The organism is Streptomyces sp. NPDC041068 (assembly GCF_040647455.1).
Classification (GTDB): Bacteria; Actinomycetota; Actinomycetes; order Streptomycetales; family Streptomycetaceae; genus Streptomyces.
Map to the genome: position 1 here is coordinate 1 of NZ_JBEZCG010000009.1, position 54,585 is coordinate 54,585.

General features: G+C 69.7%; 46 protein-coding genes and 1 pseudogene. 28 read left to right on the top strand and 19 right to left on the bottom strand.

What is annotated here, in order from left to right; genetic code table 11:
- Both AB0B50_RS21395 and AB0B50_RS21400 read right to left on the bottom strand, forming a co-directional pair.
- A partial coding sequence (locus AB0B50_RS21395) for a polyketide synthase (RefSeq protein WP_362333987.1) occupies positions 1 to 1,423 on the bottom strand: 1,423 nt, incomplete at its 3' end.
- Positions 1,424 to 2,134: 711 nt separating this feature from the next.
- Positions 2,135 to 2,935: a GNAT family N-acetyltransferase gene (locus tag AB0B50_RS21400; RefSeq protein WP_362333990.1), complete on the bottom strand. Its 801-nt coding sequence runs from the start codon at positions 2,933 to 2,935 to the stop codon at positions 2,135 to 2,137.
- Between AB0B50_RS21400 and AB0B50_RS21405 the strand changes: the two genes are divergently transcribed.
- The gene (locus AB0B50_RS21405) at positions 2,922 to 3,053 is read left to right on the top strand and encodes a hypothetical protein (protein ID WP_362333993.1); all 132 of its coding nucleotides are present in this window, start codon (positions 2,922 to 2,924) and stop codon (positions 3,051 to 3,053) included. The genes AB0B50_RS21400 and AB0B50_RS21405 overlap by 14 nt on opposite strands.
- Here the strand turns inward: AB0B50_RS21405 and AB0B50_RS21410 are convergent.
- Both AB0B50_RS21410 and AB0B50_RS21415 read right to left on the bottom strand, forming a co-directional pair.
- The gene (locus AB0B50_RS21410) at positions 3,046 to 4,575 is read right to left on the bottom strand and encodes an amino acid permease (RefSeq protein WP_362333995.1); all 1,530 of its coding nucleotides are present in this window, start codon (positions 4,573 to 4,575) and stop codon (positions 3,046 to 3,048) included. The genes AB0B50_RS21405 and AB0B50_RS21410 overlap by 8 nt on opposite strands.
- A 106-nt stretch (positions 4,576 to 4,681) precedes the next feature.
- The gene (locus tag AB0B50_RS21415) at positions 4,682 to 5,761 is read right to left on the bottom strand and encodes a hypothetical protein (RefSeq protein ID WP_362333998.1); all 1,080 of its coding nucleotides are present in this window, start codon (positions 5,759 to 5,761) and stop codon (positions 4,682 to 4,684) included.
- A gap of 793 nt (positions 5,762 to 6,554) precedes the next feature.
- Between AB0B50_RS21415 and AB0B50_RS21420 the strand changes: the two genes are divergently transcribed.
- Positions 6,555 to 7,064 (top strand): hypothetical protein, encoded by a 510-nt coding sequence (locus tag AB0B50_RS21420; protein ID WP_362334850.1) that lies wholly within the window; start codon positions 6,555 to 6,557, stop codon positions 7,062 to 7,064.
- Between the two features lie 320 nt (positions 7,065 to 7,384).
- Here AB0B50_RS21420 and AB0B50_RS21425 read toward each other — a convergent pair whose 3' ends face one another.
- Together AB0B50_RS21425 and AB0B50_RS21430 are read right to left on the bottom strand one after the other, a co-directional pair.
- Positions 7,385 to 8,341 carry a DUF1648 domain-containing protein gene (locus AB0B50_RS21425; protein WP_362334852.1) on the bottom strand — a complete coding sequence of 319 codons (957 nt, stop codon included), beginning with the start codon at positions 8,339 to 8,341 and terminating at the stop codon, positions 7,385 to 7,387.
- A 26-nt stretch (positions 8,342 to 8,367) separates the two neighbouring features.
- Positions 8,368 to 8,715: a GntR family transcriptional regulator gene (locus AB0B50_RS21430; protein WP_362334001.1), complete on the bottom strand. Its 348-nt coding sequence runs from the start codon at positions 8,713 to 8,715 to the stop codon at positions 8,368 to 8,370.
- Positions 8,716 to 8,840: 125 nt separating this feature from the next.
- Between AB0B50_RS21430 and AB0B50_RS21435 the strand changes: the two genes are divergently transcribed.
- Complete coding sequence (locus tag AB0B50_RS21435; protein WP_362334004.1) at positions 8,841 to 10,187, top strand: phosphatase PAP2 family protein; 1,347 nt, start codon at positions 8,841 to 8,843, stop codon at positions 10,185 to 10,187.
- Positions 10,188 to 10,194: 7 nt separating this feature from the next.
- Here the strand turns inward: AB0B50_RS21435 and AB0B50_RS21440 are convergent, their stop codons facing one another.
- The 4 genes from AB0B50_RS21440 to AB0B50_RS21455 form a co-directional block, all read right to left on the bottom strand.
- A complete protein-coding gene (locus AB0B50_RS21440; protein WP_362334007.1) occupies positions 10,195 to 11,289 on the bottom strand; it encodes an LCP family protein in 1,095 nt (364 codons plus the stop codon).
- Positions 11,286 to 13,382 carry a bifunctional polysaccharide deacetylase/glycosyltransferase family 2 protein gene (locus AB0B50_RS21445; RefSeq protein ID WP_362334010.1) on the bottom strand — a complete coding sequence of 699 codons (2,097 nt, stop codon included), beginning with the start codon at positions 13,380 to 13,382 and terminating at the stop codon, positions 11,286 to 11,288. Before AB0B50_RS21445 ends, AB0B50_RS21440 begins: the two co-directional genes overlap by 4 nt.
- The gene (locus AB0B50_RS21450) at positions 13,379 to 13,828 is read right to left on the bottom strand and encodes a hypothetical protein (protein ID WP_362334013.1); all 450 of its coding nucleotides are present in this window, start codon (positions 13,826 to 13,828) and stop codon (positions 13,379 to 13,381) included. Before AB0B50_RS21450 ends, AB0B50_RS21445 begins: the two co-directional genes overlap by 4 nt.
- A gap of 384 nt (positions 13,829 to 14,212) precedes the next feature.
- Positions 14,213 to 14,863 (bottom strand): 1,4-alpha-glucan branching protein, encoded by a 651-nt coding sequence (locus tag AB0B50_RS21455; protein ID WP_362334015.1) that lies wholly within the window; start codon positions 14,861 to 14,863, stop codon positions 14,213 to 14,215.
- Between the two features lie 223 nt (positions 14,864 to 15,086).
- On the opposite strand from AB0B50_RS21455, the gene AB0B50_RS21460 reads away from it, so the two are divergent.
- From AB0B50_RS21460 to AB0B50_RS21470, 3 genes are all read left to right on the top strand, one after another.
- Entirely contained in the window at positions 15,087 to 16,361 is a 1,275-nt protein-coding gene (locus AB0B50_RS21460; RefSeq protein WP_362334018.1) for a hypothetical protein, read from the top strand.
- Between the two features lie 137 nt (positions 16,362 to 16,498).
- Positions 16,499 to 16,840 carry a hypothetical protein gene (locus AB0B50_RS21465; protein WP_362334021.1) on the top strand — a complete coding sequence of 114 codons (342 nt, stop codon included), beginning with the start codon at positions 16,499 to 16,501 and terminating at the stop codon, positions 16,838 to 16,840.
- A 10-nt stretch (positions 16,841 to 16,850) separates the two neighbouring features.
- A complete protein-coding gene (locus tag AB0B50_RS21470; RefSeq protein ID WP_362334024.1) occupies positions 16,851 to 18,455 on the top strand; it encodes a caspase family protein in 1,605 nt (534 codons plus the stop codon).
- Between the two features lie 18 nt (positions 18,456 to 18,473).
- Here the strand turns inward: AB0B50_RS21470 and AB0B50_RS21475 are convergent, their stop codons facing one another.
- Both AB0B50_RS21475 and AB0B50_RS21480 read right to left on the bottom strand, forming a co-directional pair.
- A complete protein-coding gene (locus AB0B50_RS21475; protein ID WP_362334027.1) occupies positions 18,474 to 19,202 on the bottom strand; it encodes an HAD family hydrolase in 729 nt (242 codons plus the stop codon).
- A 134-nt stretch (positions 19,203 to 19,336) separates the two neighbouring features.
- Entirely contained in the window at positions 19,337 to 20,176 is an 840-nt protein-coding gene (locus tag AB0B50_RS21480) for a maleylpyruvate isomerase family mycothiol-dependent enzyme (RefSeq protein WP_362334030.1), read from the bottom strand.
- A gap of 64 nt (positions 20,177 to 20,240) precedes the next feature.
- Between AB0B50_RS21480 and AB0B50_RS21485 the strand changes: the two genes are divergently transcribed.
- From AB0B50_RS21485 to AB0B50_RS21535, 11 genes and pseudogenes are all read left to right on the top strand, one after another.
- Entirely contained in the window at positions 20,241 to 21,158 is a 918-nt protein-coding gene (locus tag AB0B50_RS21485) for a MerR family transcriptional regulator (protein WP_362334032.1), read from the top strand.
- Positions 21,159 to 21,306: 148 nt separating this feature from the next.
- The gene (locus AB0B50_RS21490) at positions 21,307 to 23,067 is read left to right on the top strand and encodes a CotH kinase family protein (protein ID WP_362334035.1); all 1,761 of its coding nucleotides are present in this window, start codon (positions 21,307 to 21,309) and stop codon (positions 23,065 to 23,067) included.
- Positions 23,064 to 24,074: a hypothetical protein gene (locus tag AB0B50_RS21495; RefSeq protein WP_362334038.1), complete on the top strand. Its 1,011-nt coding sequence runs from the start codon at positions 23,064 to 23,066 to the stop codon at positions 24,072 to 24,074. Before AB0B50_RS21490 ends, AB0B50_RS21495 begins: the two co-directional genes overlap by 4 nt.
- Before the next feature lie 813 nt (positions 24,075 to 24,887).
- Positions 24,888 to 26,276, top strand: coding sequence for an aminotransferase class V-fold PLP-dependent enzyme (locus AB0B50_RS21500; RefSeq protein ID WP_362334041.1), 1,389 nt, complete (start codon positions 24,888 to 24,890; stop codon positions 26,274 to 26,276).
- A gap of 12 nt (positions 26,277 to 26,288) precedes the next feature.
- Positions 26,289 to 27,863: a hypothetical protein gene (locus AB0B50_RS21505; protein ID WP_362334044.1), complete on the top strand. Its 1,575-nt coding sequence runs from the start codon at positions 26,289 to 26,291 to the stop codon at positions 27,861 to 27,863.
- 51 nt (positions 27,864 to 27,914) lie between these two features.
- Positions 27,915 to 28,559 (top strand): hypothetical protein, encoded by a 645-nt coding sequence (locus tag AB0B50_RS21510; RefSeq protein WP_362334046.1) that lies wholly within the window; start codon positions 27,915 to 27,917, stop codon positions 28,557 to 28,559.
- Positions 28,560 to 28,608: 49 nt separating this feature from the next.
- Entirely contained in the window at positions 28,609 to 29,421 is an 813-nt protein-coding gene (locus AB0B50_RS21515) for a hypothetical protein (RefSeq protein WP_362334049.1), read from the top strand.
- Positions 29,422 to 29,444: 23 nt separating this feature from the next.
- Entirely contained in the window at positions 29,445 to 29,876 is a 432-nt protein-coding gene (locus AB0B50_RS21520) for a hypothetical protein (protein ID WP_362334051.1), read from the top strand.
- A gap of 34 nt (positions 29,877 to 29,910) precedes the next feature.
- On the top strand, positions 29,911 to 30,468 hold the full coding sequence (locus AB0B50_RS21525; protein ID WP_362334054.1) for a hypothetical protein: 558 nt from the start codon (positions 29,911 to 29,913) through the stop codon (positions 30,466 to 30,468).
- Between the two features lie 79 nt (positions 30,469 to 30,547).
- Positions 30,548 to 31,969, top strand: a pseudogene (locus AB0B50_RS21530) (carotenoid oxygenase family protein).
- A gap of 81 nt (positions 31,970 to 32,050) precedes the next feature.
- Positions 32,051 to 32,845, top strand: coding sequence for a polysaccharide deacetylase family protein (locus tag AB0B50_RS21535; RefSeq protein ID WP_362334855.1), 795 nt, complete (start codon positions 32,051 to 32,053; stop codon positions 32,843 to 32,845).
- A 25-nt stretch (positions 32,846 to 32,870) separates the two neighbouring features.
- On the opposite strand, the gene AB0B50_RS21540 is transcribed toward AB0B50_RS21535, so the two are convergent.
- On the bottom strand, positions 32,871 to 34,100 hold the full coding sequence (locus AB0B50_RS21540) for a cytochrome P450 (protein ID WP_362334858.1): 1,230 nt from the start codon (positions 34,098 to 34,100) through the stop codon (positions 32,871 to 32,873).
- A gap of 103 nt (positions 34,101 to 34,203) precedes the next feature.
- On the opposite strand from AB0B50_RS21540, the gene AB0B50_RS21545 reads away from it, so the two are divergent.
- Positions 34,204 to 34,653, top strand: a complete 450-nt coding sequence (locus AB0B50_RS21545) for an SRPBCC family protein (protein WP_362334057.1) — start codon at positions 34,204 to 34,206, stop codon at positions 34,651 to 34,653.
- A 107-nt stretch (positions 34,654 to 34,760) separates the two neighbouring features.
- On the opposite strand, the gene AB0B50_RS21550 is transcribed toward AB0B50_RS21545, so the two are convergent.
- On the bottom strand, positions 34,761 to 35,288 hold the full coding sequence (locus AB0B50_RS21550; RefSeq protein WP_362334060.1) for a Pycsar system effector family protein: 528 nt from the start codon (positions 35,286 to 35,288) through the stop codon (positions 34,761 to 34,763).
- A 159-nt stretch (positions 35,289 to 35,447) separates the two neighbouring features.
- On the opposite strand from AB0B50_RS21550, the gene AB0B50_RS21555 reads away from it, so the two are divergent.
- The 8 genes from AB0B50_RS21555 (at position 35,448) to AB0B50_RS21590 (ending at position 44,706) form a co-directional block, all read left to right on the top strand.
- The gene (locus AB0B50_RS21555; RefSeq protein ID WP_362334063.1) at positions 35,448 to 36,098 is read left to right on the top strand and encodes a Crp/Fnr family transcriptional regulator; all 651 of its coding nucleotides are present in this window, start codon (positions 35,448 to 35,450) and stop codon (positions 36,096 to 36,098) included.
- A gap of 169 nt (positions 36,099 to 36,267) precedes the next feature.
- The gene (locus tag AB0B50_RS21560; protein WP_362334066.1) at positions 36,268 to 37,074 is read left to right on the top strand and encodes a hypothetical protein; all 807 of its coding nucleotides are present in this window, start codon (positions 36,268 to 36,270) and stop codon (positions 37,072 to 37,074) included.
- A 94-nt stretch (positions 37,075 to 37,168) separates the two neighbouring features.
- Positions 37,169 to 39,235, top strand: coding sequence for a hypothetical protein (locus AB0B50_RS21565; protein WP_362334068.1), 2,067 nt, complete (start codon positions 37,169 to 37,171; stop codon positions 39,233 to 39,235).
- Positions 39,232 to 40,374, top strand: coding sequence for a hypothetical protein (locus tag AB0B50_RS21570; protein WP_362334071.1), 1,143 nt, complete (start codon positions 39,232 to 39,234; stop codon positions 40,372 to 40,374). The genes AB0B50_RS21565 and AB0B50_RS21570 overlap by 4 nt, the downstream gene beginning before the upstream one ends.
- Before the next feature lie 104 nt (positions 40,375 to 40,478).
- A complete protein-coding gene (locus AB0B50_RS21575) occupies positions 40,479 to 41,537 on the top strand; it encodes a protein phosphatase 2C domain-containing protein (protein WP_362334074.1) in 1,059 nt (352 codons plus the stop codon).
- Complete coding sequence (locus AB0B50_RS21580; protein WP_362334077.1) at positions 41,534 to 42,649, top strand: hypothetical protein; 1,116 nt, start codon at positions 41,534 to 41,536, stop codon at positions 42,647 to 42,649. The genes AB0B50_RS21575 and AB0B50_RS21580 overlap by 4 nt, the downstream gene beginning before the upstream one ends.
- A gap of 24 nt (positions 42,650 to 42,673) precedes the next feature.
- A complete protein-coding gene (locus AB0B50_RS21585) occupies positions 42,674 to 43,345 on the top strand; it encodes a VWA domain-containing protein (RefSeq protein ID WP_362334080.1) in 672 nt (223 codons plus the stop codon).
- 176 nt (positions 43,346 to 43,521) lie between these two features.
- A complete protein-coding gene (locus AB0B50_RS21590) occupies positions 43,522 to 44,706 on the top strand; it encodes a hypothetical protein (protein ID WP_362334083.1) in 1,185 nt (394 codons plus the stop codon).
- Positions 44,707 to 44,734: 28 nt separating this feature from the next.
- Here the strand turns inward: AB0B50_RS21590 and AB0B50_RS21595 are convergent, their stop codons facing one another.
- The 5 genes from AB0B50_RS21595 to AB0B50_RS21615 all read right to left on the bottom strand — a co-directional run bounded on the left by AB0B50_RS21595 (position 44,735) and on the right by AB0B50_RS21615 (position 51,501).
- Positions 44,735 to 45,886, bottom strand: a complete 1,152-nt coding sequence (locus AB0B50_RS21595; RefSeq protein ID WP_362334085.1) for an XdhC/CoxI family protein — start codon at positions 45,884 to 45,886, stop codon at positions 44,735 to 44,737.
- Between the two features lie 44 nt (positions 45,887 to 45,930).
- Entirely contained in the window at positions 45,931 to 47,388 is a 1,458-nt protein-coding gene (locus tag AB0B50_RS21600) for an NCS2 family permease (protein ID WP_362334088.1), read from the bottom strand.
- Positions 47,389 to 47,615: 227 nt separating this feature from the next.
- On the bottom strand, positions 47,616 to 50,000 hold the full coding sequence (locus tag AB0B50_RS21605) for a molybdopterin cofactor-binding domain-containing protein (RefSeq protein ID WP_362334091.1): 2,385 nt from the start codon (positions 49,998 to 50,000) through the stop codon (positions 47,616 to 47,618).
- Between the two features lie 2 nt (positions 50,001 to 50,002).
- Entirely contained in the window at positions 50,003 to 50,611 is a 609-nt protein-coding gene (locus AB0B50_RS21610; protein ID WP_362334094.1) for a (2Fe-2S)-binding protein, read from the bottom strand.
- Positions 50,611 to 51,501: an FAD binding domain-containing protein gene (locus AB0B50_RS21615; protein ID WP_362334097.1), complete on the bottom strand. Its 891-nt coding sequence runs from the start codon at positions 51,499 to 51,501 to the stop codon at positions 50,611 to 50,613. Before AB0B50_RS21615 ends, AB0B50_RS21610 begins: the two co-directional genes overlap by 1 nt.
- Before the next feature lie 353 nt (positions 51,502 to 51,854).
- Here AB0B50_RS21615 and AB0B50_RS21620 point away from each other — a divergent pair, with 353 nt between their 5' ends.
- Positions 51,855 to 53,570 (top strand): PucR family transcriptional regulator ligand-binding domain-containing protein, encoded by a 1,716-nt coding sequence (locus AB0B50_RS21620; RefSeq protein WP_362334100.1) that lies wholly within the window; start codon positions 51,855 to 51,857, stop codon positions 53,568 to 53,570.
- 185 nt (positions 53,571 to 53,755) lie between these two features.
- Positions 53,756 to 54,517, top strand: a complete 762-nt coding sequence (locus tag AB0B50_RS21625) for a hypothetical protein (RefSeq protein WP_362334103.1) — start codon at positions 53,756 to 53,758, stop codon at positions 54,515 to 54,517.
- The last annotated feature ends 68 nt before the right edge of the window (positions 54,518 to 54,585 follow it).

Consider the following 54,585-nt stretch of genomic DNA (forward strand, 5'->3'; position numbering starts at 1 on the left):
ACAACCCCGCAGCACCCTCCACACAAGAGAGCAACCGCCCCGCCTGACCCCCCAAAGCCTCCACACCACGACCCGACAACACCCACGGCACCACCGGCATTTGCGCCGGCTCCGCCGGTTCGCCGGGCTTCCGCTGTTCGCTGGGCGGCGCCTGCTCCAGGACCACATGGCAGTTGGTGCCGCCCATGCCGAACGAGGAGACGCCCGCCACCATCGGTTCATCCGGGCGCGTCGGCCACTGCTCGAGTTCCGTCTGTACCCGCAGATTCAATTCATCCAGCGGAATCGCAGGGTTAACCGAACGGAAATGAAGGCTCGGCGGAATCTCCCGGAAACGCATTGCGAGGACGGCCTTCAAAAGCCCGGCAATACCGGCGGCGGCCTCCAGATGTCCCACGTTGGTCTTCACCGAACCGACCCGGAGCGCAGAGCTGCTCCGTTCCCGGGCAGCGGCGCCAAGGACCGCTCCCAGGGCGGCCGCCTCTATCGGGTCGCCGACGCGAGTTCCAGTTCCGTGGAGCTCGACGTACTGCACTCTTTCGGGGGCGATCCCCGCTTGTTCGTACGCCGCCCGCAGGACGTCTTCCTGGGCCTCTCCGCGAGGCGCGGTAAGGCCCTCACCACCGCCATCGTTATTGATGGCGCTGCCCCGGATAACGCACAGAATCCTGTCGTTGTCGGCCAGCGCGTCGTCGAGCCTCTTCAAGGCGACGAGGCCACCGCCTTCACCGCGTACGAACCCATTCGCATCGGCGTCGAACGTCCGGCATCGTCCGTCCGGGGACAGCCCACCGAACTTCGACGTTTCGACGGTGCTCGCTCCAGAGAGCATGAGATTGACGCCACCCGCCAGGGCGAGCGAGCACTCCCCCGAGCGCAGGGCCTGAACCGCCTGATGGACCGCCACGAGCGACGAGGACTGCCCCGTGTCCACCACGAGGCTGGGGCCGCGCAGGCCAAGGGCATAGGAGACGCGGTTCGCGATGAGGCTGCGGGATTGGCCGGTCAGCGTGTGCGGACCGATGCCGTCCAGTCCGCGGCCCCTGGCCAGTTCGGCATAGTCGTCCCAGATGGCGCCGACGAAGACCCCCGTGCGGCTCTCCCGCAGCGCCGACGGCGCGATGCCGCTGCTTTCCAGCGCTTCCCAGCTCAATTCCAGCATGAGGCGCTGCTGAGGGTCCATTGCCGCGGCTTCACGCGGGGAAATTCCGAAGAAACGCGGGTCGAACTCGTCGACACGATCGAGGAAACCGCCCCAACGGGAGACGGATTTACCTGGAGTAGATGGATCCGTGTCGAAAAGCTCAGCGCTTCCCCAGCGCTCCGACGGAGCCTCCGAAATCGCGTCGACGCCGTCCCGCAGAAGCTGCCAGAACTCCGCCGGGCCGGAAGCCTGAGGAAAACGGCACGAGAGGCCGATCACGGCAATGCCACTGCTCTGCGAAAAGGCAGAACCCGACGCACCCACCTACGGCCCCCGTTCGCCGTTGAAGATTGAATATCGCGACATGCGTCACCAACCGGACGCGCTGCGATCTTCCCCGTTAGCCAACCGCTAGATCATCTTGGCCATCGGCAGCCTAAGCCGGACCCCGGACTGACTGTCAACATTTTTGAGTTGGCGGAAAACAGGGCACACCTAGACCACCTCGGCAGGCGCGCCACGGAGAGTAACCGCACGGGGGAAGTCGAATCAGCACCCACCGGTTTCCCGCCCTCCGCAACCATCACGCTGGGTTGCATCTTCGACGCATTCCGACTCCGCGCACTTGGCGCGGTGAGGTATGTCACACGCGTGACGGTGGGCTTGTCGCAGCATCTGACGGCCAGTCAACACGCCCGCCACCTCGCCGCGCGGGTCGGGTTTCTGACGCGCCAACAGGGCGTCCGGCCTGCAAACTTTCCGTTAACACGCGGAGTTGCTGTTGCCGTTCCGATCTCGCGAGGGTGGGTCGAACGGAAGGTTTCTCGGCGGCTCGGGGGGGGCGTTGTCCGCGCTTGCGCCGGTGCCGTTCAACTCGGCTTCACCGACGTGTGATTGCGTCGCTCACCGGCGGCCCGACCGCTGCTGCCGGTGCCCGGCGTACCAACGCGTGGGCCGACCCCGTCGGCTCACGCGTTCAAGTCGAAGAACTCACGCCTTCAAGTTGTAGAAGTGGATGGGTGAGTTCGGTGTGAAACCGATACGCGGGTACACGGGGGCCCCGGCGACGGTCGCGTGCAAAGTGGCGCGGGTCAGCCCGGTGGCTCGGGCGCCCTCGTACAGCGCCTTGCGCGTGACCGCCTCGCCATAGCCCTTGCGCTGCCACTGCGGGTCGGTGGCGACGAAGGCGACGAAGAGGCGGCCCTCCGCTTCGACCGTCGCGGCACACGCCACCGGAACGTCGCCTCGCATGGCCAGGTAGGCGTACATCTCGCTCTTCCAGTGCGCGGATCCGACCAGGCCGTCGCGGCCTTCCTCCAACGGGAACCCGTAGGCGCGTGATTGGAGGTCCGCGTAGGCCCGCAAGTGCTCGTCGGTGCGCACGCGCACGAACGTCAGGTCGGGGTGGACCGGGTCGGGGACGGGCAGCAGGTCTCCGGCCATGCCCCTGCCGGGGAAGGCGTACTGCAGGCCCGCCTGATCGGCCGCCGTGGCCAGCGCGGTGCGAGCCTCGTCGTCGAGGAGGTCCTCGAAGAGCCACAGGTAGCCCGGGTGCTCCTTCGCGCGCATGATGTCCGCCGCCTGGCTCAGGCGTTGTGCGACGAGATCGGCTCCCGCCCCCTGGTCGGTCAGAGTGACGCAGTTGTAGAACGAGAATCGGCAGTCGGCCCAGCGGACGGCGATGCCGGGGAGGTCGCGTACATCCGCGTCCGCGTCGCGGTCGAGCACCAGGGCGCGCCAGGCCACGGTGAGCTGCTGTGCCGATTCGATGGACTCCGTGAGGCCAGTCACCGTACCCCCGCGGGTTGTTGAGGTTTTCGAGGTCGTCGAGGAATTCGAGGTGTTCGAGGTCGTCGAGGTGTTCGAAGTCGTCGAGGTCGCGGCACGCGGTGTCGCTGCCATCAGATGATGCCTTCGAACTGCTTGTCCTCGGTAGGGGAACTGGAGCGGGGCACGTGGTAGGAGTCGCGTCCGAAGCGCCGCCACAGGGCGGCGATGAGGAAGGCCACCACTACGGCGACGGGGGTGTAGTTGAAGGTGGTGGCGGTGATCGGGCTGCTCTGCGGCAGCAGGAACAGCACCGTGACCGCGGCCGCCCACACCACCGCCACCCAGCCGATCGGCCGGCTCCAGCGGCCCAGGTTCCAGGGCCCCGGGGTGAATCGGTCGCGGTGGAGCAGTCGCAGCAGTACCGGGATGGCGTAGGCCGAGGTGAATCCCACGACCGAGATGGCGGTCACCGCCGAGAACGCCGTCGAGGAGTACAAGGACGGCAGCGCGAGCACGAAAGCCACGGCGACCGCGAGCCAGACCGCGTTGGCGGGGATGGCGGTGCGGCGGCTGACCTTCTTCCAGAGCCCCGATCCGGGCAGGGCGCCGTCCCGGGCGAAGGCGTAGATCATCCGGCTGGCGCTGGCGGTCACGGTGTAGCCGCACAGGAACTGGGCCACGATGATCACAAGGAGCAGGGCCTTGGCCGCCGCCATGCCCAGCGCGTCCAGAAGGATCTGCGCCACTGGTACGCCGGTCGTGCTGTCCAAGGTCGCGGCGTAGTCCTGGATGGCGAAGAGGAGGGTGGTCAGCAGAATGCCGCCGGCGATCCAGGACACCGCCACCGAGCGGAAGATCCCGCGGGCCGCCGCGACGGAGGCGTGGTTGGTCTCCTCGCTCAGATGGGCCGAGGTGTCGTAGCCGGCCAGGGCGAAGACCGGCAGCAGCATGCCCAGCAGGATCACGTATACCGGGGCGCTCCAGCCGGTGTTGTTGGTGAACTCGGAGAAGACGAAGCCGGCCGACTGGTGCTCGGAGGGCACGAGAGCCAGGGCGCCGATGATGACGACGGCCCCTGCCAGGTGCCACCACGCGCTCAGGGACGTCAGGATGTTCATCAGCCGGGTGCCGAAGAGGTTCAGGACCGCGTGCAGTGCGAGGATGACCGCGTACAGGGCAAGCAGGGAGCCCGGGGTCGGCGTGTAACCGAACTGCAGGTTCATCCACGCGGCGGTGAACGTCGCGATGCCGTAGTCCTGGGCGGCGATTCCGCCGAGCAGGCCCAGGAGGTTGAGCCAGCCGGTGTACCAGCTCCACCGCTCGCCTCCGAGCTGGCGGGCCATGTAGTACAGGCCGCCGCTGGTGGGGTAGCGGGAGGTGATCTCCGCCAGGGCCGCGGCCAGGCACAGCACCAGCGGCCCGACGGCGAGCCACCCCCACGTGATCACCGCGGGGCCTCCCGAGTCCAGGCCGTAGCCGAACAGCAGCAAGGTCCCGGACATGATCGAGATGACCGACAGGGAGGCCGAGAAATTGCCGAAAGCCCCCATCCGTCGGTGCAGTTGCTGGGTGTAGCCCAGCGACTGGAGGATGCGCGCGTCCTCCCCGTCGTCGTCGACCGGGTTCGACTGCTGCTGGCGCGGTGCTCTTACCGAAGTCATGGGTTCTCCGCACAGGAAAGCTGAAATGGGGGGTGCAGGCGGGGTGGCTGCCGGGCCGCCGGCAGGACGTGGCGGCACCCGCCCGCCCATGGGGCCGGGTCGGCGGTCATGGGTGTTCTCCCGTCTGCCGCGGGTGGGATCTCAGGCAGGCGTCGCGGTCCTCCTCGAATGCCTTCCGCCACTGGTCCTTGGGGTGCCGGGCGTCGTACTGCCACGGGGCGGGCGTGGCGAAGTCGCCGATGGCGTCGAACACTTCGGTTGCCCAGTGAGCGAAGCCGCCCCTCGCCAGGGCGTAGGCGAGGTAGTTCAGATCCATCTGGGAACTGGTGACCGGATCGCACTTCTGGAACCAGCCCTCGAATGCCTGCGTGACGGCCCGGGTGGTGTCCTCCCTGGTCCACAGCAGGTTCAGCATGCCCTCGGCGCCGTTGTCCCTTCGCTCCCGGTGCTCCTGCACACGGGCGTAGAGGGGCAGCAGGAGCAGTGGCGAGTCGGACGGCGCGAAGGAGACCGTCCAGCGGGCGAAATCCGTCGCGACGGCCTGGCGGCCCGCCGGCCCCGGGCGGGCCTGGAGCGCCTGGGACATGCGGTGCCATGCCTCGCGGTTGAACGGATCTCGTCGGTGCACTTCCCCCAGCAGGCCCCATGGACCGCCGGGCAGCAGATACTCATGGGGTGGCGGAGCCACGTAATGCTCCGGGTAGCGTCCTGTCGCGTCCGTTTCGGCCAGGGCCAGGCGGCAGATCCAGGGCACCGCGTCGTCGGGATTCCCCTCACCCGCCCTGTGGCACGCGTCCCGGGCACGGGCCACCAGCTTCTCCAGGTCCCCTGCCCGCCGGTAGTCACGCGCCCAGTCCCTCCGGTGGGCCTGCAGCACGCGTTCGGTGGCGACTCTGGCGTACATCACGCGGGCAGCGAGGCTCTCCGGTTCCTCTTTCAGCCACAACTCCACGACGTTGGCCTGGGCTGCGACAACCCCCAGCACCTGTGTGCGGGATGTCCACTGCTGCCAGTTGCCCGTCCGGGCCAGCACCTGCCGCATCTGCATCCAGTAACCCGCCCGGATGTCCTGCACCGCCGCATAGAGGTCTGTGTCTCGACCGGCCGGGTTCGCCCGGCCCGCCGGGTTCGAACTCTCCATCAGCGCCCGTCCTGCGCGCTGCGGCTCGCCGGACGGTGTGAGCACGACACCGAACGGTGTGCACTGGCGGGCATAGGCAGAAGGACCCTCGGGACAGTTGGGACGGGGGGGCACGGTCATGCGGAGGACAGCGGTGCGGGCCGACGAGCAGGGTGGAGACGGCCGTTGGCGCATAACCGGGCCGGTGGCTTTCGCTTGTGGCCGGTAGCGAGTGCCCGACAGGTACTTAAGTGCCTGGAGAGGCGCATGACCAGAGAATCCCAAGATTGTTCGGTTGCTCAGCTACAGGTTTCGGCCATGCGGCAGGGAAGCGTCGCCATCCGTGACCGGACCCGCCGCCCGCGGCACTCAGACGGTGCGCGGCCGGGGCTCGGACGCCCGCAGATCCCTGGTGTACAGGCGAACGGTTGCAGCATCGGTACCGTCGCGTCGGCGAGCCGCCGTGACATGGGCTTGTTCGTGGACACCACTGCCGCCCGTCACACCGGGCCATCGCCACCTGACGGAAGGGTGCCGTCAACTCTCTTACGGAACACGGGAGTTGCATGCTGGGCAGGCAAGTCACATGCGGAATGGGCGAGTTGAGGCACGCCGACAGCACACGGAGGCAGACGCGAGATCATTCGGCCAGTTCGGTGCGGTGGTCACTGACTGTGAGCGGATGTCGCCGTGGGCGGATGTCGTCGCGGGCGGAAGCGGCCGCAGCCGCACCGAGCGCACCTCGTCAAGGAAACCTTCCCTTCAAGCAAGATCATTGCGTGCGCGGAGTACCCGCTGCTAGCGTCCTCAATGCAATGACCAAGCAGTTTAGGGAAGTTGGGGGAACAGCTTCGTGAGCATGCGCAACAAAGGGATTTCCGTCGCGATTGCCTGCGCCTTGACCGGGGTGGCGGGCAACACGGCATACGCGGCTTCGGCACACGGCGACGGGAATGCGGTAACTACGCGTCCAGCAGCGGATTACCGGGCTCTCGGCGCGGATGAGATCTGTGCCGTCCTGGGAATCGGAAGCGGCGCGGCAGGCCTTGCCAAGGCGCTGGCCAAGGGTGCATCGTGGGTGGGGATCGGCGCCAGCGTCGGGTGCTACGCGTACACGAAGGCGAAGCAAGTGACGCCCGCGCAGAAGCGAGCGGCCATGATCAAGTCGTACAAGAAGTACCAGGCCATGAGTGACATCAAGAAGCTCGACGCACTCGGCTACTACTGCCGGAAGCAGAGCGGCGGCGGCGGTGGCGGAACTGATGTCGCACCGGTCAACGCGGATGTCGCCCCGATCGGCGCGATGGCAGGGTGGCGGACCATCAAGATGAAGGGCGTCACATACTCGTGCACCGCCAGCAGGGACTGAAAAGGCGCCGCAGCCCGGGAATTGGAGAGCGATTCCTGTTCTCCGTGGCGCTGGTCGTCGTGAGCCTGCTGTGGATCACACAGGACATGGCTCAATGGGCGGCTGCCTTGTGTGGCGCTGCCGCAGTTGGCGGAGCACTGGGGATGCTCTACTTCGGTCGGCGCTACGTGCGATCACGCGGACATTCTCAATGAGGCTTTCCCGCCGGCCGATTTGGTGCATACAAGGGCCGCCCACACCTTCCGGTGGGCGGCCCTTTCACTTGGCAGCCCACCGGATTCTCACACCGACTTCTCGCACCGCCTGCTCACACCGACTTCTCACCTTGGACAGCTCGCGCCCAAGGAGTTCAGAAGTGCGGCGCCCCGTTCGGCATCGTCCACGCTCACCGCGAAGTCCTTGCCCCTGGCCCGAATGACGAGGCACTCGCCGCGACGCAGCATGACGGTGGTGCCCATCCCGCTCAGCCGGTAGCCCCAACCGCCCACCTGTGCCGGTGTGCGCTGCTCGACGCGGGCCGACTCGATGTCACGGACAGCCCAGTGACGCGCCGGCCAACCGAACGGCCCGAAGGACACCTTCAGCCCCTCCTCGCTGACCCGGGCCTGTACCGAGGCGCAGCCGAGGACCAGAACCGAGACGAGGGCGAACGGTGCCATCAAGGTCAGCGCTCGATGCGGACTCACCAGACCTCCGACGGCGGCCACGACGGCGGTCAGGGCCACCAGCCCCGTGACGGCCGACGTCGCACGAAGCCACGGGTTGGACATGCGCGAAAGCCACACCAGCCGCTGGCCCTCGGGGATGTCCATGGTCGGGCCGTCCTCCGCCCGGCCCTGTGCCGCGGATTCCCGACGGGCCGCGAGCCAGACGACCGTGCCGACCGCGGCAGCCGCCACGATGGTCGCCACGACCCAGCCGGTCACCGAACCGGCCTCGCGCCAGTCCGACCGGTCCAGGTTCGCCCGCACGACCGACGCCTGCCCGCCGACCAGAAAGATCCCTCCGGCCAGCAGGCTGAGACCGGCCCATCCGTGTAGCGCCGCTCGCGCTCCCCGGCCGGCTCGCCACAGCCCGAGCGTCACGCCCAGAGCCAGCACGGCCCAGACCAGCGCCGGGAACAGTGCCGCCGCCCACAGCGGCATGGAGCCGTCAGGTTTCCCCGCTCCGCTCCAGTGCGTGGCCACTCGCTCCGGCAGCCGTCCCCTCGCTGCCAGAGGCATGCCGACCAGCACCAGCAGGACTCCCGCGCACCAGCCGACAGCACCCCACGTCATCCCGCTCCCGCGGCCCGTGCGCTTGTTCACGGCATCCCCCTGATCATCTCGATGAGGTCGGTCCTGCTGTAACCGAGGCGTCTCGCCTCAGCCATCAGATCGCCTACGCGTTCCACGAGTACGGAGCGCTGGTCCGCGCCGTCGGCCACGGTCACGCCCCGGCCGCGCCGGAACTCCAGCACGCCCTCGTCGCGCAGCGCCCGGAGGCTGCGCAGCACGGTGTTGGCATTGACACCCAGCGCCTCGGCGAGGTCGCGCGCCGGAGGCAGCCGGTCCCCCGGGCCGCACTCCCCCTCGGCGACGGCGTGGCGGATCGCGCTCGCCACCTGCTCGTGCAACGGACGGCTGTCCGCGGCGTTCAGTCTCAGCAGCATGATGCCAATGACGCTAGCACCATTCGCTTCATCCTCGACAGGGGCACCGAGCGCGCCGACCCCGATGGCATGATCGGCTCGTTGATACCTATAGTTCGCGGGTGGTTTCGCGAATAAAGCCCAGAATGACGTTTGCCGTGCTGCGTCGGCCCCGGATGATCCTGTGGGCCTCGGCCGGCGCGGTGGCCCTCGGGCTGCTTGTCGCGTTGGAGGTCGCCGCCCGGCACTACGGCGGTGAACCTGGGCCGATCACCAATCAGGTGCGCGAGGTGATCTTCCCGCCCAAGCCGGGGCCGCTCTACGGCGGTCTGGCCTTGATGATGGTCGTGCTCACCTGGCGGCAGCGGTTCATCGCCGCCGGGGCCGCGATCGGGATCGATGCCGTCTTCGTGTGCGTGCGGTGGGCGGTCGGTGCCGAGGTGCCCGAGGACCAGTTCTTCGGGAACGGGGCGTTGTGGGTGATGTTGGGTGTGGGGGTCATCGCCCTGACCCGCCGCAGCGGTGACGAGCGGATGCTGCTGCTCAAAGGCGTCGGGCTCGGGCTGTTGCTCGTGGCCGGGCGCAAGACCGGCGACACCTGGCTGCTCATCACCGCGAAGACCCGTCCGACCGTGCTCGATCCGTACGTGGCCGCCGCCGATCACGCGCTCGGCAATCCGTCGTGGCTGGCGGGTCGGCTTCTTGAGGCCAGTGGTCCGGTCAGCACCTATGTGCTCGACCTGGTCTACGCCCAGCTCGCCGTCGCCGCGGTCGCCGTCGCGCTGTACCAACTGCGCAACGTCGCGACCGAGCGGCGCTTCCCACGGCACCATCTGGTGCGTACCTTCCTGCTCATCGGCCTGATCGGACCCGCCTTTTACATGGTCTTCCCGGTGGTCGGGCCGATCTTCGCCTACGGTCCCGGCACCTCGGGCACCGGCGGCGTGGAGTGGGCGGTGGCCGATCTGTGGCCGCACACGGCGCCGTCGATCGGCGTCCCGCACCCGGTGCCGTACGACGGGATCACCCCGCGCAACTGCATGCCCAGCCTGCACACGGCGTGGGCCACCACGATCTTCGTCCACTCCCGCAAGGGGCCGCGCCTCCTGCGGTACGCGGGGACGTTCTGGCTCGTCGCCACGCTCTGCGCGACGCTGGGCTTCGGCTACCACTACGGCGTGGACCTCCTCGCCGGCGTGGTGTTCGCGCTCACCGTCGAGGCGGGGCTGCGCACGTTCGACCGCGGCTGGGACCGGTCGGGGATCCGCCTGGTCGCCCACGGCACGGCCGTCTTCGCCGCGCTCCTCGCCTCGTACCGCTTCCTGCCGGTCGAGATGGCCGCGCGTCCGTGGGTGTTCGGGCCGCTGGTCGTTCTGCTGATGCTCTCCGTCATCTACGGCTACGTACGGACCACCAGGATGTGGGACGCACAGCCGGCGCCGGTGCGGCTGCCGCGGCAGGCGGAACCGCGACCGGCGGCCGAACTCGTGTGACCCGTGGTCACCGAGCCACTTTTCCGGTCTCCGTCACCGGGCGGTCGTGCCGCAGGTCGTCGAAGAGCTTCGCCGACCTCTTCGCGTGCCACTTCAGTACGTTGCCCTTCGGCGTGGGGACGCCGATGCCGGACACGGGCACGTTGATCTGCCTGCCGTGACCGCCCGCGACGCCCTGCACCGCGCGGAACATCTCGGCGAGGTCCCGCAGGCTCATGTCCTCGTCGACGATGAGCGTGTCGAGCCCGGCCTCCACGGCCGGGGCGATCTCCGTCGGGTCGAGGAGGGTGTCGGGGCGTGCGGCCTGGTGGGCGAGGGTCGACAGGAACTTCTGCTGGTTCCTGGAGCGGCCCAGGTCGCCCTCCCTCTCCTGGTGCCGCTGGCGGACGAAGGCGAGCGCCTGCTTGCCGTTCAGGGTCTGGCAGCCCTTGCGCAGGTCGGCGCCCGACTTCTCGTCCTTGATGTCCCTGTCCAGGCACATGCGTACGCCGCCGATGGCGTCGACGATGTTCACGAACCCGGCGAAGCCGATCTCCGCGTAGTGGTCGATGCGCAGCCCGGTGTTCCGCTCGACGGTGTGGACGAGGAGTTCGGGGCCGCCGTAGGAGAACGCGGCGTTGAGCTTGTCCCCCTCCGGGCGCTTCGTCTTGCCCGTCGTCGTGTCGAGGCGGCCCGGCACGGTGACCCAGGAGTCGCGCGGCAGGCTGACCATGCTGGTGCCGTGGGCCCCGGTGTGCAGCAGCATCATCGAGTCGGTGCGCCGCCCGCCGCCCCCGCCCGCGTGCAGGTCCTTCACGTCGCCCTCGGAGAGCCCGTCGCGGCTGTCGGAGCCCACGATGAGGTAGTTGGTGCCCTCGCCGGGCGGCGGCCGGTCCCCGTACGCGCCGAGGTCGACGTCGCGCTGGAGCCGGGTCTCGGCCCAGCCGTACGTCCCGCCCACCACGACGGCCACGACCGCGAGCACGACGAGCACCGCACGCCGCAGCCGCCTGCGCTTCACCTTCGACTGCCGGGCGTGGGCGCGCCGAGGTCCGTAGTGGGAGCTGGGGCGCTCGGCGAACCGCTCACGCGCGGCAAGCGGATCTGTCAGCGGATCTGTCATGGCCGGCTCCCTTGCAGGCTCTGCCGCTCCTCTTCGGACGGCGCGTCGAGCAGATACGGGTCCGCGGTCCCGGTGCGCTTCATGCTGTGCCACTTCAGGCGGGTGCCGAGCAGCGCCGTGGCCACGGAGTGGAAGACCACCAGGTACATCAGCTGCCGGTAGACGAACTGCTGGAGCGGAAGTACCCACAGCACGCGCAGCCGTTCGCGGTCGAGCCGCAGCGCGTACGCGGCGGTGACCAGCTGCACGGAGAGGAACCCGAACCAGACGAGGGCGGCCTCCACCGGGTCGCGGAAGAACGCCCCGAACAGGGCGAACATGTCCACGACCGGCGCGCACAGCGGCAGCACGATCTGGAACAGCGTGACGTAGAGCAGCACGCGCCGGCCGAAGCGTCCTGCGGGGCCGACCTCCACCACGGCGTGCCGGTGCTTCCACATCGACTGGAGGGTGCCGTAGCACCAGCGGTAGCGCTGGCGCCACAACTGCCCCAGAGTGCTCGGGACCTCGGTCCAGGCGACCGCCGACTGCTCGTAGACGACGCGCCATCCTGCCCGCCAGAGCGCCATCGTGAGGTCGGTGTCCTCGGCCAGGGTCTCGTCGCTGACGCCGCCGACACCCATCAGCGCGTCCCTGCGGAAGGCGCCGATCGCGCCCGGCACCGTCGGCATGCACTCCAGGACCTCGAACATCCGCCGGTCCAGATTGAAGCCGAGTACGTACTCCAGGTGCTGCCACTTGCCGAGGATGCGGCGCCGGTTGCCGACCTTGGTGTTGCCGCTGACCGCGCCGACCGCCGGGTGGGCGAGCGGCTGGACGAGCCGGGCCAGGGCCTCCGGTTCGAAGATGGTGTCCGCGTCGACCATCACGACGATGTCGTACCGGGCGTGCGCCAGGCCGGTGTTGAGGGCGCTCGGCTTGCCGCCGTTGGGCTGGCGGATCACCGTCACCCGCGCGTCGTCGATGTCCTCGGCGATGTCGGCGGTGGCGTCGGTCGAGCCGTCGTCGATCACGATGATCTGGAAGTGCGGGTACGTGGAGGCGAGCAGCGAGTACACGGTGGAGGCGATACCGGCCTCTTCGTTGTACGCGGGCACGAGCACCGTCACCGGGTCGCGCACCTCCCGCAGCCGTGGCGCGCCGGGCCGGTACCGGTGCAGCCTGCGCACGTGGAGCCGGGCGAACACGGTGAACAGGAGCATCCGCAGGACGCCGAGCGCGCCCGCGAGGGTCAGCGTCCACACCATCGCGGTGAGGAAGGCGTGCCCGAGCCGCTTCGACCAGATCAGTCCCTCGCCCTTGATCTCCTGGGCGACCGGGACCTGCTCGACGAAGGAGGGGCGGTCCAGGCCGCCGCTGATCGTGGTGAACCGCTTGGCGCCGCGGTCCCGCAGCAGGTCCCGCGCCTCGTGGTAGCCGAGGTCGGTCTGGCTGTGCTGCGACACGAGGCCTCGCCAGGGCTTGCGGTCCTTGTGGTCCGACGCGACCACCAGGTAGCCCTGCTCCGCGGCGCGCTTCGCCGCAGGCCACTGGGGGCCGCAGAGGGTGTCCGCCGCCGTGGTGTGCGGCAGCCGCAGCAAGGTGGTGTTGACGCCGACGGAACCCGCCAGAGCGGTCTGGGTGAGCGACAGTTCGAGGCGGGCGCGCAGCGACGACGCGACGCCCAGGTCGCCACCGCTGTAGGTGTACGAGCCGATCTCGTGGCCCTCGTACAGCATGCGCCGCATCAGCTTCGGGTGCTCGGCCGCGTCCTTCCCGTAGACGAAGAAGGTCGCCCGCGCGTGGTGTCTGCGCAACAGGTCGAGCAGGCGCGGCGTCCACACGGGGTCGAGCCCGCCGTCGAAGGTGAGCGCGACGGTTCCCGGCGGCATGGCCGCGGTGGTGACCCCCTTCGGGCCGAACCGCAGCAGCGGCTTGCCGTCGTCCGCTTCGCGCGGGATCGGGCTGGTGCAGGGCGGTTTGGTGCGTGCGGCGTCGACCTGGTGGGTCGTCCAGCCCTCGAAGAGGAGGGTGACGGCGACCACCAGGAGTACGAGGAGGAGCACGAGCCAGTGTCCGCGCGGCGGGCGGCGGACAGCGGCACTCCGGCTCACTGCTTCGGGGCTCCGGCCGGCGGCGGGGCGGGTCTGTCACCGGTGTCCGGCCCTGCGGGCACGGGCCCGTTCATGCGCGGCGGATGCGTGCCGACCGGCTGCATGAGCCCGCTGAACAGCACGCCGACGAACAGCAGATACCCGATGCAGACGAGGCCCACGGCCAGCGCCACGCCTTGCAGCGCGCGCCTGCGCCAGCCCGACTCGTCGATGAAGACGGGGAGTTGGGGCTCGTCGTCCTGAGGGCGCGGGGCCACCGGGGCGACGTAGGGGGCCGCCGCGCCTTGGTACGGCACGGGCTGCGTCATGTCGTGCGCGGCGTACCGCGAGTCCTGCCTGACGTCGTACTGCGTGTCCTGCCCGGCGTACTGCTCTCTGTGGGCAGGGGGTACGGGCGACCATCGCCCGTCGTGCGGTGTGCTGGCTATGTGGGGGATGCCCTGCACTGGTGCTCCTGATCTGCGGCCGCGCACGCGCGACTCTTTATGTGTGGGGGGTGCGGGCCCGGGGGCCCGCCGTACTGCCCGTGAGACGTCAGGAGCCGCATCCCGGTGCCCGGCGCGTACGGGGGTTTCCCGTGCGCGCATGCCGAGCGCCCTCCCGGGTGGGGCCGGGAAGGCCACGTACGCATGTGCCCTCACAAGGCATGCGCCCTCGCGAGGGCCAAAAGGCCGGGGTGCGGCCGTCAGCCGTCACGCGGCCTCCGACCCTACTCGGGCACCCTGGTGGCAGGGCAACAGCCCACCCGGGAGGCACAGGCCACACAATGGATCACCTGCGCGGTGAGCAGAGGGCGAACAGAGCGTGAACAGGCGCCGCCAGGCCCGGGATTACGCGTGCAGCACGGCGAACAGCCCTCGCGTCCGCGTGCCGTCGGGCAGGCTCCAGGCTCCGGAGATGTGACCGATCGCTCCTTGCGGAAGGGCGGTCGGGGCGTCCTGGGCGGGGTGCAGGGCGCGGTGCAGCCGGAGGACGGGTCCGTCCGGGACGGCCAGGGCGGTCCCTTCTTCGTCGTCGGCGGTGACGGTCCCGGCCGTCGCGGAGATCGGACCCTCGCCGGTGTAGGAGGAGATGACGTCCCGGTCCGGGACGTCACTGGTGTTCTGGTCCTGGGCTTGCGCCCGCCCCTCGACCAGGGCCAGCAACTGGGCGGCGACGACCGGGTCGTGAGCGCCGTCGTAGGCCCAGCGGCGCCCGAGGACCCCGTGTTCCATGGTGCCGACGAGGGCGTGCTCCGCGCCGTCGAGCGGGGCGCCGCGGTAGGCGAGCGGCACGAGGTGGGCGGTGGGGTGCGGGCCTGAGGTGTCGGTGACCACCATGAACTCGATGCCGACCTCGCCCCGCGGGTCGTCGATGCGGAAGCCGCCGGACTTGGCCAACTCGGGCACGGGCGCGCCGCGGTACCACGGGCGGGTGGGCAGCCAGGAGGTGAGCAGTTCCAGCTTGGTCGGTCTGAGGGTGGTGCGGTGGATGACGGCCATGCCGAAGGATCTCTTCTCTTGATCGATGACGGACTTCTTCACTGTCCCACTGCGCCTTCGCGCCCGTCTTCGTCTCGCGGACGCCTGACGTCGCGCCCGGGTTGTGCTCAATTCGGGGGATTGGCCGTGTGCGTGGTGATGCGTTTGCCTCAAGGTGGGCCTCGGGCAGGGGACTTGGGGCCATGCGAAAACGGGGAGAATCGGGGGAACTGTGTTCAGAGCCATGCGTGGAATGTCCGTCGCGGTGATCGCGGGGGCGATGGTCGTGCTGCCGGTGACGTCGGCGGCCTCGGCGTCCCAGGCGAGGGCCGGGACCGAGCGGGTCACGCTGTCCGCCACCGGGGAACAGGGCAACGGCGACTCGTACGGGCCCAGGTTCAGCACCGACGGCCGCTTCGCCGTCTTCACCGCGTACGCGTCCAATCTCGTGCCCGGCGACACGAACGGCTCCTCCGACGTCTTCGTACGCGATCTGCGCAAGGGGACCGTCGAGCGGGTCAGCGTCGGTTCGGACGGCGCGCAGGGCGACGGCGAATCGTCCGCGCAGGCCATCAGCGCCGACGGGCGGTACGTCCTGTTCCGCTCCAACGCCGACAACCTCGTCCACTGGGACACCCCTCCCCCGACCGGCGCGGGCGACGACATCTACCTGCACGACCGACGCACCGGCACCACGAAGCGGATCAGCGTCGCCCTGGACGGAGGCACGGCCTTCGCGGCGGGCGCCACCATGTCGGCGAACGCCCGGTACATCGCCTTCAACGCCAAGGCCGACCGGATGGAGGACGAGCCCGGCGACCTCTTCGGAGCCGTGTACGTCCTCGACCGCCGCACCGGCGACGTGGAGCGGACCACCAACCGCGGCCGCCCCGACAACCCGGCGCTCCTGCAGGACATGAGCGCCGACGGCCGTTACGTGGCGTACACCCAGCTGGTGCCGCGCAGTTCGTACGGCCGCATGCTGGTGCACGACCGCAGGACCGGCACCGAGGAGCAGGTGAACGTCAAGCCGGACGGGACCCCCGCCGTGCGGTACGCGATGGACGGCTCGTTCTCCGCGGACGGCCGGTCCATCGCCTTCGACTACTGGGGGGACGAGGAGCTGGTACCGGGCGAGAAGCCCGACGAAGGCTCCACCGCGTACGTCCGTGATCTGCGCGGGGACGTGACCCGGCGCGTCAACGCCGGTCCCGCCGGGGAGGACCGGGTGCGCCAGCCCGTGCTGAGCGCGGACGGGCGGTACGTGGCCTATCTGGCGGATCCGCGGTCGGCGGACGGGCGGACCGGGCCCGCCAACGTCTACCTACGTGACCTGCGCACCGGCACGACCCGGCTGGTCAGCGAGTCCGCCGCGGGCGGGCCGGTCACGGACAGCTCCGTGGCGGTCTACTCGGTCGGCGCGGGGGCCCGACGGATCGGCCTGGGCAGCGAATCGGCGCAACTGGTCCCCGACGACACCAACGGCGACTACGACGGGTTTGTACGCCGACTCCGCTGACCTCCCGCCGCGCCCACTCCCACCCGACCGCGCCCTCGCCCACCCCCTCATCCATGCCCTCCCATTTCCGCTAGTCGGTCATGAACCACCCGTCGTCTTCGTAGAGTTGGCACTCCATCGACGACCAAGGGGGATCCGTGACCGCAGCCGCCGTACCGTCCGACGAACCGGCCCTGCCCTTCTGGGTGTCGTACGACGAAGACCTCGAAGGCGAGGACGACTCCATGGGGCTGTTCGGGGGCGGAGGGGACGGCGAGGCCCGGCTGCGGAACGTCCCTCTGGGGCCGCTGCGCAAGAACCTCGCCGAAGCCGTGGACGCGCTGCAGGAGTTGTTCACCGAGGCCGCCGCGCGCGGAGGGCCTCTGCCGTTGCGGGAGGCGCATCTGACCTGCCAGGTGACGGCGAGCGGCGGCGTGCAGTTCATCGGCAGCGCACAGGCACAGAGCAGCCGCGGCATCGTGCTGGTCTTCAAGCAGTGACGCGCGTCTGATGGGGCGTCACCGCGCCTTGCTCATCGGCGCGAGCGACTACGACGCGTCCGGGGTGTCGCCGCTCCCCTTCGTCCCGGACGACCTCGCCCGCCTCGGATCCGTCCTGGAAGACCGAGGGTTCGACGAGGTGCAGGTCCTGGCGGCGCGGGACGGCGGGAAGCAGATCTCGGCGAACTTCGTGAACGCCCGCGTCATCGGGTTCCTCAGGCGCGCACACCCCGGCGACACGCTGCTCATCCTGTTGAGCGGGCACGGCGTGCACGCCGGGGGCCGCGACTATCTCGTACCGGAGGACATCGACGAGGACACCCACCCCTTCGAGTCGGGATGCGTGGCGATCGACTGGCGCCGACACCTCGACGAGACCCCCGCCGGGCACGTGGTCTTCCTGATCGACGCCTGCCGCGAGGGGATCGAGCAGGGGGCCATGGGCGTGGCGGGCGTCAGGCAGTGGAGCCGGCAGAAGATCAGCGCCGCGCTGCGCCGCAAGGTGGCCTATGTGTACGCCTGCTCGCCCGCGCAGCTCGCGCTGTTCGTGCGTCCGCAGGAGTCGCCTGCCGACCCGGCTCCCGGCGTCGTTCCCGGCGAGTCGTTCAGCATCTTCTCGCGGTCGGTGTCGGACGTCGTCGCCTCCCAGCCTGCCACCACGGCGCTCCCCCTCGACGCGTTCGCGGCGGCGGTCCAGGAGCGGGTGACGGAGCTGCACCGGGCGTACGGGAAGAAGGGACAGCCCCAGACGCTGCGGACCATCGGCGACATTCCCTCCGACACGTTCCTCCTGCTGCCCCCGTCGAAGACGCTGAAGCCACCGGCGGCACCCCTCGCGGAGGCGACGACAGGGGCGGATGCGGATACGGCGGCCGGCAGCGGCCTCGGCGCCCGGCGTCATGGGTGGCTGGCGCTTTCCGCGCTGGCGCTGCTCGCCCTTCTCGCCGCGACCACCTGGGTGCTGGCGTCCTTCGGCGACCACGACAAGGGAGACGGCGACAGAGCGAGCAAGGCGGCCGGAGCCGGGGGGTCGCCCACGCCCAGCGTGTCCGCCTCCGGCCCCGACTCCCCATCCCCGACGAGCAAGTCCAGCAAGCCGAGTGGATCCGGTGAGCCGAGCAAGTCGAACAAGCCGAGCGGGTCGCGTACGGCAAGAGGGAGCAGCGGCAGTTCGAACGCCGGGCAGGCCGACACCGACGGCCGCCCCACCCTTCCCGACTGCACGGAGAGCGGCGTGGCGTTCAAGGTGCGCAGCGTCCGGAACAGCTACGCCCCCAGCGAGATTCCAGCCTTCGAACTGTCCGCCACGAATGCCTCCGGCAGTGACTGCAAGCTGGATCTGGGGCCGCAGAAGACCGTTCTGACGGTGACTCAGGCAGGCGCCGATGAACCTCTGTGGTCCTCCGCGCACTGCCCCGCGGGTTCCGGCAGCTCCGTCGTCCTCGTGCCCGCCGGGGACCGTGTGACCCGCACCGTCGAATGGGACCGCGCTCCCAGCTCCCCCGGCTGCGGCTCGCCGGAGGGGGGCTCCGCGAGCACGGGCACCTACCTGGTGGAGGCGCAGGCTCCGAGGCTGACCACCGCGCGGACATCCTTCGTACTGGAGACGGACTGAACTCACCCGCGGACCGGCTCACGCGCGCGGGCGGTCGACCCCCGTGTTCCAGTCGTCGACCACCGTCAGCACGTCCTTGAGGGTGGTGACCACCGCGTCCGGCTCGGCGGCGTGGTCGCCCAGTTCGTCGGCGGGGACGGAGCTGTGCGGGACGAAGATCGTCCTCATCCCGGCCTGCCGGGCACCGTGGACGTCCTCGAAGGAGCGGTCCCCCACGTACACGCAGGCGTCGGGCGATGTCGCGCCGATCGCCGCGAGGGCCGCCGCGAAGATCTCGGGGTGCGGCTTGCTCCAGGACACCTCGCTCGAGTAGATCGCGCAGTCGACGAAGCCGAGCACGCCGTCCCGGTCGAAGATCTCGTCGTGCCAGGCGGCCGGCCACAGCGTGTTGGACAGGACCCCGATGCCCACGCCGCGCTCGCGCAGGCCCGCGAGCATCTCGAGGGCCTCCGGATCGGTGAAGGTGTGGGCGTCCCAGGCGCGGCGGTACACCGCCAGGGCCCGCGCGTGCGCCGCCACCCCCGCCATCTCGAACACCTCGTCGAGCCGGGCCGAGCGCTGGGTCTCGCGGCAGCGGGTCATCAGCTCGCGCTCGGCCCGGAACAGCCGCTCGCCCACCTCGTCGACCCGGTGGCTCTCCACCCCGTCCAGCGCGCCCGCGGTCTCCCGCCAGATGCCCGGCAGGTCAACGGTGTGCCACGGGGTGAGCGTGCCCGCCCAGTCGAAGATCACGTGCTCGACGATCATGCCGCCCTGCTCTCCTTCGTACGAACCGGTCGGGACGCGACACCACCGCGGACGCCGCGCGATCAACAGGATCGCATGCCGCCGTCAACTCGCCGGGCCTGTGGACTACTTGTGGCCACAAGGGACCGGTGGGTCTACAGCGACGCGTGGGTCAGCCAGTGGTCCACGAGTGCTCGGTCGCCCGTCACCGTCAGCCTGTCGTCCTCCGGGCCGATGCGGCCTGCGAGGAGCAGCATGAGAGGGACCGGCGGGCCCCAGACCGTCGCGTCCGCCTTGGCGTGGGTGCGTTCGCAGCGCGGGCCCTCGGGGGTTCTCGTGATCCGCCAGCCTTTCAGCGCGGCCGGGCGGAGGGCGATGCGTTCGCCTTGGCCGCGCAGTTCCGTGACGGCCGGTTCGAGGGCCACGAACGCCGGGGTGGTCAGGAGGGACAGGTTCTCGTCGATCACGTCCGCCGCGAGGTCGTCGGCGATCTCGAGGTCGACGGGGGGAGCGAAGTCCGCGGAGGGCTCGAAACCCTCGGCCGCCGAAGCCGCCGAAGCCGCCGAATCCACCGCCTCTCTCGCGCGCACCGCGTCGTAGTGGTGCACGCTCGTGTCGCTCAGCATTCTGCGCAGCCAGAACGACGCAGGGCGCGGGCCGAAGAGGGTCTGTACCGTCGTTTCCGCGCCGGTCTCCTCGATCGCGCGGATCGTGTCCTCCGCGCCCTCGCGCAGCCATTCCGCCCACCCCTCCGGGGCTCCCGGGTCCGCCTCCTTCGGGTCCGGGACCGGCAACTGCTCGCCCTTGCGGATGAGTTCGGCCGCCCAGCGGTGCTCCTGGCCCACGTGGCCGACCAGGGTGCGCAGGGGCCACTCCGGGCAGGTGGGGACCCTGGCCTCGGGATTTCCCGCCGCGACCGCGCGGGCTAACCCCGCCGTCTGTTCGCGCAGGCCCTCCACCAGGCGTGCCGTGTCCAGCGTCGACGTCGCCGTCATCACGAAAGCTCCTCTCATCGGGTGACGCCGGTACCGTAGGAACTCCAGTCCAGTGGAGGTTCAAGTGCCTGTGGCCGACGCCACGTTCGGGATCGGCGACCTGGCGCGGCTGACCGGTGTCCCGGTGCGGACCATCCGCTTCTACTGCGACGAAGGCATCCTCGAATCGGTGCGCAGCACCGGCGGCCACCGCCGCTTCGACCGGGCGGCCGTCGAGCGGCTCGGTCTCGTCAAGCGGCTGCGCGGGCTCGGCCTCGGGCTGGTCTCCGTCAGGCGCGTGCTCGCCGGTGAGCACTCCGTGGCCGAGGTCGTCGCCGCCGAGCGGGCCGCGCTCGACGTACAACTCGCCGATCTGGCCTGGCGTCGGGCCTCGCTGCGCGCCGTCGAGGAGGCGGGTCCCGCGGAGCGTGCCGCCCGCCTGGAGCTGCTTGCGGCCGTCCGGGGCGGGGAGGCCGCCCGCGCCGCGCTGATCGACTTCTGGAGGCGCACGATGGTCGCGCCGGTGTCCGACGCGATGCTCAGCGCGTTCGTCACCCTGGCCGTGCCCGAGCCGCCCGCCGACCCGACCCCGCCCCAAGTGGTCGCCTTCGCCGAGCTGTTCGCCCTGGCCGGGGACCGCAGTCTGACCCGGGGGCTGCTGCAGAGGGCGCGGGCCAGTGCCGAACTCATCGCCGACGAGGACGAGTTGATGGACGCCATCGGCGAGGCCTGCGCGCTGGCCGTGCCGCTGGTCCGGGCGGGCGAACCGCCCCGCGCGGGCGCCGCGCTCGACCGGTTCGTCGCGGCCCACGCCTCGGTCCGCCGCGCGAGCGACACCCCGCGGTTCAGGAACCGGCTGCTCTCCTACGTCGCCCCCGACCGCGACCCGCGCATGCGCCGCTACTGGCGCCTCGCGGCCGAGGCCGGCGACGATCCCGTCACCCTCGGCACGTCCTACGTATGGCTGACCGACTCCCTCGAACGCTCCGTGAACGCCTCCTGAAAGCCCTGCCGCATCCACGGCCGGTTCACCCGCTGGCGGTCATGCGACACCCGGCGTAGAGAAGGGAGTTCACCGCCAGGATCCGCCGGCCCTGCCGGGCTCCACCCGGAACCCGCTGAACCCGGCCGGGAATCCACTGGGAGGCACCGTGGAGACGACTACGGACAGGATCATCGACAAAACGATATTCCAGGACGCGCTCAAGAACCGGACCCTCGTGGCGGCCGACCTGCCTTCGGGTACCGGCCGCCGACTCGCCGAGCAGGCCAACGCGACGGCAGGTCCCACCGACGCCGCACTGCGCACGAAGGCCGAGTTCAGCGCGCTGTACGACCTGCTGCTCGTCGAGCAGGGCCAAGTGGACACCACGGCGTACGGCCGACTGGTGCTGCGGGACGCCGCGGGCGCACTCACCGCGACGGGCCGCGTCGTCGAGGAGTACCTCGCGGCGGCGCAGGACAAGACGGAGTTCTTCGCCCACGACCTGTATCAGGTCAAGGTCACCGGCTGGCCGCCCGGCGTGTACACGGCCGACGAGGTGATGGAGGCGCCCGCCGGGGCGCGGCTGACGATCGCCCGCAGCGATACACCCGACGCTCTGCTGCTCTCCACACCCTCGTTCTCCCTCGTCAACAGCGGCAACATGACGGCGCACGCGCCCAAGCGGTCCTGGAAGGCCGACTTCGAGGTCGGCGAGAGCCAGGACCGGCTGCACGGCATGGAGCGGGTCAACCTCAAGGCGATGTACAACGACCCCTCGCAGATGCGGGAGGCCGTCGCCTGGCGGCTCCTGGAGCGCGCGGGTGTCCCCGCAGCCCGGCACACGTACGCGACGTTCTCCCTCAACGACCGCTACATGGGTCTCTTCTCGGTCATCGAGCAGGTCGACAAGAAGTTCCTCAAGGACCACTTCGGCAAGAACTCGGAGGGCAACCTCTACAAGGCGTACTGCGGGGACGTCGGCTGCGCGACCCTGGAGCGCCGCGCCGCCGCGGACGGCACGGACGACGGGCGCATGTACTTCACCGTCGGCAGCCGCGACGACGACCGGACGTACCGGCTGAAGACCAACGAGGACGACCCGGACGCCAGCACGTACGACGACCTCGCCACCCTCATACGGACGGTCTCGGGCACCGAACTCCCCGGCGGCGAGAGCAAGTTCAGCACCGACGCCTACCGCGCCTGCGTCGAGGACATCCTGAACGTCCGGGCCTTCCTGCGCTGGGCGGGCGCCAACGTGCTGCTCGGCAGCTGGGACAACTACTTCGCCACGCCGTCGAACTACTACCTCTACAACTCGGGGCGGCTCGGCGACGCACGGGGCTTCATGGCGCGCCCGTACTTCACGTTCATCCCCTGGGACTACGACAACAGCTCGGGCATCGACTTCTTCGCCACCCAGTGGCAGTACACGGACCTGCTCGACTGGCCCGCGATGACCCGCGGCTACTGCCGGACCACGCACGCCCCGCACGAGGTCTCACGCCTGCCGCTGCTCACCAACCTGCTGCGGCACCACGACTTCTGCCAGTACTACCTGGACCACCTGGAGTACCTGCTCGACACGGAGTTCGGCCCCGAACAGGTCGCCGCGCTGATGGGCGCCGAGGGCTCCGGACGGACCGACGGACTGTGGCAGCGCATCGCCCCGGCCGCGTACGCCGAGTCGGCCACCCCGTACGGACAGCCGTCCACGGGGCGGCAGTTCACCAACGACGAGGTGTACCGGGCGGCGTACCGCCAGTGGGAGCTCAGCCGCGGGGCGCAGTTCACGTACGGCGTCTACCACTACACGCGGATGCGCTACGACAGCGCCCGCAGGCAGCTCACCGAGCTGCGCAAGACCTATCCCAACGGCGCCGCCGGCGCCGTTTTCCCCGGCGCGATGGAGGTCCTTCCGTCATGACCGCGAACAAGAACACGGGCAAGGGCACGGACAAGGGCAAGAGCAAGGGCAAGGAGAAGAGCCGCGAGCTGCGTCTCGTCAAGGAGGCCAAGATCCAGGACCTCATCGGCGACGGCGCGGGCAACCGCCTGGAGGCGAGCGGCGTGATCTACCACGACGGCGTCTTCCTCGTCGTCTGCGACAACCTGACGTCGTTCATCAGGATCAGCAGCGAGCTGTCTCCCAAGGCTCCGGAGAACGGCGTTCTCGACTCCAACAGCGCCAAGGGAAAGGCCCGTTCGAAGAAGGCGGCCGCAAAGAAGACGACCGCGAGGAAGTCGACCGCGAAGGCGGCGAAGGCCGTCGAGGTCGAGGGGTACGAGGATCTCGCCCACGACCCCCTCCAGGACCGTCACTACACGCTGAGCGAGGCCGTCCCCGCCAAGTCGAAGGGGTTCCGCGCCCACGTCCAGGAGTACGACGGCCGTCTGCGCCCCCGCGGCTCCGCCCCGCTCGACTTCCCGCTCACCGACGCCAACAAGGGCATGGAAGGGCTCGACTGGGTGGACCGGAACGGCACGGGTCACCTGCTCGCCCTGTGCGAGGGCAACCGCTGCAGCGGCGGCAAGGAGGGGCGGCGGCCCGGCGGGGGCCGCGTCCAGGTCTTCCGGCGCGGCACCGACCAGTGGGACCACGTGGACACGATCCGGCTGCCCCGCTCGCTGCCCTTCGAGGACTACAGCAGCCTCTCGGTGCGCGACGGCAGGATCGCCGTCCTGTCCCAGGCGTCGTCGGCGCTCTGGGTGGGCCGCATCTCCGCCAAGAAGTGGGAGGTGGACGAGGGTACGCTCTACCGCCTCCCGACGGACGGCAAGGGCCGCACCGTCTACGGGACCGCCGAGGGCGTGTCCTGGGTCTCGTCCGACCACGTCGTGGTGGTCTCGGACCGGGCGAAGAAGGGCACGGCGAACGACCGGTACCGCGCCAAGGACCAGTCGATCCATCTGTTCCTGATCCCGTCGGACTAGTCCGTTCGACCCGTCCGCCCACGCCCCCTCCGTTACCGGCGGTCCGCCATGGCCGGATCGCCGTGACGGAGGGGGAATTACCCGCCCGTTGTCCGCTGCCGTTCGGACCTCGGGACGGTGATCCGGAAGCGAGGGCGAAGAATGGCAGGAAACGCGTTGCGCCATGCCGGGTGCACCCACGGTCCTGCGCCGTCCGCCTTTCTGCCGAGCACATGCCGGAGGCACAGTGTCCGAAAACCGTGGAGTGAGTTCAGAGCCCCACGAATCTCTGGTTGCGCGTGTGACATATGTTGAGTGACGAACCATCAGATGGTCCGCACTCCTTTTCGGACAGACCCCGGACTTTCGATTTCTCGTTTAATCCCCACCGCCTACGGTTGTCGCTGTAGAGGGGGGCAGGCACTGACCATGCCGGGGGGATGACGGCTACGTAGAGGTCTTCGAGGGGGATTCCGCGCGGCCTACGCCGAACGCGTGCCGCAGGAACGGGCATTGCCGCCCGGTTCGACCAGCCGGGCGGCAGGTCTCTCTTTGGCGTGGAAGAAAACCGACCCTGCGCAGGAAGTCTGCGCCGACTCAGCCATGCCGGATGACACGGGGGCTATCCGAGGGGGGACCCTAGTGACGGAATCTCGATCGAGTGATCCCGGAACAGATCAAAGTGGCTTACTTCTCGAGGCATTTGATCCACAACACTTCCGGGAGAATTCAGAAACCGCTCTCGCGAAGTTGGAAAAACATCTCTCCGACCTGTCGATCAGGGGGCTCGAACTGATCGATCCCGCGACGTTGTCGCAGGCCGCGAGGGGCCTCATGACGTCCGAGCGCGAGAGCATCGCCGCCTTCGACGAGGAGCGGCTCGCGGGGATCATCGACCTGTACATCAGGACGGGCATCCAGGTGCACTCCCCCGGCTACATGGGGCGGCAGTTCTCGGGCGTCGTACCGGTCGCCGGCGTCATCGACTTCGTGAGCTCCATGGTCAACCAGCCGGCCTCGTTCTACGAGGCGGGCCAGTTGCCCAACGTCGTGGAGCGGATCATGGCCGACGAGCTGAACCGTTTCATCGGCTGGGACCCGGAGCGCTTCACCATGCTGACCACGTCGGGCGGCTCCCTGGCCAATCTGACCGCGCTGCTCGCGGCCAGGAACGAGAAGCTGCCCGGGTACTGGTCACAGGGCGGCTCGGCAGTGCGCGGCCAGCCCCGGCCCGCCATCGCCGTGGGAGCGGACGTCCACTACAGCGTCGCGCGGGCGGCAGGCGTGCTCGGCATCGGCGACGCGCAGCTCGTACGCCTGCCGCTCAACCGGCAGCAGCAGATCTCCGCGAGCGAGGTGCGCGCCACGCTGGAGGCGGCGGAGCGGCAGAACCTCAGGGTGTTCTGCATGGTCGCATCGGCGGGCAGTACGTCGGTCGGCGCGTTCGACCCCATCGACGAACTCGCCGAAGTGGCACGGGAGAAGGACATCTGGCTGCACATCGACGGCGCGCACGGCGCGAGCCTGCTCGTCTCGGACGCACTCCGCGAGAAGCTGCGCGGCATCGAGCGGGCGGATTCCCTGACCTGGGACGCCCACAAGATGATGTTCGTGCCCGCGCCCTGCACGATGCTCTTCTACCGGAACAAGGAAACAGCGCTCTCGGCGTTCCGGCAGAAGGCCAGCTACGTCTTCGACGAGGAACAGGACATCTACACCGCCTTTGACAGCGGGGGGAAGAACTTCGAATGCACGAAGCGCCCGATGATCATGACCCTCTGGGCGCTGTGGGCCATTTACGGCAGGGCCCTGTTCGCGGAGAAGATCGAATATCTCTGCCAGTTGACGCGGGACGCCCATGACGTCCTGAGGGCCGATCCCGACTTCGAGACCCTGCACCGCCCGGAAGCCAACATCCTGTGCTTCCGCTACCGCCCCGCCGACCTGGAGAAGAAGTACGGCGAGGAGTCCGGCAGGAAGTTCGACAAGAAGGGAATCCATCGCCTTCAGATAGCCATCAGGAATCGCGTGAAATTCGAGGGAAATTTCTTCATCTCGAAGGTGAACGTCGACGGAGTCGCCGCTCTGCGCGTGGTCATGATGAACCACCAGATCACCGGCGAGCACTTCAGGATGCTGCTCGCCGAAATCAGGAGGACCGGGCAGGACCTGCTCGAGAACGAACAGGGAACAGCAAGCGAACAGGGAACAGAAATTGCGTAGAGGGGACGGATGTTGAGTACATCTCACGCTCCACAGGCACCGTATGTTCCACCGCCCGCACCGGCGCCGAACAGCGCCGTCGAGCTGGCCAACTGGCTCATCCCGGACTGGGAGCTGCATCCCGAGTCCGTCGAGGCCGTCGCCGTACTCCCCTCCTTCGCGAGCAAGATGCGCGAGTGCGAGCGGGTCTGCCAGACCCTGTACAGCGAGATCTCGCACGAGGTCCAGGACGCCCTCGTCCTGCGCCGACTGCAGCAGATGGTGAACACCGTGATGCTCAATCCGCTGTGGCGCGAGCGGCTGCGCGGGGCCGGCGTCACCAAGGCTCCCCAGACGTACGAAGAATGGCAGCGCGTCCCGCTGTCCGACAAGGACGTCCAGCGCGACTTCTTCATGGACACCCGGCCCGGCATGGTCGTGCCGCTGACCCGCGGCGAGTTCGAGATCGTGGCGAGCGGCGGCACCAGCGGCGGACGCCCGCTCGAAGTCGTCTACTCCTTGCGGGAGTTGAAGGACACCTACGAGATCGCGGGCCGCTTCATGGGGGCCTACCAGCTCGCCGCGCACCTCGCGGGCACCGACCCCAAGTGGCTGTTCACCACGCTGGCCGACTACCAGATGTGGTCCAGCGGCACCATGGTCGGCGGCGTGCTGCAGAACGTGCCGGGCGTCAACTACGTCGGCGCGGGGCCCGTCACCGCCCCCGTCCTTGAGCACATGTTCTCCTACCGGGGCCCCAAGGCCCTGATGGGCATCTCCGCGGGCATCGCGATCCTCGCCGAACTCGGCGCCGGCATGCGCCCGGAGTACCGGGAGAGCTTCCGCGTCGCCCTCTACGGCAGCGGCGTCCTGCCGCAGCGCAAGCGGGTGGAGCTCCAGGCGCTGTACCCGAACCTGTCGATCCTCAGCTACTTCGCCGCCACCCAGGCGGAGACCATCGGCCTGCAGCTGGACGCCGCGTCGCCCCATCTGTCGGCGGTGCCCGGTCTGCACTTCATCGAGATCGTCGACGAGGAGGGGCGCCAGGTCCCCGAGGGCGAGGAGGGCGAACTCGTCGTCACGCGCCTGCACGCGCACGAGACCCCGCTGCTGCGCCTGAAGCTGGGCGACCGGATGATCCACCGGCCTCGCACGGACGGCCCCGGCCTGAAGACCCGCCAGTTCGAGTTCGCGGGCCGCACCGGTGACGTGCTGCACCTCAACGACAGCCAGTACTCGGCCGCCCGCGCCTATGCCTCGCTGCGCGACGAGCTGAAGGCCGCCGAGGTCGTGGACCTGGACGCGGTGGCGCACGAGGTCCAGTTCGTCAACCACCGCGAGGGAAGGACGATCACGCTGTACGCGGCGGTGGACGACGTGCTCGGCCTCTCCTACCGGGCGGACACGGTGCTCGGCCCCTACGGCCTGCAGCAGGTGTTCGTGAACGCCCTGCCGCGGGCCCTGTCGCTGTTCAACCACGGAGAGGCGAACGCCGCGTCGATCGAGAAGACCGGCTACACCCTCCGGCTCAAGTTCGTGCCCAGGCTGTCCGCCGAGATCGAGCGGACCGCCGTCGGCAAGGTCCCGCTGGTGCGGGACCGCGGCTAGGCGCGGGGCACCGCGCGCAACCACCAGGTGCGCAGACAGGAGTGGAAGACCGTGAGTGGATCGAAATCGCAAGTCAACATCATCGCCGTCGTGGACGTCATCGGGGCTCTGTCGATCAAGTCGCTGCTCGAGGGCAATCTCTGCATGGTGGACGACGGGGCCTTCGACAGCGCCCACCAGGGGACGCCGAACCTCATCACCGTCGTCAAGCCCGGCCAGGTCGTCTCGTGGACCGCACTCGCCGTGGACCTGCAGACCCCGGTCGAGATCAAGAAGATCGAGTTCCTGCCGGCGAACAGGCAGAACGGTGCGGCAGGTTCGGGCGCGCACTTCCCCGGCGCGTCCGGCCAGGGCCAGAGCCAGAGCCAGGCGGCACCCGGCCAGACCCAAGGCGCGGCCATTCAGGGCCAGGCGGTTCCCACCCAAGGGCAGGGCCAGGGAGCGTCCCCGTTCCAGGGCCAGGGAGCGTCCCCGTTCCAGGGCCAGGGAGCAGCCGCTCAGGGCGCGCACGCGCAGGGAGCCCGTGGCCAGGAGCAGGACACCGACAGCGCCAAGCTCGACCTGGACGTGTGGACGGGCGTGGTGCCGCACTGGATGGCGCGAGGCGTGCCCTATCAGTACCGGCTCGAGGTCCAGATGTACGACGGCTCCAACAGCATCCTGCACATCGACTCCCCCGCACTGATGTGCCAGTAGCGGTCGGCACCACGACCGGAAAGCCGGGAACGACGACGAAGGCGGAATCATGCCCCAACAGTTGGCGATCATCGTGCTCGTGGACGTCGGCCAAGCGCTGGAGTCCAACACGCTCGACGGCAACACCTACCTGTTCGACAACATGAAGCTGCACGGTTCCACGAACCAGGGCACCGGCGAGCTGGTGACCGCGATCCACGGCTCGTACTGGCGTGACGGGTCGCAGGCCAGCGAGCAAGTGCTCAACTGGCTGCCGTACAGCCTCGGTTCCATCCCGCCGACCGTGCCCCGCGGCTACGAGGTCGAGCGGGCCCGGCAGAGCGACGAGCAGGCCCTCGCCGAACTGCAGGACCTCGCGGCCAAGTCCACGGTGCCGAGCGCCGACGCGGCGGCGGAGCTCGGCCGCATCCGCAAGAACGTGGGCACCCGGATCAAGACCACGCGGCGCACCCGGGGCCGGATGTCAGGACAGAAGATCGTGGACGTCACGGGCCAGGTCGTCGCCGAGGACGCCACGGCCGCGGTCAGCTATCCGGCCCCCGTGATCACCGACATCTACGGCGAGGCGGTCGACGCGAAGATCATGTATCCGGCGGAGTACGGCTCGCCGGACATGGTGACCGACGGCTGGTACTGGTCGGCGTCGGTCGACACGTCCCGCCCGGGGACGTACTCGTACACGATGCGCGTGCAGCTGCACAAGCTCTCGCAGACGAACGGCGAACTCCGGTGGGAGCCGGTCAACCTGACCTGTTCCTCGTCCCTGCGGATCACCAACGAGCCGCGGCGCAACGCCTTCACCAAGGCGGGCATCGGCCCGCTGCCCATCCCCACGACCCCGCCGCCCGCCCGCGGCGCCTGACCCCACCGGACGAGGAGGCACAGATGACCACCAAGCCGAGGCGGGAAGCCGCAGCGAAGCGGCCGATCTCCATCACCGCGGTCGTGGACGCCGTGGGCGCCCTTGCGGCCGGCAACATGAACGGCCACCTGTACATGTACGACACGAACAAGTCCGGGGGCTCCGCCGGGTTCGGCACCGAGGAGCTGCGGACCAGCGCCAAGCGTGGCGACCAACTCCTGTGGAACTGCCTGGCGTTGGAGTGTGAGGCGTACGTCGCGATCGACGACATCATCATCGACCACGAGATCTGTGAGCCGGAGCGGAAGGTGTACCCCGGCACCGACGTCGCGTACTGGACCGGCACGGTGAAGAAGGCCGACGCGGGCCCGATCACGTACCAGATCAAGTTCAAGCTGGGCACGAGGGACGAACCGATCACCACCACCCTGTCGTCGGCCATCGTCGGCCAGTGACCGGGCACCTGACGGCGTACGTGAAGGAGGCACGGTGAGCACCAGCACGCACAGCGGCGCGCGGGAGAAGCAGAATCCCGGTCAGCTGAACTCGGTCCAGCTCAACATCGTCACTCTCGTCAACATGGAGCGGGCGACGGAGACGGGTTCGCTGAGCGACTCGATGTACATGATGGACAACAGCATCGGCGGCAAGGGCCAGGGCACGTCGTCGCTGGAGACCGTCTGCAAGCAGGGGCAGGTCATCAACTGGATCGTGCGCCCCATCGACATGGAGAAGCGCCTGGACGGCACCTGGCCGCCCATGCCGAAGATCAACAACATTGTCTTCCTCGACACGGAGGTGGGTGACGAGGAGGACGTGGCGGAGCGGAGGATCTTCAACGAGCTGAAGATCTACGGGATGCCGGACCGCATGCGGGACAGGTTCACGCCCGTCTACTACTACTGGGCGGGCACGGTGATGAGCACCGCGAAGCCCGGCCTGTACCGCTACCGCCTCGTCCTGGAGCTGGAGCAGGAGGGGAAGAAGGAGCGGCAGTACCTGAACACGGCGATCCACCCGTCGATCAGGGTGATCCCGGTCGCCTGACCCCGGGGTACCCAGCACCACCCCAGGACGGGCCCCAGGCCCAGCGACATGATCGTTCCGCCGGACCAGAGTGGTGGTCATGACGGAACAGACGCAGCAGACACAGAACACGGCACAGCGCACGAAGCCCGGTCGCCCCTTCCTGGAGGGTGCCTACGCGCCCGTCCGGGAAGAGGTGACCGAGTTCGACCTGCCGGTCACGGGCCGCGTCCCGAAGGAGCTGAACGGCCGTTATCTGCGCGTCGGCCCGAACGCCCTCGGCGTCGAGGATCCCAAGGCGCACCACTGGATGCTCGGCGAGGGCATGGTGCACGGGGTGCGGCTGCGCGACGGCAGGGCCGAGTGGTACCGCAACCGCTGAGTCCGTTCGGCCTCCGTGGCGCGCAAGTTGGGCGAGCCGTACCCCTGGGCCGTGCCCGAGAACGACTTCGCGCCGAACACGCACGTCATCGGCTACAAGGGGCGCGTCCTCGCGCTGCAGGAGGCCGGGCCGAAGCCTTACGAGCTCGACGGCGAGCTGAACACCATCGGCCCGTGCGACTTCGAGGGGACGCTGGACGGCTCGTTCATGTCGCACACCAAGTTCGACGCGGCGGCCGACGAACTGCACGCCATCACCTACCACCCGACGTGGGACCACGTGCGCCACCTCGTGCTCACCGAGTCGGGCAGGGTCACGCGGACGACACGCATCCCGGTGGCGGACAGCCCGATGCTGCACGACTTCGCGCTGACCGAGCGGTTCGTGGTGATCCTCGACATCCCCGTCACCTTCGACCGCCGGGCCGCCGAGTCCGGCGAGGCGGTGCCGTACGCCTGGAACGAGGCCCATCCGGCGCGGGTCGGTGTGATGTCGAGGGACGGCGGTCCGGTGCGGTGGTTCGAGACGGAGAACGTCTACTACTCGCACACCCTCAACGCCTACGACGACGGCGACCGCGTGGTCGTCGACCTCACCACCTTCCCGGCCCCGTTCCTGGTGGGCGGCCGCGGCTCGGGCGGCCCCGCGGCCAGCGGCACGCCGTCCCTGGACCGCTGGACGATCGACCTGGCGGCGGGCCGTGTCCACCCGCGGCGCATCGACGACCGGCCGCAGGAGTTCCCGCGGATCAACGAGTCGCTGGTCTCGCGCAGGCACCGGTTCGGCTATCTGGCCTCCACGGCCCCGCTGTACGAGGGGTACGACTCGGTCGACGGCAGGCCGGGCGGCCGGGAGTACGACAACGCCCTGATCAAGCAGGACCTGGCGAACGGCACGGCGCAGGTGCACCGGCTGCCGAGGCACGCCACCACAGGGGAGGCCGTGTACGTCCCCGCGCAGGACTCGGCGGCCGAGGACGACGGCTACGCCATGGCGTACGTCGCCGACCCCGAGCGCGGCGCGACGGACCTCGTGATCCTCTCCGCGCAGGACTTCACCGGGGAGCCGGTCGCCCGGATCCATCTGCCGGGGCGGGTGCCGATGGGGCTGCACGGCAGCTGGGTCGCGGACGCCTCCTGACCTGGGCCCGCGTCCGGCGCCGGGCCACTATGCACGAGCTGTATACGCCATATGTATAGTGCTCGCATGCCTGCCGTGAACATGCCTGCCCCGAACAAGACGACGCGCTCGCCCAAGAGGTTGCGTCGCACCGCCTCCGTCCTCGCGGCGGGGGCGGCCCTCACCCTCGCGCTGACCGGGTGCACCAAGCTCGACACCACCTCGCCCGCCACCGTCCGCAAGGACGCCGCGGAGGCGAAGGGCTCGGACCAGGCGAAGTTCGGCACCGTCGACTGCCGCAAGGCCAAGTGCGTGGCCCTGACCTTCGACGCGGGACCCAGCGAGAACACGCCCAGGCTGCTGAAGATCCTCAAGGAGAAGAAGGTCCCTGCCACCTTCTTCACGCTCGGCAAGAACCACATAGAGAAGTACCCCGAGCTCGTGAAGCAGATGGATGCCGAGGGGCACGAGGTCGCCAGCCACACCTGGTCGCACAAGATCCTGACGAAGATCGACGCCAAGGAGGCGCGCAAGGAGCTGGAGCGCCCCAACGAGGCGATCGAGAAGCTCATCGGCAAGAAGCCGACGCTGATGCGCCCGCCGCAGGGCCGCACGAACGACGACGTGAACAAGCTCTCCAAGGAGCTCGGTCTCGCGGAGGTCCTGTGGACCGTCACGGCCAAGGACTACACGACCAATGACTCCAAGCTGATCCAGAAGCGCGTCATCGACCAGACCAAGCGGGACGGCATCATCCTGCTGCACGACATCTACAAGGGCACCGTCCCCGCCGTGCCCGGCGTCATCGACGAGCTGAAGAAGCGGGGATACGTCTTCGTGACCGTGCCCCAGCTGCTCGCGCCGGGCAAGGCCGAGCCGGGCAAGGTCTACCGCTAGCCCGGCCCCGCTCCGCCAGACCCCGTCACCACGCCAGGTGGAGCTCCTCCGGCGAGCGGTGGATCATGGTCGGCCGCATCGTGACCGGCGGCCGGCCCTCGTCGATCCGCAGCCCCGGCAGCCGCCGCGTGAACAGCTCCAGGGTGAGCCGCAGTTGCTCGCGCGCGAGCTGGGCGCCGGGGCAGCCGTGCGGGCCGAGGCCGAACGCCAGATGGCGGGCCTCCTGGCGGCGCGTGATGTCGAAGACGTCGGGCCGCGCATGCCGTGCCCCGTCGCGGCCCGCCGACCCGAAGGCCACCAACAGGGCGGCTCCTTCCGGGAGTTCGGTGCCCGCGAGGGTGACGGGACGGGTGGTGACGCGACGGAAGGCCTGCAGGGCGGTGTCGTGCCGGGCGGCCTCCTCGATCGCGGCGGGGATCCGCTCGGGCTGTTCGCACAGCAGCTTCCACTGACGCGGATTGCGCAACAGGTGGAAGAGCGTGGTGCCGATCAGGGCGGTGGTCGTCAGATGCCCGGCGAGCAGGAAGTTCGACAGCTGCGCGACGGCCTCGTGGCGCTCGTCCAGAGTGAGCGGCTCGTCCGCGGGGCCGGGCGCGAGCGAGGTGACCACCTCCGTGCACAGATCCTCGCGCGGATCGGCCCTGCGCGCCCGCGCCAAGGCATCGAGCACCTTCTGCCCGGCCACGACGTCGCGCGCCGCGGCCACCTGCTCCTCCTCGGCCATCGGCCGGAACACCAGCTGTTCGGTACGGTGCCCCGCGCGCACGGCGGTCGGCACGTCCTCGGGGTCGATCCCGACGAGCCTGCCGATGACGTCGCCGGGCAGCAGTCGCGCGTACGCCGCCATCAACTCCACGCGCCCGTCCGGCAGGAAGCCGTCGACGAGCGCATCGGCCCGCTCCCTCGCGTACGGCAGTACGTTCGCCACGCGCGCCGCCGACAGACCGCGGACCAGCGGGGCGCGCAGCCGTCGGTGCGCTGCGCCGTCCGCGCCGACGACGACCTGGCGGCCGCCGAGGCCCTCCGCCAAGACGGTGAGCGCGGCGGGCGAGGGACGCACGTCGCCGCGCAGCACATTGGCCGACGAGAAGTCGTCGGGCCGTCGGAGCACCTCGCGCACATCGGCGTCGCGTGCCACCAGCCAGGCGTCGAACTCGGGGACGAAGGTGAGCCCCCGCGCCCGACGGGCGCGGTCGTAGAGCGGATAGGGGTCACGGGTCAACGCGTCGAGTCTGTGGTGCAGTTGAGGATCCACGGGGCCTCCGGGCAGCGGCGCGGCTGCGGTGTCGCCCCATCGTGACGTGGCCACCGGCGGGGCGGAAGAGCGCATCCGGCCGTCGCCTGGCACGCTCACGGGCGTGGCCCTCTTCCAGTTCACCAGGCCGACGTCCCTGCCGGCGGCCGAGGCATGGCGCCGACTGACCACGTGGGAACGGCACGGCGACGTCGTCCCGCTCACCCGCGTCGACGTCCTGACTCCCCCGCCCACCCACGTCGGCACGGTCTTCGTGGCCCGCAGCGCGCTCGGCCCGCTCGGCTTCGACGACGTGATGGAGGTCGTGGAATGGACCCCACCGACCACCACCGCCCCGGGCCGTTGCCGCCTGGAGAAGCGGGGCACGTTCGTGACGGGCTGGGCGGAGATCGAGGTGCGTCCGGACACCACCGGAGCCAGGGTCCTGTGGCGCGAGGACCTCAGGGTCCGGCGGCTGCCCGCGCTGTTCGACGGGGTGCTCGCGGCGGTGTCGGTGCGGATGTTCGGCCGAGTGGTGGACCGACTCACCGCAGCCTCACCGGCACGACGCTGAGGCTGTCCGCGATGAAGAACCTGCCGGACTCGGCAGCTCCCGCCGCCTCGACTGACTTGTCCCTCGCCGTCCGTGCACCGAGACCGCCAAGGATCGCCCGTGCCGACTCAGCGCCCCACGAGTGCCGCCGCGAGTATCGTGATACCTGCTGCGGCAGCCCCGAAGGAAAGCTGCACCAAACGGTGCTTGCGCCACGCCACTTGGGACATGACCACCAGCTGGCGACTGAGTGCCGGCAGTGGGTCAGTGGTCCGAAGCGCCTCGGCGAGCCGCTCCGGACTCCAGTGCCGCAGATGACCGAAGTAGATGAAGTTGGACGGCCAGTCCTGGTTCGCGCGCAATGCCTTCATGCGAGGCAGGACGACCCCCATGGACAACAGAGCCGCGACCGCCAGCAGCACTCCGCCGAGCCACAGCGGCCACGAGGGGAGGGGCTCCGAGATGTTCAGGACCTCTCTGCCCTTCGCCAGCGCGACCGCACCAGCAAGGGCCACCGACTCGATGCTGAGGGCGAACGCGGCTTTTGAGTCCACCTTGCCGGTCCAGTCCACCAGTGCTCCGTGGATCCGCCACGCGTTCTCGACAGCCCCGTCGAGCGCTTGGGGCGTCTGCGGAGGATCCGTGGTCGAGGTCATGGTGTTCTCCCTGAACGCGCCGGCGCTGTCACGGAATTCATATCCGGCGCCCGGCGACGGCACTGCGTCATCTGGCGCACAGTGCGGTCGGTCGGCGTCCGAGGGGGTGGCGGAGTCATGCTCGACGAGCGATTTTCCGCACCTGGACACCGCAGCTCGGTGGAACCCTTCTCCCCGGAAGAACTGCTGCTGCTCCGCGGCGTGGGCAGGGACCGCCGGTGGAACCGAGGCGAACTCCTCATCCGGGAGGGCGACCGCCCCGACTTCGTCGTTCTGATCATCAGCGGCCTGGTGAAGGCCACCATCGATTCGGCCAACGGCTACACGAGCCTGCTGGCCATGCGCGGGCCGGGGGAACTCGTCGGCGAGCTCTCCTGCATCGACGGGCGGCCGCGCTCCGCCACGGTGACGGCGATGCGTCGCGTCCAAGGCGTGATCGTCGCGGCCGAGCCCTTCCAGCGGCTGCTCGAGCGGAACGCCGCGCTGAGCTTCTCCGTACTGCGGAGTGTGGTGGCGCGGCTCCGGGACTCCGACACGCTGCGGGCGGAGCACGGCGCCCACACGTCCCGCGCCCGCCTCGCCCGGCTTCTGGTGAAGCTCGCCATGCAGTACGGGTCGAACACCGCCGCTCGCCCGGGAGCCATCACCGTCCAGGTCAACCAGCACGAGCTCGCTGCGGCGGCGGGAGCGTCGAGGGAGTCGGTGGTGCGCTGTCTGCGGGCGATGCAGCACGCAGGACTGGTGAGCACCGGCCGGGGGCATACGGTCGTCCTCGATCTCGCCGGTCTGCGCACCTGGGCCGAGGCGTGAGCGCCAGGCACTCCGAGAGCGGCCGCGGCAGGCAACTTCTCCGACCGAGTGCGTCATTTGACGCAGTGCATGCGCGCGGTTCCCGCTTCCCTCGGGGAGCAGGCGTCCGTACGACTGCGCTCGGTGAGGGCAGTGGCCCGGACGCCCCAACGGGGGAGGACACACCAACATGCGGGCCAAAGCACAGCACTACGCCATCGTCGTAGTGGACATCGAGAAGTTCGGCAGCCGCTCCAACGCCGTCCAGCTCTGGCTCCGGGAACGTCTCTACGAACTCTTTGTGGAGGCGCTCGACGAAGCCGGTGTGGACCGCACGCTGTCGCCACCGCCTTCGGACCGTGGCGACGGCTTTTTCTGGTTGCTGCCGGGTCAGGTCGACAAGGTCGACCTGACCGGGCGCTTCATCCGACTGCTCCACGACAAGCTGCGGGAACATGCAAGGACCTCCAACGCCGAGGGGGCGATGCGGCTGCGAGTGGCGCTGCACTCGGGGGACGTGGCCTGGGACGGTCGCGGCTGGCAGGGCGAGGAACTCAACAGCGCCTGCCGCCTCGTCGACATCGTCCCTCTGCGCAAGGCGCTGGCCGGGGATCCGCGTTCGGTCGTCGCCCTGGCCGTCTCCGCCGACTGGTACCGGCGGGTGGTCCGGCAGGGCCACGCTCAGGTGGAGCACGAAGCCTTCCGCCAGGTGCCCTTCGACGCCAAGGAGATCCAGGACACCGCGTGGATCCGGGTTCCAGGAATCGACGTACCGCCCGGCACGGTGCCTTCGGAGGAGAAGGACGACGACGAGCCCCGACCCGGAACACCGCTCCGTGCGACGGAGAGCGACGGCAGCCCGGAGATCTCGCTCGTGTTGAACAACAACAACGTTTCGGGCGGCAACGTGGGCGCGGTCGGCGGGCCCGTTCACGGTGACGTCAACTTCAGCAGTGCGCCGACAGGGAGTGGCGATGGCTCCGAACGAGCCCGGTAAGCCGCAACCCGCGCCGCCTCAGCCCCAGCCAACGCCGCCCACGCCCGGGACACAGTCCGATCAGGAGTCCTCCCGCAAGCACGGCCTGCACGACATGCTGTCGGCCCGAACCGGTCAGCCCGGCACCGCGGGTGAGCGCCTGGACGCGGAACAGGACGCGATTCGTGGCCTCGGGATCACCGCGCAGGTCTTCAAGGTGAACCAGTACATCGGTGCCACCGGTCACAAGGATCGGCGCGCGCAGTACCCACTCTCGGAGAGAGAGCTGTACGAGGCGCAGGAAGCGTTCGTACCGCCCGATGATCAGGACCGGCTGGTCGGCGAGGTCCGGTCTCGCACGGTGGTTCTCCTGGGCGGCCGGGCCGGAACCGGCAAGTACGCGCTCGCCAGGTCGCTCCTGCTCCAGGCCGGACATCGCACGCTGTTCTGCCTGGATTCGGAGTCCGACCTGAGCCGGCTCACCGCTGCGGACCTGAAGAGGGGAGCCGGCTACATACTCCCCGATCTCCCCCGGCACGCCGCCAATTCCCTGACGTTCTTCACGCTGCAGCGCCTCACCTCGGAGCTGAGCGGCCTCGACTGCCGTCTGGTCGTGACCGTGGCGGCACCGGACCAGATCTCCGACGACGAGGTCGCGCGCACGCTGATCGGCATACCGGCCCAGCCCGAGCCGGCCCGGGTGGCTGCCGCCCACATGCGTTGGGAAGCAGGGGTCGACCAGGACGCCAACGCACGGATGATCCTGGCCCGGCCCGATGTGTCGGAGCTGCTGCGGGACTGCCTCGCCGAGGCGTTCAGCAGCGAAGCCGCCGAGCTCGGCAGACAACTCGCCGAAACGGCTTCGTCCGTCCCCGAGGACGAGGTGGCCCAACGGGTCCGTACTCGGCTCGAGTTGCGTGGCAGTGCGGCGTTCGCCCGTTGGCTGGCGAACCTCGACGACCTCGCCCGGCAGTGCCTGGCCATCGGCGTGGCTGCCTTCGGAGGCGAGGCGTATGTCACCGTGGCCTCGCTCTCACGTGACCTCGCGGAGCGTCTCCAGGTCGAGGAGAGCCCAGAGCATCCCGATCGCAGGCGCGGAACGCCTCTCGGCGAAACCCGGACCAGGCGCCTGGCGGACATCCAGGCGACCCTCGTCGAATCCGAGGTGGAGACACGGCATGGCGGCGCCCGTGGACTCGTCGTCCGCTACCGCGACCGGAAGATGGCGGTCAGGGTCCTGGAGCACGTGTGGCACGAGTACGACGAGATACGCGAAGTGCTCCCGCACTGGCTCCATGACTGTGCCGCCAATGCCTTGACGACGGTCGGGACCCGAGCGGCAGTCGCCGCCGGGCTGCTGGCGCAGCATGCCTTCGAGACCGTCAGAACACGGATCCTGCTTCCTTGGGCGACCGACGCGCAGCCACAGCTGAGGGACGCGGCAGCCACCGCACTGGGCGTGGTCGCCTCCGACCCCGCGCACGCTGCCGCCGCGTACAACCTCGTCAGCGCCTGGAGCGCCGACGACGTGGCGCCCGAGCTGCGGGCCACCGCGGCCCGCGCATGGCGGGTCGTCTTCGAACGCGACGGCGCCGAGCAGGCCTGGGCGCTGCTCCATGTCCTCGCGGGCAGCGAGGAGAACACAGTGCTCGACGCGGTCTGCCAGAGCGTGACCGACTACATGGCGCTGGAGGAGGGGCGGTACTGCCGCGACGCGCTTGATCTGATCGACCAGTGGACGGTTTCGGGCAACTACGGTCCACGGCGCCGCCTCGCCGGCGAACTGGCCTTTCTGTACGCGGCCACCGACCTCGTCGACCGTCTGCCCGGTCGACTGCCCGGCGGCGGACAGCGGGTCTGGCCGGCCCTGCTCGCCGTCGTCGACCGTGACCGGGACCTGCGGCCGCAGGTGGCCCAATTGTGGGAGAGAACGGTCAACTCTCCGGACCTGTACGAGTTCGCGCAGGACGTCCTCGCCGAGTGGGCACGGCTCGTCGAACCCGATCCACTAGGGCGGGGCGCCCTCGCCCGGTTGCTGGTCTCCGCCGTGACCCGGCCGCGCACGGAGTTGATCCTCCGCCATCAGGCCTCCGCCTGGATCCGGTCCGACGGTGGCCTCGGGGCCCCCGCGACCGGACGTGAAGTCCTGGACCACCTGGACCGAGGGAGCGCAGAACAGTGAATGACCAGCAGCAGGGCCTGCTCGTCACCGGGCCGTTCTCGGTGACGGTCGGGAGCAGGGGAGCCTGGGCCAGGGCCAACGAGACGTTGGTGTTCAGCTACGACGACGGGACCGTCGCCGAACTCGCCCGCCGCCCCTCGGCGTTCGGGGCTCGGAAGTATCGCTACCGGTACGAGGTCGACACCAGCGATCACCTCGTGTGCTGGTCGGATTCCCTGCCCAGCGGCACAGGCGGGTTCTCCTTCCAGGCGAAGTTCGACGCCCGATGGCGGGTGAGCGGAGCCGCCGAGGTGGTGCGCCGCGACATCAGGACCGTCGCCGACGGTGACGACGTCGTTCGGATCTCCCTGCGCGACATGCTCTGGCCCCATGCGACGCGCTACGGGATCGAACAGCTCGGCGCCTTCGCGGATTTGGTCCGCACCGATTTCAGCGGCCGCGCTCATACCTTGCCCGAGGGGCTCACGGTGGTCGCGCTGACCGTCCGCATCCATCTCGATCAGCACGCCTCCGACCATCTGCGTGCGGTGAAGCAGCAACAGTTCGACAAGGAGCTGGCGGAGGCCAAGCACGGAACCGACATGACGGTCCACCGGCTGGACGCTCAGCTGCAACGGGAGCGGGAGCAGGCCATCCTGGCCGCCGCACAGGGCGATGGCGGTCTGTTGTTGCGGTTGATCGCACAGGACGAGAGCAAGCTGCACGACATCATGTTCGAGATGGGGCAGCGCCACGACATCGCAGTGGAGCAGAAGAGCCGCATGCTCAAGGACCTCATCGACGCGCGGCTCATCCAGCCGGCTGAGGCACAGGCGATGTGGCAGGAGATGCAGCAACCAGTGCCGCTCTTCGGTGGCGATTCGCCCACCCTGGCCGCACCTGCGGGCCGGCCGGCTCCTCAGCTCATCGCGGGGGTGGTGCTGCCGTCGCCCGACGGCGCCCCGCCGAAACCCCGGTTCCAGAACGCGGAACCGGCCCGTCCGGACGAGCCGGGGAGCCGGCGGACGGAGGACTCGGAGGCCGGGCCCGCCCCGGCTGAGCCCCCCGACAGCTCGGCCAATGTCGTCGGCTCCACTCCCGTCGGCCGACGCCATCAACGTACAAACGGCGACGCGGACTTCGACGGCACCGAAGGATGAGGAACTCGCGCACGCCTCGGCAGCCCGGGGTGACACGCATGCGGCAGACGTTCGCGGCAACCGCCGTGGTCCTCGCCGCCGCCGCGATGTGGGGAGGGACAACCATGGCAGACGTCAAAGGCACAGTGGCTGCAGCCACCACCGCTCTCTGTCTGGGGGGCTGGACCTGGTGGCTGCTCAGGACGGGCGCACAGAACCAGGCCATGCTGCGGTTCGACCCCGAGCCGCAGCGTCCACACCCGCCCGGACCGCCGGCACCGGTCACCGGCCGCCTCGCGATTGCACCGGCCGCCCCGGCACGGGACGACGCCTCGGACTTCCCGGTGCTGCACAGCCCCTCCCGGGCCGGCACGGCGCCCTGGCGGCTGCCTTCGGCGCCCTCCCAGCACGGCATCACCGCGGACTGCGCCGCGCTCGAGGGCCTGCAGGTCCGGGCGGCATCCGTGATCGGTCCCGCCCACCGCGGCCGCGGCGTGCCGCGACAGGACGCCTTCCGTCTGGGCCAGGACTCGGCGGGCCGTCATCTCCTCGCCGCTGTGGTCGACGGCATGTCCGACAGTCGACACTCGGACGTCGGAGCGAATGTCGCGGCAGCCGCCTTGGTGGCCGTGGTCCGCGAAGCGCTGGACGCGGACGCCGCGTTGGAGCACCTCGATGCCGAGCAGATCTTCCTGGCAGTAGCGGGGCAGATGTACCGCGCGGCCAAGCAACGTGACTGGGACGCGGACGACGTGCGGTCCGTGGCTGTCGTGGCCGTGGTTCCGACCCGCCCCGACGCCCGGGGGCACCGCAGGGTGTGGCTGGCCGCCATCGGCGACGCGAGCGCATGGCAGCTGCGCCGAGGCGCATGGCACCGACTGATCGGGGACGAGAAGGAAGGTCTTGACGCCGGGACGGTGGCGGCCTTCCTGCCGCACGACCCCAGCCGCTTCGCCCACGGCTTCGCCGAATTGGCGACCGACGGCGTCCTCGCGCTGACCACCGACGGCGTCGCTGACGCGTTCACCTCGGTGCCCGACGGAGGGAGGTGGTTCGCCGAGCGGTGGCGGCGCCCGCCGCCGATCGCCGACTTCCTGCTCCATGTGGGCTTCGAGCAGGCCCAGATGCAGGACGACCGCACCGCGGTGGTCGTCTGGTGCACCGACGGGCGGCGAACGCCATGACGCGGATAAGGACCTGGTCGGACAGCCCTTTCAGCCCGGTGGTCGGGCGCGACGATGTCCCGCCCGCCGCCGTCATCGCGGAGGACGGCGGCGAATCGACGCAGGTCCACGAGATCGCGGGGCACCCGGGGTGGCTCGCCAAGCTGTATCGCAAACCGCTGTCGGAGGCGGCCTCGGCCACACTTCGGACTCTGGTCTACATGCCCACCATGATGTCCGAGCAGGATCAGACCTTGGTGAACACCTGCGTCTCCTGGCCGGTGGCGCGAATTTGCGACGGCCCTCACACGGTCGGCGTCGTCATGGCCAAGGCGCCGGAACAGTTCTACGCACGGCTGCGCTCGTTCGACGGCCGGGAACTGGACCCCGCTCCGCTGACGCTCGATCTGCTCCTCCACTCCGACGAGTACTGCGCCAAGCGGGGCGTCCGGTCCGACATGTCCGTACGTGCCCGGGCCATGCTGGAACTCCTCCGTGTGGGCGGGCTGTTCGCCCGGCACAACATCGTCTACGCGGACTGGTCGTACGGGAACGCCTTCTGGGAACTGGGCACAGGAGCCGTCTTCATCATTGACATGGACACCAGTGGCATCGGTGCCCGTGAGTGGATCGAGAGCATGAGCTGGGAGGATCCGCTCTACCCCGAGACGACCAGGCTGCCGCTCACGGTCTACAGCGACCGCTACAAACTGGCGGTACTCACCGTGCGATGCCTGACCGGCGAGCGTGACGTGGAGCCGTCGGCGGCACATGCCGTCCTGCTGGAGCGGCTGGGGCACAATCCGTTCCACACCGCGCTCGGAAAGTCCCTTTCGGCGTCCCGGCCCGCGGACCGCCCCTCTCCGCAGGAGCTGCTCCAGACCTTGGAGCGATGGATGACAGCCACTGTCATGACGTACGAACCGCCCGAAGAACACAGCGCCCCGAACATCACCGGCACCGTGGACCTGCGGCTCCGCACACCCGGCGCCGCGCCACCGGTCCCCCAGAACACGCCGCCGGTCCCCGACGTCGTGCCGACCCCGCCCCACTGCCTCGGCCGGACGGCCGTGATCGTCCTCGTCGTCGTCTGCATCGTCATCATTTTGCTGCTCAGCGCCGCGGTCGGCTGAACCTGCTCCACAACGGGAGGAAACGTGCAGTTCAAGCGCAAGGGCTTACCCGCCTACCTGGTGCTGGACACCTCGAGTTCGATGAAGGCGTTCGAGCCGCTCCTCAACAGCACGCTGCTCAGCATCTACGACACCCTCTTCACGAGCCCGCAGACCTCGGAGTTCGTTCACCTGTCCGTCATCTCGTTCAACACCCAACCCCATGTGGTGACTTCGATGACGGACATCGAGCAGCTCGAGAGCCTGCCCACCGTCACCTGCGAAGGGCGGACGAACTTCGGGCCGATGTTCCGGCTCGTACGCGATCGCATCGCTGAGGACATCCAGCAACTGTCCCAGAACGGAATACAGGTGCTGCGGCCCGTCCTCTTCGTCCTCACGGACGGGATCCCCACCGACAGGCCGACGGGCAGTTGGCTGCGGGACCTGGACGCCCTTCGCGATTCCGCGTTCAAAGCCCACCCGAACATCATCACCTACGGCTTCGGCAACACCAGCGAGGCGGTCCTCAAGCGCATCTCCACTCTTGCCGCCTACCTCGCCGAGGAGGAGGACCAGGACACCGCCAAGGCGCTCGCCAACGCGCTGGCCAGCCTGCTGAATTCACTGGTGGCGTCCGCGCGGGTCCGGCGGCTTCAGGTACCCGAAGAAGTGAAGGGATACAAGTCGGTCGAACTGGACTCCGTGGTCGACTAGGGAGTGTCCCAGGGGCCGTGGCGTGAACCCCTTCCCTCGACCGAGCCAACCGAAAATCCCCTTCTGCGAATTGCCGGAAAAGGACAGGATGGCGGCGTTTCGACCTCCCCGCGTGCCGGTGTCGGGGCGACGGCCGGGACGTGTGTCCGCAGCCCATCGTGCAGTCGGGAGTCCGTATGAGCGAGGGTACGTACAGCGCGGTCAAGACCGAGGGAATCCGGGCCGAGACCCACTGGTGGGGGTTCCGGATTCTCCTCGACCACGAGGGCGTGGAGAACCTCGACGAGATCATCGACGACGCCGAGGCGGTCTCCCAGATGCTGTCCGCTGCTCTGAGCGAGTCGGGCGTGGGCGAGGTGCTCGAGGTGGTCGAGTGGGCCATCAAACTGAGGTGGGCCCTGACGAAGGCGGTCGCCGGCAGTGGCGGGGTCAAACTGACCTCGCCCTGGATCGCACCCGGGATGCTCATCCCGACCCCGATGGAGGACGACGCCGGTGACGAGCACCTGTACTGGGCCGTCCACGACGGACAGAAGTGGTCGCCCGACCACAAGTTCACCCGCGTGTTGAGCTCTGACGGAGGGGCCCTGGCCGCCTTCCGCGGCACTCTCATCGCCGTGCACCGCGGCATGGACTCCGACCAGCGTCTGCTGTGGACCCAGTACGACGGCAAGGGGGCCTGGACCGAGGACACGGAGATCCCCGGCGTCACCAGTCTGGTCCGGCCCGCGCTGGCCGTGTTCCGCGACAAGCTGTACTGCGTCCACCGCGGTAACGGCGACGACCAGAGGCTTCTCTGGCTCACCTTCGACGGCACCCGCTGGAGCGAGGACCGGGAGATCCCGGGAGTCACCACGGCCGTCTCACCGGCCCTGGCGGCCTTCGGGGACAAGCTGTACTGCATGCATCGTGGCCATGACGGTGACGAGCGGCTGTTCTGGGTCACCTTCGACGGAACCCAGTGGGCCGAGGACCAGCTGATCCCGGGAGTCACCACCGGAACGGGTCCCGGACTGGCCGTGTTCCGCGACAAGTTGCACTGCGTCCACCGCGGCCACGGCGACGACCAGCGCCTGTTCTGGCTCACCTTCGACGACGACAAATGGTCCCAGGACGAGGTGATCCCCGGCCTCACCACGGCCGCGGACCCGGCCCTGGCCGTCTTCAACGACCAGCTGTACTGCGCCTACCGCGGCCAGAACGGCGACGAGCGACTGATGTGGACCACCTTCGACGGAACCAAGTGGGACCAGGACCAACAGCTTCCCGGCATCACCAGCAGGTACTCCCCCACGCTGGTGCTCTACCAGGACCAGTACGCCAAGGCGGAACACCTGGCCTGCCTGCACCGAGGCGCGTAACCGCCCCCGGTGCGCCGGGGGACACACCCTAGGCCACGGACCCGATCCGCCCCGCAGCCCCCCGCGCTCCCTCGTGGTGGATGGGCGTGTGCGCCCCCGCGAGCGAAACCCCGCTCCCGCCACGGCGATTGGCGACGATCTCGGAAGCGATGGACAGCGCCGTCTCCTCGGGCGTACGCGCGCCGAGGTCAAGCCCGATGGGCGACCGGAGCCGCGCCAACTCCAGTTCCGTCACGCCGACTTCCCGCAGGCGTTCGTTGCGGTCCACGTGGGTGCGGCGCGAGCCCATCGCGCCGACGTAGGCGACGGGGAGGCGCAGCGCGAGCCGCAGCAGGGGGACGTCGAACTTGGCGTCGTGCGTCAGGACGCACAGCACGGTGCGGGCGTCGACCTCCGTGAGCTCCAGGTACTTGTGCGGCCACTCGACGACGATCTCGTCGGCGTCGGGGAAGCGGGTGGGCGTCGCGAACACGGGCCGCGCGTCGCACACGGTGACGTGGTAGCCGAGGAACTTGCCGATCCGCACCAGCGCGGAGGCGAAGTCGATCGCGCCGAACACGATCATGCGGGGCGGCGGGACGCTGGACTCGACGAGGACCACCAGCGGCCGGCCGCACCGCGAGCCGTCCTCACCGATCTCCACGGTCGCGGTGCGCCCGGCGTCGAGCAGGGCGCGGGCCTCCCCCGCCACGGTGCGGTCCAGTTCCGGATGTCCGCCGAGACCGCCCTCGTACTCCCCCGAAGGGCGGACGAGCAGGGCGCGGCCGAGCAGTTCCGCGGGCCCCGACGTGACGCGCGCGACCGCCGCCGCCTCCCCCACGGAGGCGGCGGCCAGGGCGGCGCCGAGCACCGGCCGGGCCGCGGCGTCCGCGCGGACCGGGGTGACGAGGATGTCGATGACGCCACCGCAGGTCAGGCCCACGGCGAAGGCGTCGTCGTCGCTGTAGCCGAAGCGTTCGAGGACGGTCTCGCCGTTCTCCAGCGCCTGTTGGCACAGTTCGTAGACGGCGCCCTCCACACATCCCCCGGAGACCGAACCGATCGCCGTGCCCTCGCTGTCGACGGCGAGCGCGGCGCCCGGCTGCCGGGGCGCGCTCCCGCCGACCGCCACCACGGTGGCGACGGCGAAGTCACGTCCTTGCTCGACCCACCGGTTCAGCTCGTCGGCGATGTCCAGCATCTCGGCCTCCTCAGGCTCTGCGGGTGTGCGGAGGGCTCAGCGCCTCAGTGGACGCCCAGCCATCCTTCGATGGGGTTGAGGGCGAAGTAGACGATGAAGATCACCGTCAGGCCCCACATGAAGGCGCCGATCTCGCGGGCCTTGCCCTGGGCGATCTTGATGGCGACCCAGGAGATGACGCCCGCCGCGACACCGGTGGTGATGGTGTACGTGAAGGGCATGAGCACCACGGTCAGGAAGACCGGGATGGCGGTGGCGCGGTCGGCCCAGTCGACGTGCCGGGCGTTCATCATCATCATCGCTCCGATGACGACGAGCGCGGCGGAGGCGACCTCCTGCGGCACGATCGCGGTGAGCGGCGTGAAGAAGAGGCAGGCCGCGAAGAACAGGCCGGTGACGACCGAGGCGAGGCCCGTGCGGGCCCCCTCGCCGACGCCGGTGGCGGACTCGACGAAGACCGTCTGTCCTGAGCCGCCCGCCACACCGCCGATGGCGCCGCCGGCGCCGTCGATGAACAGCGCCTTGGACAGGCCGGGCATACGGCCCTTGTCGTCGGCGAGGTTGGCCTCGGTGCCGACGCCGATGATGGTGGCCATGGCGTCGAAGAAACCGGCGAGCACGAGCGTGAAGACGATCATGCCGACGGTCATCGCGCCGACCTCGCCCCAGCCGCCGAACTCGACGTCGCCGAAGAGCGAGAAGTCCGGGGTCGAGACCGCGCTGCCGTGCAGGGCGGGCGTGCCGTTGGCCCACTGCTTGGGGTCGACGACGTCCAGGGCGTTGAGGACGACGGCGACGACGGTGCCGGTGATGATGCCGATCAGGATCGCGCCGGGGATGTTGCGCGCCTGCAGCATGAAGATGAGGAGCAGGGTGCCCGCGAAGATGAGGACGGGCCAGCCCTGGAGTTCACCGGCGGGGCCGAGGGTGAGCGGGGTCGCCTTGCCCTGGTGGACGAAGCCGCCCTTGACCAGGCCGATGATGGCGATGAAGAGCCCGATGCCCATGGTGATGCCGTGCTTGAGGGCGAGCGGGATGGCGTTCATGATCATCTCGCGGAGCCCGGTGACCACGAGCAGCATGATCACCACGCCGTACATCACGCACATGCCCATGGCCTGCGGCCAGGTCATCTCGGGCGCGACCTGCGAGGAGATCACACCGGACACGGAGAGTCCGGCGGCGAGAGCGAGCGGCACCTTGCCGACGAATCCCATGAGGAGCGTGGTGAAGGCCGCCGCGAACGCCGTCGCGGTGATCACGGCCTTCGTGGCCATGGCGTCCCCCGCCGCGTCCTTGCCGGACAGGATCAGGGGGTTGAGCAGGAGGATGTACGCCATCGCCATGAAGGTGGTGACGCCGCCGCGCACCTCACGCGCGACCGTGGATCCTCGCCGGGATATGTGAAAGTACCGATCGAGCCAAGACCTGCCGGCGGGGACGCGCGAGCCGTGGCCCGCGTCCTCTGCGGTGGTCTTCGGCTCCACTGACGACTGGGTCATGGTGCCTACTCCCAAGGTTCACAGGGGCACCCGCAGAGCTGCGGGATTTGGGATGGTGCGTTGGCTGCACGACCCGGGGGACGGCCCGAGACGAACGACTTCTCCCGCAAAGAGAAGGGGAGTTGAGCTCCGAGCGGTGTGGGCGGGAAGTGTGACGTTCCTGGGAGGCGCACACCGCTCGGAGAACCTTGCTGATCCCTGAGCGGGGGATCAGATCCCCGAAGGGATCACGTACCGGTGAGGTGCTCGGGGCGCACCGGCGTCTTGTTGAGCTCCAGACCCGTGGCCGCGCGGATCGCCGCGAGGACCGCGGGGGTCGAGGAGAGGGTGGGGGCCTCGCCGATGCCGCGTACGCCGTAGGGCGCGTGCGGGTCGGCGAGCTCCAGGTAGTCGACCGGGATGGTCGGGGTGTCGAGGATGGTCGGGAGCAGGTAGTCCGTGAAGGAGGGGTTCTTCACCTTCGCGGTCTTCGGGTCGACGATGATCTCCTCCATCACCGCGACGCCCAGGCCCTGCGTGGTGCCGCCCTGGATCTGGCCGATGACGGAGAGCGGGTTGACCGCCTTGCCGACGTCCTGGGCGCAGGCCAGCTCGATGACCTTGACGAGGCCGAGCTCGGTGTCGACCTCGACGACCGCGCGGTGCGCGGCGAAGGCGTACTGGACGTGGCCGTTGCCCTGTCCGGTCCGCAGGTCGAAGGCCTCGGTGGGGCGGTGCCTGAACTCCTCCTCCACCTCCACGGCCTCGTCCTCCAGGACGTCCACGATGGTGGCGAGGGCCTCGCCGCCGTCGGTGACGACCTTGCCGCCCTCCAGGAGGAGTTCGGCGCTCGCCCAGGCCGGGTGGTACGAGCCGAACTTGCGCCGCCCGATCTCCAGGACCTTCTCGCGGACGATCTCGCAGGAGTTCTTGATGGCGCCGCCGGTCATGTACGTCTGACGGCCCGCGGAGGTCGAGCCGGCCGAGCCCACCTGGGTGTCGGCGGGGGCGATGGTGACCTGCTGGACGCCGAGTTCGGTGCGGGCGATCTGCGCGTGGATGGTGACGCCGCCCTGGCCGACCTCGGCCGCCGCGGTGTGGACCGTGGCCACGGCCTCGCCGTTGATGACCTCGATGCGGATCTTCGCGGTCGAGTAGTCGTCGAAGCCCTCGGAGAAGCCGACGTTCTTGATGCCGACCGCGTAGCCGACACCGCGGACGACGCCCTCGCCGTGCGTGGTGTTGGACAGACCGCCGGGCAGCGCGCGGACGTCGGCGCCCTCGCTGGACTCCCACTGGCGCTCCGGCGGCATGGGGCGGGCCTTGACCCGGCGAAGGAGTTCGGCGACGGGAGCGGGCGAGTCGACCGGCTGGCCGGTCGGCATGATCGTGCCCTGCTCCATCGCGTTCTTCTGCCTCAGCTCCACCGGGTCCATGCCCAACTTCGCCGCCAGCTTGTCCATCTGGGCCTCGTACGCGAAGCACGCCTGGACCGCGCCGAAGCCGCGCATGGCGCCGCAGGGCGGGTTGTTGGTGTAGAGGCCGATCGCCTCGATCTCCACGTCGTCGATGACGTACGGGCCGACCGAGAGGGACGAGGCGTTGCCGACGACCGAGGGGGTCGACGACATGTAGGCGCCGCCGTCCAGGACGATCTTGCACTTCATGTGCGTGATCTTGCCGTCCTTGGTGGCGCCGTGCTCGTAAGTGAGCTTCGCCGGGTGCCGGTGGACGTGGCCGAAGAAGGACTCGTACCGGTTGTAGACCATCTTCACCGGCTTGCCCGTGCGCAGCGCGAGCACGGAGGCGAGGATCTGCATCGAGATGTCCTCGCGGCCGCCGAACGCGCCGCCGACGCCGGCCATCGTCATACGGACCTTCTCCTCGGGCAGGCCGAGGCAGGGGGCGATCTGCTTGAGGTCCGAGTGCAGCCACTGGGTGGCCACGTACAGGTCGACGCCGCCGTCCTCGGCGGGCACCGCGAGGCCGGACTCCGGGCCGAGGAAGGCCTGGTCCTGCATGCCGAAGGTGTACTCGCCCCTGACGATCACGTCGGCCTTCTCGGCGGCCTCGGCGGCGTTGCCGCGGATGATCGGCTGGCGGTGGACGATGTTCGGGTGCGGGACGTGTCCGGCGTGGTGGTCGCCGCGGTTCTCGTGGACCAGGATCGCGTCGGGAGCGGTCGCGGACGCCTCGTCCGTGATGACCGGGAGCTCCTTGTACTCGATCTTGATCTTCGCGGCGGCGCGGCGCGCGGTCTCCGGGTGGTCCGCGGCCACGAGGGCGATCGGCTCGCCGTGGTGGCGGACCTTGCCGTAGGCGAGGACGGGGGTGTCCTGGTACTCCATGCCGTAGTTCTTCGCGGCCGGCAGGTCGTCGGCCGTCAGGACGGCGTAGACGCCCGACACGGCCAGGGCCTCGGAGGTGTCGATGGACACGATCTCGGCGTGGGCGACCGTGGAGCGCAGGGCCTGGCCCCAGAGCATCTCCTCGTGCCACATGTCCGAGGAGTAGGCGAATTCGCCGGTGACCTTCAGGGTGCCGTCGGGGCGCAGCATCGACTCACCGACGCCGCCCTTCGTCTGCGAGCCCTGGGTGACGTTGGCGGGGATACCTGTAGTAGTGCCAGCCATGATCAGACCGCCTCTCCCTGACGGGCCGCAGCCAGGCGGACCGCGTCGAGGATCTTCTCGTAGCCGGTGCAGCGGCAGAGGTTGCCGGACAGCGCCTCGCGGATGTCCGCGTCGGACGGCTGGTCGTTGCGCTCCAGGAGCTCGTCGGCCGCGACGAGCAGACCGGGGGTGCAGAAGCCGCACTGGACGGCACCGGCGTCGATGAACGCCTGCTGGATGGGCGAGAGGGCTGCGCCCGGGGAGATCGCGCCCTCGCCGGTCTGCGAGTCCTGGCCCTTGGCGCTCCACTGCTGGGCGTCCTGGAGCGAGGTGCCGCAGGCTCCGGCGGCGCAGCCGCCGCCGGGGTGGGCGCTCTCGCGGTGCTTGGCGTAGTCGGCGAGGCCCTCGACGGTGGTGACCTCACGGCCCTCCACCTGTCCGGCCGCGACCAGACACGAACACACCGGGACGCCGTCGAGACGGACGGTGCAGGAACCGCACTCGCCCTGCTCACAGGCGTTCTTGGAACCCGGCAGACCCATGCGCTCGCGCAGCACGTACAGAAGGGACTCGCCCTCCCAGACGTCGTCGGCTTCCTGTTGACGGCCGTTGACCGTGAAGTTCACGCGCATTATGCGACTCCCTCAGTGCTGCGGCCCTTGCCGCGGTACGACTCCCAGGTCCAGCCGAGCGTGCGGCGGGCCATGATCCCGACGGCGTGACGGCGGTAGTTCGCCGTGCCGCGCACGTCGTCGATCGGGTTGGCGGCTCCGGAGGCGAGCTCCGCGAACTGCTTGGCGATCGAGGGGGTGATGATCTTCTTGCTGTCCCAGAAGCCGCCCTCTTCGAGCGCCGCGTTCAGGAATTCCTCGGCCGCCTTCGCCCGGATGGGCGTAGGGGCGGCGGAGCCGATGCCGGTCCGCACGGTGCGGGTCTCGGGGTGCAGCGCGATGCCGAACGCGCACACGGCGATGACCATGGCGTTGCGGGTGCCGACCTTCGAGTACTGCTGCGGTCCGTCCGCCTTCTTGATGTGCACGGACTTGATGAGCTCGTCCGCGGCGAGCGCGTTGCGCTTCACGCCGGTGTAGAACTCGTCGATCGGGATCAGACGGGAACCCCGCACGGACTCCACCTCGACCTCGCAGTCGGCGGCCAGCAGGGCCGGGTGGGCGTCACCGGCCGGGGACGCAGTGCCGAGGTTGCCGCCGACGCCGCCGCGGTTGCGGATCTGCGGGGACGCGACCGTGTGCGAGGCGAGCGCCAGGCCGGGGAGCTCCGTACGCAGCTCCTCCATGATCTGGGTGTACGGGACGGAGGCACCGAGCCGGACCGTCTCCTCGCCCACCTCCCACTCGCGCAGCTCGACGATGCGGTTGAGGTCAAGCAGGTACTCGGGACGACGGTGGTCGAAGTTGATCTCGACCATGACGTCGGTGCCACCCGCAATCGGCACAGCCGTGGGGTGCTCGGCCTTGGCGGCGAGCGCCTCCTCCCAGCTGGCGGGGCGAAGGAAGTCCATGAGGCTCTCTTCTTCGTGTCGAGGGTCGTTCGCTTCGAGGGACGGAGGGATTCCGTTGGAGGGGATTCCGTTCAGGCCACTCGGGCCTTTGGTCCCTCGACTGCTCGTTCATGTGCTGTTAACGCGGAGTGGGCCCAGTACACCGCCCGGTCCTCCGATGGGGTCAGTCACCGAAACCATGAAGGAGTTGGCTGGCCAAGGGGCGCGTCTTGTAGATTCGTATGAAGAACGGGCCTCAGTAACCTCGCGGAATCCCCCGGGAAACCGGAGGCGCCCTACGGCGCAGGCTCCCGGCTCTACGGGGACCACCTGCTTGTACACCACATTCGAGACAGATCGGCGGCGACGACACCATGCGGCTGCGCGCACTCCTTGACACCGACGCGCTGGGCCTGCGGCTGCTCGGCGGCGAGGACGAACTCGACCGCACCGTGCGTGGCGTGATGACCACGGACCTGCGGGACCCCAGCCGCTATCTGACCGGCGGCGAGCTGGTCCTGACGGGGCTCGCCTGGCGCAGGGACGCCTCGGACACCGAGCCCTTCGTGCGCATCCTCGCGAGCGCCGGGGTGGCGGCCCTTGCCGCCGGTGAGGCCGAGCTCGGCGACGTCCCGGACGACATCGTCGAGGCCTGCGCCCGGCACCGCCTGCCGCTCTTCGCGGTCAACGAACGCGTCGCCTTCGCGACGATCACCGAGCACGTCGTACGACAGGTCTCCGGCGAGCGCGCGGGGGACCTGGCGGCCGTGGTCGACCGGCACCGCCGCCTGATGACGTCGGGCCCTGCGGGCGGCGGCCCCGACGTCGTCCTCGACCTGCTCGGCAGCGACCTGGACCTGCGGGCCTGGGTGCTCTCGCCCGCGGGGCGCGTCATCGCCGGGTCGAGCGCGGCGGGCACGACGCTGCCGGGCGCCCTGTGCGCGCGCCTCGCCGGGGAGCACCTGGCGGCGACCAGGACGGGGCGGCGGGGGCCGCACCGGGTCGCGGTGGACGGCGTCACGTACTCGTTGTTCCCCGTTCGGACCAGCGGCAGAGGAACGGCCGGCGCCTCGCGCGACGTGCGCGAGACGGTGCTCTCGGACTGGGTGCTCGCCGTGGAGGCCGACGCGGGCGACTGGCCCGAGGAGCGGCTCGACCTGCTGCAGGGCGTGACACAGCTGATCGCGGTGGAGCGCGACCGGCGCGACGCGGCCCGCACGGTCCGGCGCCGCCTGGCCCAGGAGGTCCTGGAACTGGTCCAGACGGGCGCGGCCCCCGCGGAGATCGCCGCGCGGCTGCGCGTGGCGGCGCCGGTCCTGCTGCCGGGCCTCGGCACCGCCCCGCACTGGCAGGTCGTGGTGGCCCGTGTGGAGTGGGACGGCGGCGACATCGACGGCGGCCCGGTGGCCCAGTCGCTCCTGGAGGAGATCCTCGTCGACCCTTCCTCAAGTTCTCGAACCGACTCGAACCGGGGAGGCCCCATTTCGGCCGGGCCCGAGCCCTCCGACCGGATCGCGGTCGCGCACACCGGCGACGAGGCCATCGCGCTCGTGCCGCTGCCCGCGGTCGCGGGCGAGCACGACGGCTCGGAGACGGGCCTGCTCGCGGACTCCCTGCTCGCCTCCGTCCGCGACCCGCTGTCGGCGGGCCTCGCCGACGACGGCCGCCTCACACTGGGCGTCAGCGCGTCCGTGCACTCGGCGGAGGGGCTGCGCGGCGCCCTGGAGGAGGCGCGGCACGCCCGCAGGGTCGCCGCGGCACGCCCCGGCCGGGTCTGCGCGGCGGGGCATCAGGAACTGGCCTCGCACGTCCTCCTGCTGCCCTTCGTGCCGGACGACGTGCGCCGGGCGTTCACGGCGCGACTCCTGGACCCGCTGCGCGAGTACGACCAGCGTCACCGCGCCGAGCTGATCCCGACCCTGGAGGCGTTCCTGGACTGCGACGGCTCGTGGACGCGCTGCGCCACGCGGCTGCACCTCCACGTCAACACGCTGCGCTACCGAGTGGGCCGTATCGAGCAGTTGACGAGCCGTGACCTCTCGCGCCTGGAGGACAAGCTCGATTTCTTCCTCGCCCTGCGCATGAGCTGAGCAAATCCCGCACGAGCCGACCGGAGGCGACATGGCGCCGGCCGGCTCAAACCCCTTTCCTTGCCCGCCCTTTGTGAATTCTTTCACCCAGCCTCTTGGCCGGACGCCGGGATCCATGCTGAGATTCGCCCACGACTCAACAGCTCAATGGGGTGCTCGGGGAGGGCAACGTGGCGCATACCGCCATGTCTGGTACCGGAACGACTGCAGAGCACGATCCACTCCAGACCGCGGTATGGCGGCTGCGCTCGCGCGGCTGCTGGACCGACGCTGCGGCACTGCTGGCCTCGCGGACCGGGGTGGCACCCGCACTCCAGCGAACGGCGCTCCTCGTCGAGCGGTGCCTGTTCACCGGGGACGGCTGGGGCGAGGCGGAGGACGGCCTGCGCACCGCGGAGGCGCTCGCCGAGGACGACGACGACCGCGGCGCCGCGGCCTGCGAACGGGGCCAACTGGCCTACGCCTCAACGGTCTTGGGCGTACGCGACCGGGCCGACGAGGCGCGCACCGCGCTCGGCAGGGCGGCCGCGCTGCTCGCCCCGAACGCCCCGGGGCGGCCGCTGCTCGACTTCCGCAGAGGGCTGATCGCGGAGCACATCGCGGACTCGCCGCAGGCCGCGAAGGCCGCGTACCGCAGGGCGCACGCGGGCGCCACGGCGCACTCCGACTCGCTGCTGCTCTCCTTCACCTGGCGCCATCTCGCCGGACTCGCCCTGCGCGACGGGGAGTTGGCTGAGGCGCGACACGGCTTCACCGAGTCCCTGCGCATCCGTGAGGAGCTCGGCTATCTGGTCGGCACGGCGCCCGCGCTCGCCGCGCTCGCGGACGCGGAGCCGGAGCCGGAGGCCACCCGCCTGCGGGCCGAGGCGACCCGCCTCTTCCGCCTCCTGGGCGGGGTGCCGGCCTGGCTGGCGCAGCATCTGACGCCGCCCGCGCCCGCCCTGTGAACACGCCGCCATGAGCACGCCGCTATGAGCAGTCGACCCCCCCGCCCGAAGCCCCGGGGGGGGCCAGG

Coding starts and splice junctions, on each gene's coding strand:
- AB0B50_RS21410 (WP_362333995.1), bottom strand. CDS start 4,575: ATGACTTCGGTAAGAGCACCGCGCCAGCAGCAGTCGAACCCGGTCGAC.
- AB0B50_RS21420 (WP_362334850.1), top strand. CDS start 6,555: ATGCGCAACAAAGGGATTTCCGTCGCGATTGCCTGCGCCTTGACCGGG.
- AB0B50_RS21425 (WP_362334852.1), bottom strand. CDS start 8,341: ATGACGTGGGGTGCTGTCGGCTGGTGCGCGGGAGTCCTGCTGGTGCTG.
- AB0B50_RS21430 (WP_362334001.1), bottom strand. CDS start 8,715: ATGCTGCTGAGACTGAACGCCGCGGACAGCCGTCCGTTGCACGAGCAG.
- AB0B50_RS21435 (WP_362334004.1), top strand. CDS start 8,841: ATGACGTTTGCCGTGCTGCGTCGGCCCCGGATGATCCTGTGGGCCTCG.
- AB0B50_RS21440 (WP_362334007.1), bottom strand. CDS start 11,289: ATGACAGATCCGCTGACAGATCCGCTTGCCGCGCGTGAGCGGTTCGCC.
- AB0B50_RS21455 (WP_362334015.1), bottom strand. CDS start 14,863: ATGGCCGTCATCCACCGCACCACCCTCAGACCGACCAAGCTGGAACTG.
- AB0B50_RS21460 (WP_362334018.1), top strand. CDS start 15,087: ATGCGTGGAATGTCCGTCGCGGTGATCGCGGGGGCGATGGTCGTGCTG.
- AB0B50_RS21470 (WP_362334024.1), top strand. CDS start 16,851: ATGGGGCGTCACCGCGCCTTGCTCATCGGCGCGAGCGACTACGACGCG.
- AB0B50_RS21475 (WP_362334027.1), bottom strand. CDS start 19,202: ATGATCGTCGAGCACGTGATCTTCGACTGGGCGGGCACGCTCACCCCG.
- AB0B50_RS21480 (WP_362334030.1), bottom strand. CDS start 20,176: ATGACGGCGACGTCGACGCTGGACACGGCACGCCTGGTGGAGGGCCTG.
- AB0B50_RS21495 (WP_362334038.1), top strand. CDS start 23,064: ATGACCGCGAACAAGAACACGGGCAAGGGCACGGACAAGGGCAAGAGC.
- AB0B50_RS21500 (WP_362334041.1), top strand. CDS start 24,888: ATGACGTCCGAGCGCGAGAGCATCGCCGCCTTCGACGAGGAGCGGCTC.
- AB0B50_RS21515 (WP_362334049.1), top strand. CDS start 28,609: ATGCCCCAACAGTTGGCGATCATCGTGCTCGTGGACGTCGGCCAAGCG.
- AB0B50_RS21520 (WP_362334051.1), top strand. CDS start 29,445: ATGACCACCAAGCCGAGGCGGGAAGCCGCAGCGAAGCGGCCGATCTCC.
- AB0B50_RS21535 (WP_362334855.1), top strand. CDS start 32,051: ATGCCTGCCCCGAACAAGACGACGCGCTCGCCCAAGAGGTTGCGTCGC.
- AB0B50_RS21550 (WP_362334060.1), bottom strand. CDS start 35,288: ATGACCTCGACCACGGATCCTCCGCAGACGCCCCAAGCGCTCGACGGG.
- AB0B50_RS21560 (WP_362334066.1), top strand. CDS start 36,268: ATGCGGGCCAAAGCACAGCACTACGCCATCGTCGTAGTGGACATCGAG.
- AB0B50_RS21565 (WP_362334068.1), top strand. CDS start 37,169: ATGCTGTCGGCCCGAACCGGTCAGCCCGGCACCGCGGGTGAGCGCCTG.
- AB0B50_RS21575 (WP_362334074.1), top strand. CDS start 40,479: ATGGCAGACGTCAAAGGCACAGTGGCTGCAGCCACCACCGCTCTCTGT.
- AB0B50_RS21580 (WP_362334077.1), top strand. CDS start 41,534: ATGACGCGGATAAGGACCTGGTCGGACAGCCCTTTCAGCCCGGTGGTC.
- AB0B50_RS21590 (WP_362334083.1), top strand. CDS start 43,522: ATGAGCGAGGGTACGTACAGCGCGGTCAAGACCGAGGGAATCCGGGCC.
- AB0B50_RS21595 (WP_362334085.1), bottom strand. CDS start 45,886: ATGCTGGACATCGCCGACGAGCTGAACCGGTGGGTCGAGCAAGGACGT.
- AB0B50_RS21600 (WP_362334088.1), bottom strand. CDS start 47,388: ATGACCCAGTCGTCAGTGGAGCCGAAGACCACCGCAGAGGACGCGGGC.
- AB0B50_RS21605 (WP_362334091.1), bottom strand. CDS start 50,000: ATGGCTGGCACTACTACAGGTATCCCCGCCAACGTCACCCAGGGCTCG.
- AB0B50_RS21610 (WP_362334094.1), bottom strand. CDS start 50,611: ATGCGCGTGAACTTCACGGTCAACGGCCGTCAACAGGAAGCCGACGAC.
- AB0B50_RS21615 (WP_362334097.1), bottom strand. CDS start 51,501: ATGGACTTCCTTCGCCCCGCCAGCTGGGAGGAGGCGCTCGCCGCCAAG.
- AB0B50_RS21620 (WP_362334100.1), top strand. CDS start 51,855: ATGCGGCTGCGCGCACTCCTTGACACCGACGCGCTGGGCCTGCGGCTG.
- AB0B50_RS21625 (WP_362334103.1), top strand. CDS start 53,756: ATGTCTGGTACCGGAACGACTGCAGAGCACGATCCACTCCAGACCGCG.